General features: G+C 68.0%; 60 protein-coding genes, 1 tRNA gene and 1 pseudogene (2 of these 62 running past the window's edge). 33 read left to right on the top strand and 29 right to left on the bottom strand.

Going from position 1 to position 54,441, the window contains the following annotated elements; translation table 11 throughout:
* Window positions 1-1,013: the 3' portion of an MFS transporter gene (locus ACTIEF_RS03650; protein ID WP_439470841.1), read on the top strand. Its footprint begins 289 nt before the window's first position; 1,013 of the gene's 1,302 nt are visible here — the last part of the coding sequence; its start codon lies off the left edge, out of view; its stop codon occupies window positions 1,011-1,013.
* 49 nt (window positions 1,014-1,062) lie between these two features.
* Window positions 1,063-1,494, top strand: a complete 432-nt coding sequence (locus ACTIEF_RS03655) for an SRPBCC domain-containing protein (RefSeq protein WP_439470842.1) — start codon at window positions 1,063-1,065, stop codon at window positions 1,492-1,494.
* A 12-nt stretch (window positions 1,495-1,506) separates the two neighbouring features.
* Here ACTIEF_RS03655 and ACTIEF_RS03660 read toward each other — a convergent pair whose 3' ends face one another.
* The 10 genes from ACTIEF_RS03660 to ACTIEF_RS03705 all read right to left on the bottom strand — a co-directional run bounded on the left by ACTIEF_RS03660 (window position 1,507) and on the right by ACTIEF_RS03705 (window position 10,998).
* Entirely contained in the window at window positions 1,507-2,481 is a 975-nt protein-coding gene (locus ACTIEF_RS03660) for a type II secretion system F family protein (protein ID WP_439470843.1), read from the bottom strand.
* A 9-nt stretch (window positions 2,482-2,490) separates the two neighbouring features.
* A complete protein-coding gene (locus tag ACTIEF_RS03665; RefSeq protein WP_439470844.1) occupies window positions 2,491-3,465 on the bottom strand; it encodes a type II secretion system F family protein in 975 nt (324 codons plus the stop codon).
* Between the two features lie 5 nt (window positions 3,466-3,470).
* Complete coding sequence (locus ACTIEF_RS03670) at window positions 3,471-5,003, bottom strand: CpaF family protein (RefSeq protein WP_439470931.1); 1,533 nt, start codon at window positions 5,001-5,003, stop codon at window positions 3,471-3,473.
* Window positions 5,004-5,111: 108 nt separating this feature from the next.
* On the bottom strand, window positions 5,112-6,668 hold the full coding sequence (locus ACTIEF_RS03675) for an AAA family ATPase (RefSeq protein ID WP_439470845.1): 1,557 nt from the start codon (window positions 6,666-6,668) through the stop codon (window positions 5,112-5,114).
* Between the two features lie 4 nt (window positions 6,669-6,672).
* Window positions 6,673-7,332 (bottom strand): CpaD family pilus assembly protein, encoded by a 660-nt coding sequence (locus tag ACTIEF_RS03680; RefSeq protein WP_439470846.1) that lies wholly within the window; start codon window positions 7,330-7,332, stop codon window positions 6,673-6,675.
* A gap of 11 nt (window positions 7,333-7,343) precedes the next feature.
* On the bottom strand, window positions 7,344-8,756 hold the full coding sequence (locus ACTIEF_RS03685; RefSeq protein WP_439470847.1) for a type II and III secretion system protein family protein: 1,413 nt from the start codon (window positions 8,754-8,756) through the stop codon (window positions 7,344-7,346).
* Window positions 8,753-9,676 (bottom strand): Flp pilus assembly protein CpaB, encoded by a 924-nt coding sequence (gene cpaB / locus ACTIEF_RS03690; RefSeq protein ID WP_439470848.1) that lies wholly within the window; start codon window positions 9,674-9,676, stop codon window positions 8,753-8,755. The genes ACTIEF_RS03685 and cpaB overlap by 4 nt, the downstream gene beginning before the upstream one ends.
* A 111-nt stretch (window positions 9,677-9,787) precedes the next feature.
* Window positions 9,788-10,300: an A24 family peptidase gene (locus tag ACTIEF_RS03695; RefSeq protein WP_439470849.1), complete on the bottom strand. Its 513-nt coding sequence runs from the start codon at window positions 10,298-10,300 to the stop codon at window positions 9,788-9,790.
* 112 nt (window positions 10,301-10,412) lie between these two features.
* Window positions 10,413-10,592: a Flp family type IVb pilin gene (locus tag ACTIEF_RS03700; RefSeq protein WP_439470850.1), complete on the bottom strand. Its 180-nt coding sequence runs from the start codon at window positions 10,590-10,592 to the stop codon at window positions 10,413-10,415.
* Window positions 10,593-10,818: 226 nt separating this feature from the next.
* A complete protein-coding gene (locus ACTIEF_RS03705; protein ID WP_439470851.1) occupies window positions 10,819-10,998 on the bottom strand; it encodes a Flp family type IVb pilin in 180 nt (59 codons plus the stop codon).
* 292 nt (window positions 10,999-11,290) lie between these two features.
* On the opposite strand from ACTIEF_RS03705, the gene ACTIEF_RS03710 reads away from it, so the two are divergent.
* The 3 genes from ACTIEF_RS03710 to ACTIEF_RS03720 all read left to right on the top strand — a co-directional run bounded on the left by ACTIEF_RS03710 (window position 11,291) and on the right by ACTIEF_RS03720 (window position 12,789).
* Window positions 11,291-11,704 (top strand): pilus assembly protein N-terminal domain-containing protein, encoded by a 414-nt coding sequence (locus ACTIEF_RS03710; RefSeq protein ID WP_439470852.1) that lies wholly within the window; start codon window positions 11,291-11,293, stop codon window positions 11,702-11,704.
* 84 nt (window positions 11,705-11,788) lie between these two features.
* Window positions 11,789-12,259: a TadE/TadG family type IV pilus assembly protein gene (locus ACTIEF_RS03715; RefSeq protein WP_439470853.1), complete on the top strand. Its 471-nt coding sequence runs from the start codon at window positions 11,789-11,791 to the stop codon at window positions 12,257-12,259.
* Window positions 12,256-12,789, top strand: a complete 534-nt coding sequence (locus ACTIEF_RS03720) for a TadE/TadG family type IV pilus assembly protein (RefSeq protein ID WP_439470854.1) — start codon at window positions 12,256-12,258, stop codon at window positions 12,787-12,789. Before ACTIEF_RS03715 ends, ACTIEF_RS03720 begins: the two co-directional genes overlap by 4 nt.
* On the opposite strand, the gene ACTIEF_RS03725 is transcribed toward ACTIEF_RS03720, so the two are convergent.
* Genes ACTIEF_RS03725 through ACTIEF_RS03745 form a run of 5 tightly spaced genes read right to left on the bottom strand, consistent with a single transcriptional unit; the run spans window position 12,786 to window position 16,377 of the window.
* The gene (locus ACTIEF_RS03725) at window positions 12,786-14,066 is read right to left on the bottom strand and encodes an anthranilate synthase component I family protein (protein WP_439470855.1); all 1,281 of its coding nucleotides are present in this window, start codon (window positions 14,064-14,066) and stop codon (window positions 12,786-12,788) included. The genes ACTIEF_RS03720 and ACTIEF_RS03725 overlap by 4 nt on opposite strands.
* Window positions 14,063-14,842, bottom strand: coding sequence for a tyrosine-protein phosphatase (locus ACTIEF_RS03730; protein WP_439470856.1), 780 nt, complete (start codon window positions 14,840-14,842; stop codon window positions 14,063-14,065). The genes ACTIEF_RS03725 and ACTIEF_RS03730 overlap by 4 nt, the downstream gene beginning before the upstream one ends.
* 18 nt (window positions 14,843-14,860) lie before the next feature.
* Window positions 14,861-15,163: a winged helix-turn-helix domain-containing protein gene (locus tag ACTIEF_RS03735; RefSeq protein ID WP_439470857.1), complete on the bottom strand. Its 303-nt coding sequence runs from the start codon at window positions 15,161-15,163 to the stop codon at window positions 14,861-14,863.
* A gap of 3 nt (window positions 15,164-15,166) precedes the next feature.
* Window positions 15,167-15,793, bottom strand: coding sequence for a hypothetical protein (locus tag ACTIEF_RS03740; RefSeq protein WP_439470858.1), 627 nt, complete (start codon window positions 15,791-15,793; stop codon window positions 15,167-15,169).
* Window positions 15,794-15,807: 14 nt separating this feature from the next.
* Window positions 15,808-16,377, bottom strand: a complete 570-nt coding sequence (locus tag ACTIEF_RS03745) for a hypothetical protein (protein ID WP_439470859.1) — start codon at window positions 16,375-16,377, stop codon at window positions 15,808-15,810.
* Window positions 16,378-16,531: 154 nt separating this feature from the next.
* Here ACTIEF_RS03745 and ACTIEF_RS03750 point away from each other — a divergent pair, with 154 nt between their 5' ends.
* A complete protein-coding gene (locus ACTIEF_RS03750; protein ID WP_439470860.1) occupies window positions 16,532-17,275 on the top strand; it encodes a class I SAM-dependent methyltransferase in 744 nt (247 codons plus the stop codon).
* Here the strand turns inward: ACTIEF_RS03750 and ACTIEF_RS03755 are convergent, their stop codons facing one another.
* Genes ACTIEF_RS03755 through tsaD form a run of 3 tightly spaced genes read right to left on the bottom strand, consistent with a single transcriptional unit; the run spans window position 17,276 to window position 19,803 of the window.
* On the bottom strand, window positions 17,276-17,650 hold the full coding sequence (locus ACTIEF_RS03755) for a Rieske (2Fe-2S) protein (RefSeq protein ID WP_439470861.1): 375 nt from the start codon (window positions 17,648-17,650) through the stop codon (window positions 17,276-17,278).
* 2 nt (window positions 17,651-17,652) lie between these two features.
* Window positions 17,653-18,651 (bottom strand): NAD(P)H-dependent glycerol-3-phosphate dehydrogenase, encoded by a 999-nt coding sequence (locus tag ACTIEF_RS03760; protein WP_439470862.1) that lies wholly within the window; start codon window positions 18,649-18,651, stop codon window positions 17,653-17,655.
* 15 nt (window positions 18,652-18,666) lie between these two features.
* A complete protein-coding gene (gene tsaD / locus ACTIEF_RS03765) occupies window positions 18,667-19,803 on the bottom strand; it encodes a tRNA (adenosine(37)-N6)-threonylcarbamoyltransferase complex transferase subunit TsaD (protein WP_439470932.1) in 1,137 nt (378 codons plus the stop codon).
* Window positions 19,804-19,845: 42 nt separating this feature from the next.
* Here tsaD and hemC point away from each other — a divergent pair, with 42 nt between their 5' ends.
* The 3 genes from hemC (at window position 19,846) to ACTIEF_RS03780 (ending at window position 21,596) form a co-directional block, all read left to right on the top strand.
* Window positions 19,846-20,793, top strand: a complete 948-nt coding sequence (gene hemC / locus ACTIEF_RS03770) for a hydroxymethylbilane synthase (RefSeq protein WP_439470863.1) — start codon at window positions 19,846-19,848, stop codon at window positions 20,791-20,793.
* 20 nt (window positions 20,794-20,813) lie between these two features.
* Complete coding sequence (locus tag ACTIEF_RS03775; RefSeq protein ID WP_439470864.1) at window positions 20,814-21,473, top strand: uroporphyrinogen-III synthase; 660 nt, start codon at window positions 20,814-20,816, stop codon at window positions 21,471-21,473.
* 47 nt (window positions 21,474-21,520) lie between these two features.
* A tRNA-Thr gene (locus ACTIEF_RS03780) sits at window positions 21,521-21,596 on the top strand.
* Window positions 21,597-22,027: 431 nt separating this feature from the next.
* On the opposite strand, the gene ACTIEF_RS03785 is transcribed toward ACTIEF_RS03780, so the two are convergent.
* Window positions 22,028-22,339: a DUF6916 family protein gene (locus ACTIEF_RS03785; RefSeq protein ID WP_439470865.1), complete on the bottom strand. Its 312-nt coding sequence runs from the start codon at window positions 22,337-22,339 to the stop codon at window positions 22,028-22,030.
* Window positions 22,340-22,415: 76 nt separating this feature from the next.
* Here ACTIEF_RS03785 and ACTIEF_RS03790 point away from each other — a divergent pair, with 76 nt between their 5' ends.
* The 9 genes and pseudogenes from ACTIEF_RS03790 (at window position 22,416) to ACTIEF_RS03830 (ending at window position 27,571) form a co-directional block, all read left to right on the top strand.
* Window positions 22,416-22,931, top strand: a complete 516-nt coding sequence (locus ACTIEF_RS03790) for a GNAT family N-acetyltransferase (RefSeq protein ID WP_439470866.1) — start codon at window positions 22,416-22,418, stop codon at window positions 22,929-22,931.
* Between the two features lie 70 nt (window positions 22,932-23,001).
* Window positions 23,002-23,559, top strand: coding sequence for a phage tail protein (locus tag ACTIEF_RS03795; RefSeq protein WP_439470867.1), 558 nt, complete (start codon window positions 23,002-23,004; stop codon window positions 23,557-23,559).
* Between the two features lie 105 nt (window positions 23,560-23,664).
* Window positions 23,665-23,814, top strand: a pseudogene (locus tag ACTIEF_RS03800) (helix-turn-helix domain-containing protein); the annotation flags it as partial.
* A gap of 112 nt (window positions 23,815-23,926) precedes the next feature.
* A complete protein-coding gene (locus ACTIEF_RS03805; RefSeq protein ID WP_439470935.1) occupies window positions 23,927-24,187 on the top strand; it encodes a hypothetical protein in 261 nt (86 codons plus the stop codon).
* Window positions 24,188-24,195: 8 nt separating this feature from the next.
* The gene (locus tag ACTIEF_RS03810) at window positions 24,196-24,318 is read left to right on the top strand and encodes a hypothetical protein (protein ID WP_439470936.1); all 123 of its coding nucleotides are present in this window, start codon (window positions 24,196-24,198) and stop codon (window positions 24,316-24,318) included.
* Window positions 24,319-24,355: 37 nt separating this feature from the next.
* Window positions 24,356-24,820, top strand: coding sequence for a hypothetical protein (locus ACTIEF_RS03815; RefSeq protein WP_439470868.1), 465 nt, complete (start codon window positions 24,356-24,358; stop codon window positions 24,818-24,820).
* Window positions 24,821-24,872: 52 nt separating this feature from the next.
* Window positions 24,873-26,066, top strand: coding sequence for a methionine adenosyltransferase (metK, locus tag ACTIEF_RS03820; protein ID WP_439470869.1), 1,194 nt, complete (start codon window positions 24,873-24,875; stop codon window positions 26,064-26,066).
* 110 nt (window positions 26,067-26,176) lie between these two features.
* Window positions 26,177-26,884, top strand: a complete 708-nt coding sequence (gene trmB / locus ACTIEF_RS03825; protein WP_439470870.1) for a tRNA (guanosine(46)-N7)-methyltransferase TrmB — start codon at window positions 26,177-26,179, stop codon at window positions 26,882-26,884.
* Window positions 26,885-27,058: 174 nt separating this feature from the next.
* Entirely contained in the window at window positions 27,059-27,571 is a 513-nt protein-coding gene (locus ACTIEF_RS03830) for a DUF1993 domain-containing protein (RefSeq protein WP_439470871.1), read from the top strand.
* On the opposite strand, the gene ACTIEF_RS03835 is transcribed toward ACTIEF_RS03830, so the two are convergent.
* A complete protein-coding gene (locus ACTIEF_RS03835; RefSeq protein WP_439470872.1) occupies window positions 27,568-28,065 on the bottom strand; it encodes a protein-tyrosine phosphatase family protein in 498 nt (165 codons plus the stop codon). The genes ACTIEF_RS03830 and ACTIEF_RS03835 overlap by 4 nt on opposite strands.
* A gap of 174 nt (window positions 28,066-28,239) precedes the next feature.
* On the opposite strand from ACTIEF_RS03835, the gene rimP reads away from it, so the two are divergent.
* The 12 genes from rimP (at window position 28,240) to pnp (ending at window position 41,116) form a co-directional block, all read left to right on the top strand.
* Window positions 28,240-28,785, top strand: a complete 546-nt coding sequence (gene rimP / locus ACTIEF_RS03840) for a ribosome maturation factor RimP (protein ID WP_439470873.1) — start codon at window positions 28,240-28,242, stop codon at window positions 28,783-28,785.
* Between the two features lie 2 nt (window positions 28,786-28,787).
* A complete protein-coding gene (nusA, locus tag ACTIEF_RS03845) occupies window positions 28,788-30,518 on the top strand; it encodes a transcription termination factor NusA (RefSeq protein ID WP_439470874.1) in 1,731 nt (576 codons plus the stop codon).
* A gap of 18 nt (window positions 30,519-30,536) precedes the next feature.
* Window positions 30,537-31,205, top strand: coding sequence for an RNA-binding protein (locus ACTIEF_RS03850; RefSeq protein WP_439470875.1), 669 nt, complete (start codon window positions 30,537-30,539; stop codon window positions 31,203-31,205).
* An 89-nt stretch (window positions 31,206-31,294) separates the two neighbouring features.
* On the top strand, window positions 31,295-34,348 hold the full coding sequence (gene infB / locus ACTIEF_RS03855) for a translation initiation factor IF-2 (RefSeq protein WP_439470876.1): 3,054 nt from the start codon (window positions 31,295-31,297) through the stop codon (window positions 34,346-34,348).
* Window positions 34,349-34,430: 82 nt separating this feature from the next.
* Entirely contained in the window at window positions 34,431-34,943 is a 513-nt protein-coding gene (locus ACTIEF_RS03860) for a hypothetical protein (RefSeq protein WP_439470877.1), read from the top strand.
* A 40-nt stretch (window positions 34,944-34,983) separates the two neighbouring features.
* Window positions 34,984-35,664 (top strand): hypothetical protein, encoded by a 681-nt coding sequence (locus tag ACTIEF_RS03865; protein ID WP_439470878.1) that lies wholly within the window; start codon window positions 34,984-34,986, stop codon window positions 35,662-35,664.
* Window positions 35,661-36,359: a DUF2459 domain-containing protein gene (locus ACTIEF_RS03870; protein WP_439470879.1), complete on the top strand. Its 699-nt coding sequence runs from the start codon at window positions 35,661-35,663 to the stop codon at window positions 36,357-36,359. The genes ACTIEF_RS03865 and ACTIEF_RS03870 overlap by 4 nt, the downstream gene beginning before the upstream one ends.
* Before the next feature lie 23 nt (window positions 36,360-36,382).
* Window positions 36,383-36,853 carry a hypothetical protein gene (locus tag ACTIEF_RS03875; protein ID WP_439470880.1) on the top strand — a complete coding sequence of 157 codons (471 nt, stop codon included), beginning with the start codon at window positions 36,383-36,385 and terminating at the stop codon, window positions 36,851-36,853.
* Between the two features lie 65 nt (window positions 36,854-36,918).
* On the top strand, window positions 36,919-37,371 hold the full coding sequence (gene rbfA, locus ACTIEF_RS03880) for a 30S ribosome-binding factor RbfA (protein WP_439470881.1): 453 nt from the start codon (window positions 36,919-36,921) through the stop codon (window positions 37,369-37,371).
* Window positions 37,372-37,414: 43 nt separating this feature from the next.
* Window positions 37,415-38,347, top strand: a complete 933-nt coding sequence (truB, locus tag ACTIEF_RS03885; RefSeq protein ID WP_439470882.1) for a tRNA pseudouridine(55) synthase TruB — start codon at window positions 37,415-37,417, stop codon at window positions 38,345-38,347.
* Window positions 38,348-38,382: 35 nt separating this feature from the next.
* Window positions 38,383-38,652 (top strand): 30S ribosomal protein S15, encoded by a 270-nt coding sequence (gene rpsO, locus ACTIEF_RS03890; RefSeq protein ID WP_376859363.1) that lies wholly within the window; start codon window positions 38,383-38,385, stop codon window positions 38,650-38,652.
* 235 nt (window positions 38,653-38,887) lie between these two features.
* Complete coding sequence (gene pnp / locus ACTIEF_RS03895) at window positions 38,888-41,116, top strand: polyribonucleotide nucleotidyltransferase (protein WP_439470883.1); 2,229 nt, start codon at window positions 38,888-38,890, stop codon at window positions 41,114-41,116.
* A 304-nt stretch (window positions 41,117-41,420) separates the two neighbouring features.
* Here pnp and ACTIEF_RS03900 read toward each other — a convergent pair whose 3' ends face one another.
* The 6 genes from ACTIEF_RS03900 to ACTIEF_RS03925 all read right to left on the bottom strand — a co-directional run bounded on the left by ACTIEF_RS03900 (window position 41,421) and on the right by ACTIEF_RS03925 (window position 48,872).
* On the bottom strand, window positions 41,421-41,666 hold the full coding sequence (locus ACTIEF_RS03900) for a hypothetical protein (protein ID WP_439470884.1): 246 nt from the start codon (window positions 41,664-41,666) through the stop codon (window positions 41,421-41,423).
* 337 nt (window positions 41,667-42,003) lie between these two features.
* Window positions 42,004-42,651, bottom strand: coding sequence for an MAE_28990/MAE_18760 family HEPN-like nuclease (locus ACTIEF_RS03905; protein ID WP_439470885.1), 648 nt, complete (start codon window positions 42,649-42,651; stop codon window positions 42,004-42,006).
* Between the two features lies 1 nt (window position 42,652).
* On the bottom strand, window positions 42,653-43,012 hold the full coding sequence (locus tag ACTIEF_RS03910) for a hypothetical protein (protein ID WP_439470886.1): 360 nt from the start codon (window positions 43,010-43,012) through the stop codon (window positions 42,653-42,655).
* A 63-nt stretch (window positions 43,013-43,075) separates the two neighbouring features.
* Window positions 43,076-43,771 (bottom strand): DUF262 domain-containing protein, encoded by a 696-nt coding sequence (locus ACTIEF_RS03915; protein ID WP_439470887.1) that lies wholly within the window; start codon window positions 43,769-43,771, stop codon window positions 43,076-43,078.
* Window positions 43,772-43,924: 153 nt separating this feature from the next.
* Complete coding sequence (gene clpB / locus ACTIEF_RS03920) at window positions 43,925-46,513, bottom strand: ATP-dependent chaperone ClpB (RefSeq protein WP_439470888.1); 2,589 nt, start codon at window positions 46,511-46,513, stop codon at window positions 43,925-43,927.
* Between the two features lie 133 nt (window positions 46,514-46,646).
* Window positions 46,647-48,872, bottom strand: a complete 2,226-nt coding sequence (locus ACTIEF_RS03925) for a TonB-dependent receptor domain-containing protein (RefSeq protein WP_439470889.1) — start codon at window positions 48,870-48,872, stop codon at window positions 46,647-46,649.
* Between the two features lie 219 nt (window positions 48,873-49,091).
* Between ACTIEF_RS03925 and ACTIEF_RS03930 the strand changes: the two genes are divergently transcribed.
* Complete coding sequence (locus ACTIEF_RS03930) at window positions 49,092-50,729, top strand: serine hydrolase (RefSeq protein WP_439470890.1); 1,638 nt, start codon at window positions 49,092-49,094, stop codon at window positions 50,727-50,729.
* A 4-nt stretch (window positions 50,730-50,733) separates the two neighbouring features.
* Window positions 50,734-51,579, top strand: a complete 846-nt coding sequence (locus ACTIEF_RS03935; protein ID WP_439470891.1) for a tetratricopeptide repeat protein — start codon at window positions 50,734-50,736, stop codon at window positions 51,577-51,579.
* A gap of 2 nt (window positions 51,580-51,581) precedes the next feature.
* Here the strand turns inward: ACTIEF_RS03935 and ACTIEF_RS03940 are convergent, their stop codons facing one another.
* The 3 genes from ACTIEF_RS03940 to ACTIEF_RS03950 all read right to left on the bottom strand — a co-directional run bounded on the left by ACTIEF_RS03940 (window position 51,582) and on the right by ACTIEF_RS03950 (window position 54,070).
* Window positions 51,582-52,295, bottom strand: coding sequence for a DUF4893 domain-containing protein (locus ACTIEF_RS03940; RefSeq protein WP_439470892.1), 714 nt, complete (start codon window positions 52,293-52,295; stop codon window positions 51,582-51,584).
* 55 nt (window positions 52,296-52,350) lie between these two features.
* Window positions 52,351-53,007: a DUF4893 domain-containing protein gene (locus tag ACTIEF_RS03945; protein WP_439470893.1), complete on the bottom strand. Its 657-nt coding sequence runs from the start codon at window positions 53,005-53,007 to the stop codon at window positions 52,351-52,353.
* Between the two features lie 139 nt (window positions 53,008-53,146).
* On the bottom strand, window positions 53,147-54,070 hold the full coding sequence (locus ACTIEF_RS03950; RefSeq protein WP_439470894.1) for a DUF4167 domain-containing protein: 924 nt from the start codon (window positions 54,068-54,070) through the stop codon (window positions 53,147-53,149).
* Between the two features lie 329 nt (window positions 54,071-54,399).
* Here ACTIEF_RS03950 and ACTIEF_RS03955 point away from each other — a divergent pair, with 329 nt between their 5' ends.
* Window positions 54,400-54,441, top strand: partial view of a hypothetical protein gene (locus ACTIEF_RS03955; RefSeq protein ID WP_439470895.1) — the 5' portion only. Its footprint extends 474 nt past the window's final position; 42 of the gene's 516 nt are visible here — the first part of the coding sequence; its start codon is at window positions 54,400-54,402; the stop codon falls past the right edge of the window.

The raw sequence follows: 54,441 nt of genomic DNA on the forward strand, positions 1-54,441 counted from the left end.
AGGGCTGGCTGGGTTTCGCGGTCGCCTTCGCTCTGATGGCCACGGCGCGGACCATCTATGGCGTGTTCGGCTCGGCCGCCCCCATCGCCTCGCAAGCCTATGTCGCCGACCGCACCACCGCCGGGCAACGGACGCAGGCCATGTCCATGCTGGCCTCGGCGCAGGGGCTGGGCACCGTGGTCGGCCCGACGCTGGCCCCGCTGTTCGTCCTGCCCATCGTCGGACTGGCCGGCCCGATGTACGCCTTCGCCGCCATGGGCGCGATCGCCCTGTTCGTCGTCTGGCGCGGACTGCCCAGCGGCGACGTGGTCCGCATCCCCTCCCCCAGCGGCCGTCGCGACGACATGGGCAAGGGCCTGTGGAAGGACCCGCGCGTGCGGGACTATCTGCTGTACGGCCTGCTGGTGACCGGCGCCCAGGCGGTGAACATCTCCGTGCTCGGCTTCCACATCATCGATGAACTGGCTGCGACGGGGACGCCGCAGGAAGGCAGCCATCCCTTCATCGCCCTGGCCATGTTCGCGGGCGCGGCGGCGACCCTGCTGGCCCAGTGGGGCCTGATCCCGCTGCTGAAGCTGGAATCGCGCGACCTGATGCGCTGGGGCGCGGCCCTGGCGCTGGCCGGCAATGTGCTGAGCATCGCCTCGCCCGGCTATTACGGCGTGGTTATGGGCTATGCCGTGGTCTCCATGGGGGTCGGCTTCGCCCGACCGGGCTTCACCGCCGGGTCGTCTCTGTCGGTCGGGCCGTCCGAGCAGGGCGCGGTGGCGGGCCTGATGATGTCGCTGGCCGGGCTCAGCTTCCTGGCCCCGCCGGTGATCGGTGTGGCCCTGTACGAGTTCGCCGAACCGGCGCCCTTCGTCGCCAACGCCCTGCTGCTGGCCGCCGCCACGGCCCTGTGTTTCCTCAGCCCCCGCCTGCGTGCCGGGCCGCCGGATCTGCCTGACCGGGAGGAGACGCCCTCGCCCGAAACCCCGCCCGCCTCCCAGCCCGGGCCGGAAGGTAACCGTTGAGGCGACGCGCGCCCTTTTCTGGCCTCGCAAGCCGTGCCAGATCAGCGCCATGGATATCGCCAAGATCGAAAAGCGCATCGGCATTCGGGCCTCCACCGATGCGGTCTGGGAGGTTCTGTCGAACCTGCCGGACTGGGACCGCTGGAACCCCATCGAGACCGGGGTCGCCGGGACCATCGCCTTCGGCGCCGAGATCAGCCTGACGGAGGCCATCGAAGGCCTACCGGAACGTAAGGCGGTCACCCGCGTCGGCGAATGGCAGCCCTACGCCCAGCTGGTCTGGGCCGAGAACCGCGGCCTATGGTTCCGCTCGCTGCGCTATTTCGAGATCGAGGAGTTGGACACCGGCGGCTGCATCGCGGCCAACGGCTTCCTGTTCAGCGGCCTGCGCGGCGAGATGTTCTTCGACAAGAACCGCAAGGCCCTGCGGCACGCGGTCAACGCCGTGGCCGACGCCTGGAAGGCCGCGGCGGAAGCCTGATCGACCCCTCGCCTACTGCGCCATCGTGTCCTGGATGCTGATCAGCGCCGGGGTCAGGATGACGATGAACAGCACCGGCAGGAAGAACAGGATCATCGGCACGGTCAGCTTGGCCGGAAGGGCCGCGGCCTTCTTTTCGGCGGCGGACAGGCGCAGCTCGCGGTTTTCCTTGGCCATGGTGCGCAGGGCCGTGCCCAGCGGGGTGCCGTAGGTCTCGGCCTGGGTCATTGCGGTGGCGACCGACTTCACGCCCGGATGGTTGGTCCGCTTGGCCAGGCCGTCATAGGCCAAGCGACGGTCGGGCAGATAGCTCAGCTCTGCCGACAGCAGGGTCAGCTCCTCGGCCAGATCGATGGACTGGCCGCCGATCTCCTGACTCACCTTCTGGATCGCGGCCTCGATGGACATGCCCGCCTCGACGCAGATCAGCAGCAGGTCCAGCGCATCAGGGAAGGCCTGCATGATCGAGGCCCGGCGCTTGGAGATGCGGTTGGCCAGGAAGATGTTGGGGCCATAGAAGCCGACCACCGCCGAGATCATGCAGATGGTCACCCGCGTCATCACCGGCAGGCCGAAATCATTGAAGATGAAGAGGTAGAAGACCGCGATCGCCAGGAAGATGAACGGCATCGAGAAGCGGAAGAAGTAGAATGTCGTCAGCGGCTTGGGCCCGCGATAGCCGGCCTGGGCCATCTTCTCGGCCACCTTGGGGTCCTCCAGCAGCTGGGTCAGGTTCAGGCGCTCGACGACCCGCTTCTTGAAGCCTTCATCGGTGTGACGCAGCCCGCCGGGGCCAGCGGCGATGGCCTGACGCGAGCGACGTTTCAGCTCCTCGCGACGCACCGCTACCGCCTTCATCCGGCTGTCCAGCTTGGCCCCGCCGGTGAACGAACCCAGCAGGGTCACGATGGTGGCGAAGACCAGCACCCCCACGACGATGCTGAGGATGTTGGCGGGATCGGTGAAGAAGGGAATGAGGCCCGGCATGTATGGTCCTCAGAACTTGAAGGAGATCATCTTCTTCATCACGAAGACGCCGAAGCTCATCATGATGACGGCGACCACGAGCATGAATTGGCCGCGCGGATCGGTGAACAGCTTGGCCATGTAGGCCGGGGTCGTGATGCTGACGAGGATCATCACCGCCGGGGGCAGCGAGCCGATGATGCCCGCCGAGGCGGTGGCTTCAGACGACAGCGCTTTGATCTTCTCGCCCATCATCTTCCGCGCGCGCAGGACGGTGGTCAGGTTGGACAGGGCCTCGGCCAGGTTGCCGCCCGTCTTCTGCTGGATGGAGATGACGATGGCGAAGAATTTCAGCTCCGGCGTCGGCATGCGCTCGTACATCTTGTCCAGCGCCTGCGGCAGCGTCAGGCCCACGCCCATGCCCTCGACCAGCTTCTGGAACTCCGGCCCGAGCGGCGCGGGACTCTCGCGGGCGATGATCTTGAAGCAGTCGTGGACCGGCAGGCCCGACTTGATACCGCGCACGATGACGTCGACGGCGTCGGCGAAATGGCTGGAGAACTTCTTCATCCGGCGCTTGCCGAGGAAGCCCACGACCCAGCGCGGCAGGCCGAGGCCGAAGACCACGGCGGCGCCGAGGCAGAGTAGGATGTTCAGGCCGAACAGCAGCGGCAGCAGGAAGGCCGCGACGCCCAGCACGGCGCTGGTGATCCAGAAGGCCCGCACTGTGGTGGAGAGGCCCGCCTGCTTGAGCTTGGCGGCCAGGCTGACCCGCGCCTTGCGCTCGGCCCGCTCGGACTCCTGAAGCTGCGTGAGGATCTGCTTGCGGCGCGCCTCGGGCGTGTTGGCGGCGGCCTTCTTGGCGGCGGTGGCGGTCTGTTTCGGCGTCCCGAAGGACTGGGCGCGCTTCACCGCGGCGTCGCTGGAATCCCCGCCGCCGACGAAGGCCCAGCCGATGCCCCCGATGGTGATGAACGCCAGCACGGCGGCGAGAATGGGAAGCATCGCCGTTACTCCGCCGCGTCCAGCGCTTCAGCCAGTTCGCGTTCCAGTCCGTAGTAGCGGGCGCGGTCCCAGAAACGCGGGCGGGCGATGCCGGTCGAGCGGTGACGGCCGACGATCTTGCCGTTCTCGTCCTCGCCGGTGATCTCGTAGACGAACAGGTCCTGGGTGACGATCACATCGCCTTCCAGACCAACCACCTCGGTGATGTGGGTGATGCGACGCGAACCGTCACGCAGGCGGGCGGCCTGAACGATGACGTCCACCGAGCCGACGATCATCTCGCGGATCGTCTTGGACGGCAGGCCATAGCCGCCCATGGTGATCATCGATTCCATACGGCTGATGGCTTCGCGCGGGCTGTTGGCGTGCAGCGTGCCCATGGAGCCGTCGTGGCCGGTGTTCATCGCCTGCAGCAGGTCGAAGGCTTCCGGGCCGCGGACTTCGCCGACGATGATCCGCTCGGGACGCATCCGCAGACAGTTCTTCACCAGATCGCGCATGGTGATCTGGCCCTGCCCCTCGAGGTTCGGCGGACGGGTTTCCAGACGGACCACGTGCGGCTGTTGCAGCTGCAGTTCGGCCGCGTCCTCGCAAGTGATGACGCGCTCGGTCGGGTCGATGAAGGCCGTCAGCGTGTTCAGCAGGGTCGTCTTGCCCGAACCCGTACCGCCCGAGATGACCAGATTGCATCGCGAGGCGCCGATGACGCCGAGAACGCGCGCGCCCTCGGGACTGATGGAGGCGTACTCCACCAGGTTCTTCATCGTCAGCTTGTCTTTCTTGAACTTCCGGATCGTCAGCGTCGGACCGTCGATGGCCAGCGGCGGGGCGATGACGTTGACACGCGAGCCATCGGGTAGACGGGCGTCGCAGATCGGGGAGCTTTCGTCCACGCGGCGGCCGACCTGCGACACGATCCGCTGACAGATGTTCATCAGCTGGGCGTTGTCGCGGAAGCGGACGTTGGTCAGTTGGACCTTGCCGCCGACTTCGATGAACACACGGCCAGCGCCATTCACCATAATGTCGGCGATGTCGTCGCGGGCCAGTAGCGGCTCGAGCGGACCGTAGCCGAGGACGTCGTTGACGATGTCCTGGACCAGATGCTCCTGCTCGGCGACCGACATGGAGACGTTCTTGATCGCCACCAGTTCGGCGACGATGTCGCGGATTTCCTCGGCGGCGGCCTTGGGATCGAGCTGGGCCAGCTGTGCCAGGTCGATGGTGTTCATCAGCGCGTTGAAGATCGTCGTCTTCGTGGCGTGATAATAGTCCGACTGCTCGCGGACGATCTCGGCGACCTGCTGGGCCTTCTTCAGCTGTTCGAAGCCGGGCGTGGCCTTGGGGCCCGGTCCGGCGGCCTTGGCCGGCGCGGGGGGCGGAGGCTTGGGCCGGGAAGCCAGGGCGTCGAGACGGTCAACGCCACCCGTCGGCTGAAGGGCTTGCTGGGGGGCCGTGCGGGGCGCATCCAGCACATCGGCTTCAGGGCCGCCGAAGGCGAAGGCCTGGGTCTGGACGCCCTGTTGGGGCTGAAACAGGGGCTCGGAGCCGCCCGGCGCGGGCGCGGGCTGCGGCGCGGCGGGAGCCGGGCGCGGCGCCGCCGGCGCTAGGGCTCCGGGCTGACCTGTGCGCTTGCCGAACACGTCCTAGGACTTCTTCTTGAACAGGCCGGAGAACATCGACTTGCCGCCCGCCGCCTTGCTCGCCTTGGGACCGGCCAGCAGGGGGATTTCACGGCGCGAGACGATCTGGGCCAGGGTCTGGAAGGCCTCGGCCGCTTTGGACTTGCCGCCCGCATCGAGGATCATCTGACCGTTGTTGGCCGCCGCGCCGAAGGTCTTGGCGTCGAACGGGATGATCAGGCTGGGATGGACGCCCAGCGCATTGCCGAACTCCTTGGCCGGGATTTCCGGACGACCGGGCACACCGACCTGATTGAGGACCAGGCGCGGCGGGGCGTCGTTGGGACGGCCCTGCTTGATCAGGTCGATCATGTTCTTGGCGTTGCGCAGCGAGGCCAGGTCGGGCGTGGCCACGACCACCACCTCGTCGGCGCTGATCAGGGTCCGACGCATCCACGACGACCAGACGTGCGGCAGGTCCAGCACCACGAAGGGCGCGGTGGCGCGGATCTGGGTCGTCACCTCCTCGAAGGCGTCCGGGCTGATTTCCCAGTCGGCATCGAGCGTGGCGGGGGCGGCGAACAGGCTCAGCTTGTCGGTGCAGCGGACCATCATCCGGTCCAGCAGGACCGGGTCCAGGCGATCCGGCTGCGACAGGGCGTCGGCGACGCCGTTCAGCGGATCCTGGTTGAAGTCCAGACCGGCGGTGCCGAATGGCAGGTCGTAGTCGACGATGACCGTATTGGCGCCGATCCGCTCGGACATCGCATAGGCGGTGTTGTGGGCGACCGAACTGGAGCCGGAGCCGCCGCGCGCGCCGACGAAGGCGATAGAGCGACCGACGAAGGGCTGGGCCGGGTCGGCGAACAGGCCGCCGATGGCGGCGATCAGCTGCAGCGGCTGGAGCGGGGCGACGAGATATTCGCTGACCCCCCGACGCATCAGTTCGCGGAACAGCAAGATGTCGTTGGTGGCGCCGATGACGACCACCTTGGTGCCGGCGTCACAGACCTCGGCCAGTTGATCGACTTCCCACAGCAGGGTCTGCGGGTCCTTCAGGCATTCGACGATGATCAGCGGCGGCGTCGGCTCGTGCTGATAGGCCTCGACCGCGGCGGCCACGCCCCCGACCCGGATCTGGGTCGTGGCGCGCGACAGGCGGCGATCCTGCCCCGCGCGCTCGGCGGCGGCCAGGGTGTCCTGCCGCTCGGCGAAGACGTGGATGGCGATGCGCGGCACCGAAACCTCGGCCGCGTGCCCGGCGGCCATCGGCGGCGAGAAGGCGGCGTGGGCGCCGGCGACCAGTTCCCCGACCGGATTGAAGTCGCCGCCCGTCTGGGTCGGCTCCGGCAGGGCCTGGCGTTGCGGCTGGGGCGCCGGGGCCTGAACGGCCGGGGCGGTGAACTGAAGCGGCGGACGACGCGCGCCCTCATCGCCCATCATCGGCTCGCCGGGGAAGGCGTCCAGGGCAGGTTCGGCGGTCGGCGCGGCGGGAGCCCCCTGGGCGACATAGCCCATGTCGAGGTCGAACTCGTCGTCCTCGAAGTCATCGAAAGCGCGGGGGGCGAAGGCGTTGCTCATGGGCTTAGTCCACGGCCTGGGAGATCGCGCCCTGAACCAGGGTCTCCTGCGGCGCCGAGGACAGCTCTCCCTTGCGGTAGTGGTCAAACACGATGGCGGCGCGGCCCGGATCGGCGGCCGTCATGGCGCGGGCGCCGACGATGTCGCGCGGATCGGCGATCTGGGCGGCCATGTTGGCGTTGATGGCGCAACCGAGACCCAGCGACGACTGGTTCGAGAAGCGGCCGCCCATGTTACGGGGCTCGGTCCCGCAGTTCGGGATCACCGCGCGCACGGTCTCGAACCCCGCCAGCACCGGAGCGCGGGGGTTCGGCGCGTCATAGGCGAGGACCTCGATATTGCCGGCCGGAACGCCGGCGGACTCAAGTGCGGCGCGAACCGCCCAGGTCTGGCGCGAGGCCGAGGGATCTTCGCCCGACGGTCCCTGGACCTGGATCCTTCCCACGCCGGAGGCGGCGTAGCGACCGGCGAGGTCGTTCAGGGCCGAAATCTGGTTGGAAGACAGGCCGTCGTCGTGCACCGCCAGGGCGATGCGATCCAAGCCGGGCTCGACCCGCAGGGAGTAGCGCGACAGCGGGGTCAGCGGCGCGGTGTCGGCGCCGCCGGTCGAGGCGCAACCCGCCAGCAGGGCGGCGGCGGACAGGGAGAGGAGCAGGGAACGCATCACAGGGGCCCTCATTCGATCACATAGCCCACCGGACCGGACCAGCCGGTTCCGGCGACCGCCGTCCCGGCGCGCGGGGCGTTGTGCTGGTCCAACTGGCCGAACAGCAGGGTCTGGGCGTCGTTGGCGATCTGCAGGCCGTCGGCGGGAGTCTGCATGGTCCCGGCGCCGGTCGGCGAGACCACATAGGCCTCGACGATGATGACCAGCTCGGTCTCGCCGGAGATGTAGTCGCGCGAGCGGAACAGGGCGCCCAGCACCGGCAGGTCGCCCAGCGCGGGCAGGGAGTCGATGTTCTGGCGGGTGTCCTCGCGCAGCAGGCCCGCGATCATCAGCGAACCACCCGACGGCAGCTCGACCGTATTGGAGGCCCGGCGGACGTTCAGGCCGGGGATGACCAGCGACCGGTCAGCGCCGCCGCCCAGGGTGAAGGCGCCCACCTGGGTCAGCTCCGACACCTCGGTCGACAGCTGCAGCGAGATGCGGCCCGGCGACAGCACGATCGGCCGCACGGCCAGACGCACGCCATAGGGTTTGAACTCGACCGTCACCTTGGTCGAGTTGTCCGAGGTCTCCTGCCCCACTGGGACCGGGAATTCGCCGCCCGCCAGGAACTCGGCGGCCTCGCCATTGGCGGTGGTGATGTTGGGCTCGGCCAGGATGCGGACCAGGCCGGCGCGCTCGAAGGCGCGCAGGGCGGCAGAGGTGGTCGAACCGTCGCCGGCGCTGTCGTTATAGCGGATGATGCCGCCGCCCAGTTGGTTGCCATTGACGGCGAAGGTCGCACCCTGGGTCAGGGACAGCCCGTTGCCGACGCTGGCCAGAACCGCCGTGGCGTCAAAGCCCAGCTGTTTGATGGCGGTGCGCTGCACCTCGACGATGCGGGCCCGGACCATGACCTGATCAGACCCGGCGATGGTCATCATATTGATGACCTTCTCGGGCGAGGAGACGAAGGCGCGTGCGACCTGGCTGGCGCGATCCGCCTCGCCGGGGCTGAAGACCGTGCCGGTCAGGATGATGCTGTCGTTGACCGCCTCGGCGTGAACGTTGGCGTTGGGCATGACCCGGTTCAGCGTGTCCTGCAGGGCCGAGACCCCGGCGTCGACGCGGACGCGCAGCGACAGGATGGTGCGACCGGCGCCGTCCAGCACGACCGCGTCGGTCTCACCCGGCTGCAGACCGATGATGGTGATCCGGCGCGGCGAGTGCAGCATGGCCTCGGCGACGGTTGGATTGGGCACGATCACGTCGCGGGCGTCGGCGGGCAAGTCAACCGCCATGGACGAACCGCGCGGCAGGCTGATCAGTTGCGACTGCGCGCCCATGGAGACTGCGGCGCGGCTCTGGGCCCAGGCCGTCGGGGTCGGGCTGGTGGCGACGACGGTCAGACCCGCTAGGGCGATGGCGACAAGACGCTTCATTGGACCACCACCACTTCCGGCGCGCCGCCGCGATAGATCCGCACCGCGCCGCTCTGGCGCACTTCCGGACGCGCCGTGCGGCCCGAGGGACCGCCAGTGTCGGCGTAGGAGCGCAGGATCAGGCTCAGTTCCCCCTCGGACTTGGCGAGAGCCAAGGCCTCGGCGTCACGCGGACCGACCTCGAGGGTCGCGGTGGCGCCGATCACGGCCTGTTCGTCATCCCCGGCGCGGGTCGACTGGTCGATAGCCAAGACCTTGATGTTCTGCATCACGGTGGCCGACGTGAACTTGGAACGGTCGCCTTCGGAGGCGCCCATGTTCGACAGATTGGTTTCCCGCGTCAGGACCACGTCCACGCGGTCGCCCGGGAGGATGAAGCCGCCCGCCGCGGTCTCGACCGTCACGCGGATGGCCATGGCACGCATGCCCGGTTCCAGATAGGCGGCCATGTAGCCGCTGTCTCCGGCGCGCACGATCTTGCGCATGACGATGGGTTCACCCGCCAGAATGGGTTCGCGAACGACAGAGCCGACATAGTCGGCCTTGGCCCCGCCGGTGGCGATATCGGTGGCGGCGCGGGTCACCGAGGCGACGGCGCCGGCGGGCTTGTCGTCCGCGGCGGGTTGGGCCGGAGCGGCGGCCGCCGAGGGGATCGGCACCGAGCCGTCGGTAATGAAGACCGGATTGACCTCGTCGACCGGCCAGTCCTTCCACTCCATGTCGCCCTCGGTGAGACGCTGGCCGGGCTGGAGATCCTTGGCGGCGACCAGAACCTTGGCCATCGGGCGGCTTTCGACGGGCGCGGCGGCGGCCACGGTCGCAGGCTGGCCCGAGGGCGACCCCATGGCGCGAACCACCAGCGCCAGGCCAATGGCGGCCACCGCGGCGATGCAGATCACGATGATACGGGCAGGCTTCATCGACGGTCTCCGGCGGGCCTTCCCGGACGCGTGAATCGGTCCTTCGGCCCCCTACCGTTAACGAACATGCCGGGCGCGGGTTAACGCGGGCCTAAGTCCCGCAGTGTCGTGTTATCCGGCGATAAAGGCGGCCATCAGCGGCGACGACGGCCAGGCCAGCAGGGCGCCCGCGCAGATGGCCACGCCATAGGGAATGGCGCCGCGAGGCTCCATCAGTTGCACCACCCAACCGGGCGCGCCCAGCAGATAGGGGCGCGAATGGAAACGGGCGAACAGCAGGAACAGGCAGAACAGGCCGCCCACAAGCGCGGTCCAGAGCACGAACATGCCCGAGCCCTGCACACCGAGCCAGAGGCAGGACGCGGCCATCACCTTGGCGTCACCGCCGCCGATCCAGTTCAGCGCGAACATCCCCGCCCCGACGAACAGGGCCACGACGGACACGCCGACGCTGATCGCGACCGTCTCCAGCGGCAGGCCCACGGCGATCGCCGCGATGGGAAAAGTGACGACCAGGGCGAGCGAGACCCAGTTCGGAATCTTCATCGTCGTGAGGTCTTTCAGACCCGCGATGATCAGCAAGGCGGGCATCACCGCCAGCAAGCTCAGATAAAGGGTGTCCATAGGTTATGGTTTCGCACAGACGCGGTTAAGACCCGGTTTCCTTGGGCAAAGAAAAGGGCCGGGGCGTTTCCACCCCGACCCTTCGCCGGTTTCAAGAGGTTCCGCGGGGGTGTTAGACGCCCGGGGTGCCGCCCATGCCGGTCACGACTTCGTTGAACTTGGTCTTGATCGTCGAACCGAGCGCGGTGACGGCCGAGATGATCACGACGGCGATCAGGGCGGCGATCAGGCCGTACTCGATGGCGGTGGCGCCCGACTCGTCGGACATGAATTTCGAAACGAACTTGGTCATCTTGTTTCCCTTCCAGCTTGGGTGGACTGCGAGGCATTGGGGAAGCCGGTGACCCGTCTCACCCCCCGAACATGCGCAGCCTGCGCCGAGGGGGTTAAATCGAGACGTACGAATGTGTTTACTGCAACGTTTACTGTTAAGCTGAAACAACCAATTCCGGCCAAGCAAAAGGGCCGGAGCGTTTCCGCCCCGGCCCTTAGCCGGTTTCAAGAGGTTCCGAGGGGTCTTAGACGCCCGGGGTGCCGCCCATGCCGGTCACGACGGCATTGAACTTGGTCTTGATGGTCGAACCGAGCGCGGTCACGGCCGAGATGATCACGACGGCGATCAGAGCGGCGATCAGGCCGTACTCGATGGCGGTGGCGCCCGACTCGTCGGACATGAACTTCGAAACAAACTTGGTCATGGACTTTGATCCTTATGGATGAGGTGTAGCGAGCTAACTGACGAGGGGGGAGCCGGCAGCCCGCTTGACCCCCAAAACGCAGGATGGTTATCGCCCATATCGGTTAAAGCCCGGTCTTCGGTCTTGGTTACTGCGAGATTTACTCTAAGAATCTGCGGCAACGCTGGGTTTTGCCCATCTGGAGAGGCCTCCCGGGAGAGCCCAAACGGCCATTTCAGAATTTCTTGAGGATTGCGGACGCAGTGTCCGGCTCACGCTCACGCGCGCGCCCGTTTATTGAGAAGACGTCGCCATGATCCATCAGATCCGCCTTGCCGCCGCTGTCGCCGCCGCCGCCGTTCTGGCCGCGCCGGCGATTGTCGCCGCCCAGTCCGCCAGCATGAACGTCGACATCGATCAGGCCCGGCGCGTCCAGCTGCGTGGCGCGGCAGCCTCGGTCATCGTTGGCAATCCGCAGATCGCGGACGTCACCGTGGTTGACGCCAATACGCTCTACATCACCGGCAAGGGCTACGGCGTGACGGAAGTGGTCGCCGTGGACCCGATCGGCCGCACCGTCTTCCAGAGCCAGGTCGTCGTCACCGCCGGCGACGGCGGCGGACGGGTCCGCGTCTGGCGCGGCGCCGCCGCCACTGAAATGGCCTGCGCCAGCTCCTGCTCGCCCTCGGTGCGCGGGACGACCGGCGGCGCCACCGAAACGCCGTAAGACCCGGTGGGGGGCGGGACCTGTTCTGAAACGAAGCCGATGCGTCCGTCGCGGCGCAGCCTGCGGCGCGCCCGGGAGGGATCGGTGGCGGTCGAGTTCGCCATGGTCGCCCTGCCCTTCTGCCTGATGATCTTCGCCATCCTCGAGCTGGCGCTGGTGTTCGTCACCGACTCCGTTCTGGAGAACGCCACCATCGAGCAGGGCCGTCTGGTCCGCACCGGACAGGCCGAGGCCTCCGGCATGACCGCCGAGCAGTTCAAGAACGGCGTCTGCGCCCGCATGAGCGTCTTCGCGGTCGACTGCGCCAACCGGCTGACGGTAGACGTCCGGATCATTCCGCAGTTCAACACCAGCCCGCCGGACCCGATGGCCGGGGGCACGTTCAACGCGGGCGGCCTGACCTATTCGAACGGAACGCCGGGCGATCTGGTGCTGGTCCGATCCTGGTACAAGCTGCCGCTGATCACGACCTTCATGGCCCAGGGCCTGTCCCGGTTGAAGGACGGCACGGTCCGGATGACCGCGACCACCGCCTTCCGGAACGAGCCCGCATGATCCGGCGCCTGATCCGACGTCTGGCCCGCGACGAGCGGGGCATCTCCGCGGTGGAGTTCGCCCTGCTCGCGCCCGTTCTGATCGCCTTCTATCTGGGCATGTCCGAGTTCTGTCAGGGCTATATGGCTCAGAAACGGATGGGCCACGCCGCCTCCGCCGTCGCCGATCTGGTGGCGCAGGAGGATGTGATCACCCGGACCGAGGTGGACGACATCTTCGATATCGGCAGCCTGATCATGAAGCCCTTTTCGGCCTCGACGCTGAAGCAGCGGGTCAGCGGGGTGACGCGGACGGGCAACAAGGTGAAGGTCGACTGGAGCCGGGGCGACGGGCTGACGGCCCTAGTCAAGGACAGCGAGATCACCATCCCTGCAGACCTGCTGAGCGACGGCGAGAGCCTGATCGTGGCCGAGGCGACCTATGACTATGACTCGCCCGCCGACTACCTGATGCCCGGCCTGACGCGGTTCAGGCACGTCTACTATCTGCGGCCGCGGATCAGCGACAAGGTGGTCTGCTCGAACTGCTAGCCGGTCAGGGCTTCGCGCAAGGCGCGGATCTTGGCTTCGGTCTCGGCCAGTTCGGCGGCGGGGTCGCTGTCAGCGACGATGCCCGCCCCGGCGAGGGTGCGGAAGCGCCACCTCTCCCCTTCCCGTTCGAAGGCGGCGGTCCGGATCAGGACCGAGGCGGTCAGCCGACCGTCGGCGATGTGGAAAAGGCTGCCGCACCAGACGCCGCGCGGGGGCTCGTGGGCGGCGATGACCTTCATGGCCTGATGCTTGGGCGCGCCGGTGATGGAGCCGGGCGGGAAGGTCGCCTCGAGCAGTTCGGCCGGACCGACGCCGGGCGCGGCGCGGGCGGTCACGGTGGAGACGAGGTGATGGACCGTGGGCAGGGGCTCGACCTTGAACAGACGCTCGACGGCGACCGAGCCGGGCGCGGCGGCGCGGGCCAGATCGTTGCGCATCAGATCGACGATCATCAGGTTCTCGGCCCGATCCTTGGCGCTGGCCTGCAGTTCGGCGGCGAGGGCGGCGTCACGGGCGGGATCCGGATCGCGGGGCCGGGTGCCCTTGATGGGGCGGGTCTCGATCCGGTCGCCGTCGAGGGTCAGGAAGAGCTCGGGCGAGTTGGAGACGATCGCTCGGTCGCCCAGTCGCCAGAAGGCGCCGTAGGCGGAGGCGCGACCGGCGAGGCGGAGCAGGACGTCGAAGGGATCGGCCCCCGCATGCAGGTCGCCGGTCCAGGCCCGGGCGATGTTCGCCTGAAAGAGTTCGCCGGAGGCGATGCGGGCGACGACGTCGGCGACGGCGGCTTCATAGGCGGTGGGCGGGGCCTCCGGGTCGAGACTGTCGGCGGGCGGCGGTGGCGTGACCGGATCGACGGTGGCGGCGAGCCAGTCGGCGGCGATGTCGGCGGCGGCGGCGGCGGCTGCCGGATCGAGGCCGCGCCCGATGGCGAAGGCCTGACGGGTCTGGTGGTCGAAGGCGAGCATGGCCGGATAGCGGGCCAGCATAAGGTCCGGCCAGATCGGCGGACGCGGGCCCGTGGCCGGACGGGCGCCGGCGTCATAGGCGAACAGGCCGACCACGCCGTCGGTGAAGTCGGGATCGCGCAGGCGGTCCAACCCGGCCTCGACCGGCTCGATGATCACCCGGTCCGGATCGGCGGCGACGAAGGACCAGCGGCCCAGCGGACCGCCGTCCGAGAGCAGGGCCAGCGCCCCGTCCCGATGTCGCAAGCCGGCGGCGGCGGCGAGGGGCTCGCGCCACGGCAGGGGGTGGCGCTCTACCGCGCGGAAGGTCACGCCGACAGCCGCTCGCCGATGCGGTCCCGCAGCGCGGCATCCACGCCCAGCGCCTGTTCGAGATAGGCGTCGATGGAGCCGTGGCGGGCCTCGATCTCGGCGATGGCGGTCTCGAGATAGACCGGCTCGACGCCAAGGAAGGCGACGACGGCGTCATGGGCGGCGGGCCGGCCGGTGGTCTTTTCCAGCTGGCGGGCGACACGGGGGGCCATGCCCTCGAGGTCCACGGCGGTGTTGGTCAGCAGATAGTCGGCGATCAGGTCGTCGCGGTGGACGCCGAGCAGGTGGTGGGTCAGGGCAGCGAGCGTCCCGGTTCGGTCCTTGCCGGCGGTGCAGTGGATCAGGACGGCTCCCTCCCCTTCGCCCAGGGCGCGGAAATAGCGGGCGAACAGGTCGAGGTGGGCAGGCTCGAACGGCAGGGTGCGATAGATGCCGGTCATGAAGGTGCGGCCCGCGTCCACGGTCAGGTCGGCGGTGCGCAGGAAGCGGATGTGCGGGGCCTCGCCGTCGGGGCCGAGATCGCTGTCCAGCACCTGACCGGCCCAGCCGAGCGGGCGCTTCGACGGCTGGTCGCGACGCTCGCCGGGACGGCGCAGGTCGACTACGGTCCCAATGCCGAGCGCGCCCAGCCGTTCGAGGTCGGCGTCCGAGACCCGCGCCTGATGGGCCGAGCGGAACAGGCGTCCCCGGGCGATCCGGCGACCGGCGGCGGTGTCATAGTCGCCGTAGTCGCGGAAATTATCGAGGGCGTCGAAGCGGTGGATGCGATCCGTCATGCCCCCGCTCTAGCCCCTTCAGGCCTTGCCGACGAGCCCCTGCATGGCGTCGAGATAGGCGACGAAGGCCTTGCGCCCGGCGGGCGTCATGGAGGCCTCGGTGAGGGGCTTGCGCCCCTCGAACCGTTTGCTCACGGCGACGAAGCCGGCGTCCTCAAGCTTGCGCAGATGGACGGACAGATTGCCGTCCGTGGTCTGCAGCCGGGTCTTCAGAGTGTTGAAGTCGGCGCTGTCGACTCCGGCCAGCACGGCCATGATGCCCAGCCGGACCCGTCCGTGGATGACGTCGTCGATGCGGTTGATGTCGAACTCTTCGGCCATGGCTCAGGCCGATTTCGCTTGGCGCATCAGCAGGAAGCCCGGCACGGCCATCAGCAGGAAGAGGGCGGCGGCATAGGCGAGGTAGATGGACGCGCTTCCGGCGAACAGGCCCATCACCGGCGCGGCGATGAAGGAGGCCAAGGCCAGCAGGCCCAGCGGGCGCGACTTCATCATCGCCGCCGTCACCCCCCAGCCCATGCCGTAGAAGGCGAGGATGATCGAGGGGATCAGCCAGAAGATCATGCTGTTCTGATCAACGCCGATGCGGGCGGAGACCACGAACATCGAGGCGAACAGGGCGAAGATGCCCCAGCCCACGCCCGACCAGATGGTCGCGATGGCCCGCTGGGCGGCGGTGCGCACGCCCCCGGCCCGACGCAGGCGCAGGATGAGGGTGAAGCAGACCACCAGGAAGACGCCGGTGGCGATCAGCCACTCCATGCCCGCGGCGGCGTACTGGGCCAGGATCAGGCCGGTCATATGGGCCCAGTGGATGAGGCTGGTGACGCCGTAGATCAGGCCCGCGGCCAGCAGGATGGAGGCGCCGCGCATGGGACCGGTGCCGTTCTCCTCGGCCAGCTGACGCAGCCAGGCGATGTCGGCGGGAGCATTGTCGGAATCGTGAGTCATCAGGGGTGATCCTTTCAGGCCGTGCGGCCGGACGCCAGCCAGGCGCCGGGGATGAGGACAAAGGCGAATAGGGCGCCCGCGTAGACGAGGTATTGGGCGGGGGTTCCGAGCACCGCGACGGCGGCGCCGGCGGCGCACAGGGCGCCGAGCGCCGGGGCGACCATCCAAAGTCGACGGGCGCGAATGGCGGCGGTGGTCCAGGCGACGATATAGATGCCGATGCTGACCGGGGTCATCCAGAACATGGCGCTGAAGTCGTGGCGGATCAGCGAGACCGCCAGCAGGCCGAGGGCGGCGGTGATCATGGCCATGATGCCGAAGCGCGACCAGCCGCCGGCCCGGCGACCGGTTTCACCGCCGATTCGGCGCAGCCGGGCCAGGACGATGAAGAAGGCGGTGATGGCGATCGGCCAGCTGAGGCCGAGCACGGCGGGGTGGAGATGCAGCAGGCCGCTCTGGACGCCGTACTGGAACAGGTTGGACAGGCCGAAGACGGCTCCGGCGAGGGTCAGCACCCGTCCGGCGGCGACCGCCAGGGTCGGTTCGGCGGGGGCGATGGAGGCGGGCAGGACGGCGGCGGTCATGGGGTGTTCCCGGTTGCGATGACGTCAATATGGATGAAGAACTTTATGATGTAAAGTTCTTCGCGAAAGGGGAGGGGATTTGCTCACCCCTCTCCCGTGGGAGAGGGGTGGATGCGGCTTGCCCCCTTCCCCGGCGCGCGCGACAACCCTCGCCATGAGCACCAGCTATAATCGCATCGCCTATGAGGCGCTGGAGGTCTGCAACGGCGTGACCATGGACGCCGTCGAGGCCGCCATTGGGCGGGCCAAGCCGACACCCGGCGCGACCGCGGCGGATGTCGGCGCCGGGAATGCCGCCGTGGCGATCCGAATGGCGGAGGTGTTCGGGCTCAAGGTCACCGCCATCGAATACGATCCCGTCATGGCCGGGTTGGCGCGCGAGCGGATCGCGGCGGCGGGCGTCGATGTGGCCCTGGCGGTCGGGGCGGCGGCGGATGTGCTGGCCGACCTGCCGCCGCTGGATCTGATCACCGCCCTGGGGACGACCAACGTCAACGGCGAAGGCCGTCCGACGCCGGAGGCCGGCTTCGCCTTTCTGAAGACGCGCCTGAAGCCGGGCGGCCATCTGCTGTGGGGCGATCTGGTGTGGATCGCCGAGCCGCCGGCGCCGCTGCGCCAGATCGCCGAAGCGACCAATCAGTATACGGACGATACGGGCTGGAAGGACTCCGCCGAGGCCGCCGGGTTTGAGGTCGTCTGGTCCGAGGTCTCGCCGCAGGACGTGTTCGACGCCTATGCCGCCGCCGCCGACACGGCGGCGCGCGACTGGCTGGCGGCCCACCCCGACGCCCCCGAGGCCGCGACCGTGCAGGCCGTCGCCGACCGGGTGAAGATGGTGCTGGAGTTCGGCCGCCCCTTCATCGGATTCGGGCTGTATCTGCTGAAGGCCAAGGCCTGATCAGGCCGTCCTGATGATCCCGTTGGTCGCCTGAACCGGCCAGGGCGTCAGGCGTCCGCCCGCGCAGGGGCCGCCGGTGCATTCACCGGTGAGGGGCTCGAACACCGCCCCGTGCCAGCCGCACAGGATCAGGGAGCCGTCGGGCGTCAGATAGCGGTCCAGCTCGACCGCCAGCGGGAAGCCCTGGTGCGGACAGCGGTCGACATAGCCCGCGACCTGGCCGTCCTTGCGCACGACGAAGCCGTGGAAGAAGGCCTCGCCGATCTGGAGCACGAAGGCGCGCGAGCCGGGATCGGCGATGTCGCCCTCGGCGCACAGGGCGACGTTGGGCGGGGTCTTCCAGACCCGTTTCCGCTCGGCCTGAACCTCGGACATGGTCAGTCCCGCTCGACCTTGAGCGGACGGGACAGAAGGTTGTCGATGACTTCGTCCACCGTGGTCTCGCCGCCCAGAAGGGCCGCGACGGCGAGCGAGATCGGCATGTCGACGCCCGTTTTCGCCGCCAGTTCGCGCACGGCGGGGGCGGACTCATAGCCCTCGGCCACCGAACGCTTGCCCGCCAGCGCCTGTTCAACGCTCTGGCCCTGACCGAGGGCGAGGCCGAGGCTCATGTTGCGCGACTGGGGGCTGGAGCAGGTGAGGACCAGGTCGCCGAGGCCGCAGAGGCCCGCGACCGTCTCGGCCTGACCGCCCAAGGCCACGCCCAGACGGGTCATTTCAGCGAAGCCGCGGGTGATGATGGCGGCGTGGGCGCTGCGCCCCAGCCCCTTGCCCTCGCTCATGCCGCAGGCGATGGCCAGCACGTTCTTGATCGCCCCGCCGACCTCGGCGCCGATGAGATCGGTCGCCAAATAGGGGCGGAAGCCGGGGGCCGAGAGGGTCGCCATCAGCTCCTCGCCCAGGGCCTCGTCGGCGCAGGCCAGGGTGACGGCGCTGGGCAGGCCGCGCGCGACCTCGCCGGCGAAGCTGGGACCGGACAGGACGGCGGCAGGGGCGGCCGGAAGGGTCTCGGCCAGGACGTCGGTCATCAGCTTGAGCGAACCGCGCTCGATGCCCTTGGAGCAGAGCACCACCGGCACGCCCGCCCGGTGGTGGGGAGCGAAGGCGGTCAGGGTCGAGCGCATGTGCTGGGCGGGCGGCACAGCCAGGATGACGTCGCAGGACGCCAGATCGGCCAGTTCGGTGGTGACCGAGATATGATCGTCGAGGGTCACGCCGGGCAGGAAGGCCTCGTTGATCCGGCGTTCGCGAATGCTGTCGACCACGTCCGGCTCGCGCGCCTGAAGCAGCACGTCCAGCCCGGCCCGGCCCGCGACCTGCGCCAGGGCCGTGCCCCAGGCGCCGGCGCCGATCACCCCTGCCCGCTTGAATTCCATGAGCTCTCCCAAACCCTAAGCCTTCGCACCCTTGCGGCCCGGCTTGTGGGCCGGGTCGGCGAGCGCCTTTTGTTCATCCAGCGGCCAGCGTGGGCGGGCCGCCGTGTCGATATCCGAAACCAGACCCTTCCGCAGACGCTCGGCGCCCGCAAGAGCGATCATCGCCGCATTGTCGGTGCAATAGGCCATCGGCGGGGCGAGGAAGTCGAAACCGTTCTTCGCGGCGATGGTTTCTAGCGTCGCCCGAACGGTCTTGTTCGCGGCCACGCCGCCCGCCACCACGAAGAGGCGGTGGGGATGGTGCTGGGCATACGCCTTCAACGCCCGGTCGGAGCGTTCGCCCAGCTGGCGGGCGATGGCGGTCTGGACAGCGTCGGCGAGGTCAGCCTTGTCCTGTTCGGTCTCGCAGGCCACGGCGAGGCGCGAGGCGGCGGTCTTCAGGCCCGAGAAGGAGAAGTCGCAGTCCTTGCGGCCCAGCAGGGCGCGCGGCAGATCGAAGCGGGCGCCGTCGCCGGACGCGGCCAGCTTCTCCAGCGCCGGGCCGCCGGGGTAGCCGAGGCCCAGGGCCTTGGCGATCTTGTCGAAGGCCTCTCCTGCCGCGTCGTCGATGGTGGTGCCCAGCCGGGTCATGTCGCCGACCCCGCGCACCTCCAGAAGCTGGCAATGGCCGCCCGAAACCAGCAGCAGCAGGAAGGGATAGGCCACCGGCTGGCCGAGACGGGCCGAGACGGCGTGGCCCTCCAGATGGTTCACCGCGATCAGGGGCAGGTCGCGGGCCAAGGCCACGGCCTTGCCGTAGCTGAGCCCCACCATGACCCCGCCGACCAGACCGGGACCGGCGGTGGCGGCGACGCCGTCCAGCTGATCATAGTCCAGCCCGGCCTCGGCCATGGCCCGACGCGCGACGCCGTCGATCATCTCCACATGGCTGCGGGCCGCGATCTCGGGCACGACGCCGCCGAAGGCCGCGTGGTCGTCGATCTGGCTGTGCACCACGGACGACAGGACGGTCGCCGCGCCGTCCGGCGTCAGGCGCACCACCGAGGCGGCGGTCTCGTCGCAGCTGGTCTCCAGACCCAGGACGGTCAGGTCCGCGACAGACGCGGTTGTCCGGCCCGGTTCGCTGCTATAGTCGGCGGCGACTTCCTTCATCCGGGTCGAGGTAGCGACCCGGCCGGACCCGCGCAACGCCTCATGACCTTTCCCATCCGTATCGGCACCCGTCGCTCCAAGCTCGCCCTGACCCAGTCGGGCATGATGCAGCGCGCCATCGGCCGGGCCATGGGGGTGGCCGAGGCCGATCTGGCCGAGGCCGTGCCCCTGGTTGAGATCGTCACCACCGGGGACCGGGTGCAGGATCGCCGCCTGCTGGAGATCGGCGGCAAGGCGCTGTTCACCAAGGAGATCGAGGAGGCGCTGCTGGACGGGCGCGTCGATGTGGCCGTCCATTCGATGAAGGATGTGCCCGCCGAACAGCCGCCCGGCCTGTGCATCGCCGCCATCCCCGAGCGCGAGGATCCGCGCGACGCCTTCATCAGCACGCATTTCGCCCGTTTCGATGAGCTTCCAGCGGGGGCGGTGCTGGGCACGGCCTCGCTGCGACGGCAGGCGCAGGCGCTGGCCCTGCGGCCGGACCTGAAGATCGGGATGCTGCGCGGCAATGTCGACACGCGGCTGAAGCGGCTGGCCGACGGAGATTTCGACGCCATCCTGCTGGCGACGTCCGGGCTGAACCGGCTGGGCTTCGACGCCGTCATCCGCGAGCGGTTGTCGCTGGACGCCTTCCTGCCCGCCCCCGGTCAGGGGGCGTTGGCCCTGCAGACCCGCGAGGGCGAAAGCGCGGCCTGGGTCGCCGCCCTGAACCATCCGCTGACCGCCCTGGCCGTCGCCGCCGAGCGCGGGGCGATGACGGCGCTGGAAGGCTCGTGCCGCACGGCCATCGGCGCCCATGCTGAACTCGGCGAGGGCCACATGCGGCTGACCGTTGAAATGCTGGCCCCCGACGGCTCGGCCCGCTGGCGTCGGGCGGGAGAGTTGGTCGATGTGACGTCAGCCGAGGCCGAAGAGGCCGCGCGCGGGCTGGGCCTGCGGCTCGGGGCCGAGGTCCACGCCGCCGCCGGCGACCAGAGGATCGACCTCTGACGGGCGTCCGCCGCGTCTGGGTGACCCGGACCGAGCCGGGGGCGTCGCGCACGGCGACACGACTGGCCGCGCGCGGTTTCGAGCCCCTGATCGCCCCCGTCCTGGCGGTGCGGCCGATCATCCAGCCCGTCCCGGACCTGACCGGCATCGCCGCCCTGGCCTTCACCAGCCCGAACGGGGTGGCGGTCTTCGCCGATCTGACCCCCGCGCGCGACCTGCCGGTGTTCGTGGTCGGCGACGCCACGGCGGAGCGGGCGCGGCAGGCGGGCTTCGCCGACGTGACCTCGGCCTCGGGCGCCCTGTCGGACCTGGCCTGGCTGATCGCGGGCGCCGCGCCCGGACGGCTGCTGATCCCCGGCGCGCGCGAACCGGCCGGCGATATCAACGCCCTGCTGAACGGGGCGGTCGAGACGGTGATCCTGCCCGTCTATGAGGCGACGGAGACCAAGGCGAAGCCGCCAGCGGACTTCGAGGCGGTGCTGGCCCACTCCCCGCGCGCGGCGGGGGCGGTGGCGCGGGTGCTGGGCCGGACGGGCGGCGCGGGCCGACTGGCGGTGGCCATTTCAGCGGCGGCGGCGGCCCCGCTGGCGGCGGCGGGCTTCGCCGAAATTCGCACAGCCGGCGAGCCGACTGACGCCGCCGTTCTTCTGGCGCTTGGCAATCCGGCGGCTCGCGTATAAAGAGCCCCTCTCGCGCGGTCGGGAGCACCCTCCCCGCCGCCCACCGGGCCGCTTTAGCTCAGCCGGTAGAGCACCTCATTCGTAATGAGGGGGTCGCGTGTTCGAGTCACGCAAGCGGCACCACCTTTTTCAGAGCAGTGATGGGTTTTGAGGCCGGGCCGGATGGGCCGGACGGCGCTTCCGCTTGGGCGTTGCGTGGGTATGCGGTGGGGAGGGGCTAGGGCCGGTTCTGACTGTTGGCAGCGGTTGGCGACGTCCGCTCCCGGACAACACACGGCGATCCAGTTCCAATCGCAGCATCTGGTCCGGACCTGACCGACCAGACGCCTTTGCGGCAGCCGGCACGCAGCACATTCCACCTTTGGTTGGTCAAAGCCAGCCGCCTATGCCCGGAGGTTATGTATGGATGCCCGCGCGCATCGGCGCTCCAAGCAACGAACTCCCGCGATAACTCCGGGCAACCGGCGGGCCGTCTCAGCAACTTCGCAGAGCTCGACCGCCTGGAGGCGGCTGTCACCTGCTCCCCCTTCGGCGCAAGGCCCTGAGGCTCCCCCTCAGTTAAACACCGCGTGATAGCTCCGCCTCGGACCCGGGGCGGTCTGGGTGGGGATGAGGTGGATGGAGACGGCTTCGGCGTCCTGGCCCGGGCGCATCAGGTAGTGGCCCTCGACCAGGAGGGTGTCCCAGGGGGTGCTGAAGATCAGCACGAAGGGGTCGCGGCCGCCGGGCAGGCCGCCGCGGACATTGTCGACCTCGTCCAGCTGGATGGTGATGTCCTTGGGCTGGGCGTTGACCAGCCACTGGCGGCCGACGAAGGGCGTGAAGTGGTAGGCCTGAAGCAGCATCGGCGGCGACTGGACGGACATGAGCTTTCCCCCGGCGCCGTAGGCTCGGCGCACGACCCTATGGTGCACGTTCGCGGAATCTCTGCAATCTAGAGGGATGAATTCGAGCGAAATCTCTTTTGCGGTTGAACTACGTGCACAGACGGCGGACGACGCCGCCTTCGTGGACGGGCTGGTGCGTGGACATCTGCTGGAGGCGCTGGCGGGAGCGCCGGGGCTGGATCCCGGGCCGCTGCTGGAGATGCAGGCGCGGTCACGCGAGATGATGCTGGTCCAGCGCTTCCCCGATCTGCAGCGGCGCGTCGGGCGGATCGGCGGCGCGCCGGTGGCGAGCCTGCTGACCGGATCGCTGGACGGCGCCCTGCATGTAGCCGAGATCATCACCGCCCCGGACGCCCGACGGCGAGGCGTGGGCGCGGCGATCCTGAGGCAAGTGATCGCCGAGGCGGAGACCGCCGGCAAGAATGCGACCGCCTTCATCTTCGCCTCCAACGGCCCCTCCCTGGCCCTGTTCGCCAGCGTGGGTTTCACCGTGGACCTGCCCCCGGGCGCGGCCCAGGCGACCGCGACATTGCGAACGAATATCATCGCTACGCGGGATATGGCCGTATAGCCAAGTCCATGTCATGGTTGCATTTCTTTAGGAGTTCGCGTTTCGCGACTTCGCAACGGGAGGGCAGATCATGGACGTCTTTATCGGGACGATTCTGGGCTTCGGATTCAATTTCGCGCCGCGCAACTGGGCGTTCTGCGCGGGGCAGACGATCGCGATATCGCAGAATTCGGCGCTGTATTCGCTGCTGGGCACGACCTACGGCGGCAACGGCACGACCAATTTCCTGCTGCCGAATCTGGTGGGGCGGGTGCCGATCAGCTTCGGCTCCGGAGGCACGGGCGGCACCGCTTCCTACGCGCTGGGTCAGGCCGCCGGCTCGGAAAGCACCACCCTGCTGGTCCAGAACATGCCGGCCCACAATCACGCGATCAATGTGAGCAACACCGCCGACGCCACGACGAACAAGCCGTCCAACGTCGAATACCTGGGCCAGTGCGTCGGCTCGGATCCGACCAACGGCGATGCGGTGACGGTCAACATCTATACGCCGGCCGCGCCGAACGCCCAGCTGAACCCGACCTCGATGAGCATCGTCGGCGGCAGCCAGCCCTTCAACAACATGCAGCCCTATCTGGCGGTGAATTACTGCATCGCCCTGTACGGCATCTTCCCGAGCCGGAACTGATCAGCGTTTGGGCGACACTTCGAAACAGACCGGCCGTCCAAGCGGCGGCCGGTCTGGACGCCCCGTGCATATCGTCCTAGCAAGACCGCAGTATCGGAGCGGTCCATGTCGCCAGGCCTAAGTGCGCGCCAGGAAGAGTGTTTGAGGCTGACGGCCTTCCTGACGGACAAGGAGATCGCCGCCCGGCTGGGCCTGTCCGAAGCCACCGTCAAGAAACACGTGCACGAAGCCTGCCGGCGCATGGGCGTGAACCGGCGCAAGGCCGCCCTGGCGCTTCTGGAACGAAAAGTACCAGAGGATACGAAAGACCCCATTGGCGGCGCCGGACCCGCCGTTTCTTCTGCTCCCCTAGTCAGGGAGGCAGACCATGAGTTCGCAGAAGCGGCCCCTACCCCAGTGGACCTGGGAGGATCTGGAAGCGGCGCTGGAGGGCTTCAGTCCGCAGGGCGAGAACGACCCGGTGCGCGCGCATCTGATGCGGGGACTGGCGGCGGACGCGGAGCGGGCGAGCCCGCGCGAACTGCTGCTGCAGGTGCTGAGCGCGGGATGGGTGATGGCCCAGGTGGGCGCGCAGAACCCCGCCTCGGCTACCGGCCCCCTCCGCGCAACTGGGGCGTCCGCGTCCTGATCATCGCCGTGATGGTGGTCCTTGCGGCGGTGATGATGCGGGCGATCGCCGACAGCGTCGTCGCCTATCAGAAGCAGGTCCAGGTCATCGACGAAACCGTCATGCAGGGCGCCGCCCGCGATCCGGCCTGAGCACAGGACGACGCGGGCGCCGCCGGGAGACTGAGCCGTGGCGCCCTTCCAACTGTTCTACCTGCTGCTGAGCCTGGCCATCTTCGCCTGGGCCTGGATGCGGGGAGGCCACACCGAACGCTCGGGCGTGGCGGTGTTTGTCTTCGCCTTCCTGGCCAGCTTCATGCTGCAGACCGTGACCCTGAACGGCTTCCGGCTGGGCGAGGCGATCGTTGATCTGGCCTTCTTCGCCGCCCTGGGCTGGCTGGCCCTGCGACGCGATCGCTGGTGGACGATGGCGGCGGCGGCGTTCGGCGCCCTGACCCTGATCGCCCACGCCCTGATGTTCCTGACCCCCGATCTGGGGATGGCGAACATCCGCATGGATGTGGCCTCGCGCTGGGGGATCGGGGTGCTGATGATCCTGTGTCTGGGCGGCGGGGTGGTCGAACGGTGGATGGCCGGAGAGCGTCCGGTCAGCGCCGAAGCCCGCTGGCGACGGCCCGAACGTCGTCCGACTTGAACATATAAACATAGCTTTATATGTTTGACGGACTGTCCCCTAGGAGTCCGCCTTGTCCCGATCATCCTTCCTGTTCACTTCGGAAAGCGTTTCCGAGGGCCATCCGGACAAGGTCGCCGACCGCATCTCCGACACCGTGGTCGATCTGTTTCTGTCCAAGGACCCGGAAGCGCGCGTCGCCTGCGAAACCCTGACGACGACCAATCTGGTGGTTCTGGCCGGGGAAATCCGCGGCAAGGGCATCATGGGTTCGGACGGCAAATGGGCCGAAGGGATCGAGGCCGAGATCGAGGCCGCCGTGCGGGGCGCGGTGCGCGACATCGGCTATGAGCAGGACCAGTTCCACTGGAACACCTTCACGTTCGAGAACCATCTGCACGGCCAGTCCGCCGACATCGCCGTGGGCGTGGACTCGACCGACGACAAGGACGAGGGCGCGGGCGACCAGGGCATCATGTTCGGCTACGCCTCGAACGAGACGCCGGAACTGATGCCGGCCACCCTGGCCTACAGCCACCGCATCCTGAAGAAGCTGGCCGAGATCCGTCACGCGGGCGGATCGATCCTGGAGCCGGACGCCAAGTCGCAGGTCACCCTGCACTACGAGAACGACAAGCCGGTGCGCGCCACCTCCATCGTCGTCTCGACCCAGCATGCGGTCGGCAAGACCCAGGCCGAGGTCGCCGCCGTGGTGAAGCCGGTGGTCGAAAGCGTCCTGCCGCAGGGCTTCATCACCAATGAGACGGTCTGGCACATCAACCCGACCGGCATCTTCGTCATCGGCGGCCCGGACGGCGACACCGGCCTGACCGGGCGCAAGATCATCGTCGACACCTACGGCGGCGCGGCCCCGCACGGCGGCGGCGCCTTCTCGGGCAAGGACCCGACCAAGGTGGATCGCTCGGCGGCCTATGCCTGCCGCTATCTGGCGAAGAATGTCGTGGCCGCCGGCCTGGCGGACCGCTGCACCATCCAGATCAGCTACGCCATCGGCGTGGCCGAGCCGCAGTCGATCCACGTGGACCTGCACCGCACCGGCAAGATCAGCGAGGACCTGCTGGAAGCGAAGCTGCTGGGCTTCATCGGCGGCGGCACCCCGCGCGGCATCCGCCAGACCCTGGGCCTGAACAAGCCGATCTACGCCCGCACCGCCGCCTACGGCCACTTCGGCCGCGAGCCGGACGCCGACGGCGGCTTCTCGTGGGAGAAGACGGATTTGGTGGAGAAGCTGAAGGCGCTTCTCTAGGGATTGGGGATTAGGTTTGGGGCCTGCGCGCTCCGACCGCGCCACCTATCCAGCATCCCAATCCCTAATCCCTAGTCCCTAATCCCTTTCGTTGGGCTATACGCCCCGCCATGTCCTCCGATCACGACACCTCCGACACCCCGACCTGGGGGCCGCTGCGCTCGTTCGGGCGTATCAAGTCGCGCACGCTGAAGCCGCGTCAGGCCGCGCTTTTCGACACCCTGCTGCCGACCATCGCCGTGCCGGATCCGGCGAACGGCCCGATTGATCCACAGGCCCTGATGCCCGGCGCGAAGAAAGTCTGGCTGGAGATCGGCTTCGGCGGCGGCGAGCATCTGGCGGCCCAGGCGGCGCGTCATCCGGACGCCCTGATGATCGGTTGCGAGCCCTTCCTGAACGGCGTCGGCTCTGCCCTGCGCCACATCGAGGACGGCGATCTGAAGAATGTGCGCCTGCACGCCGACGACGCCCGCGATGTGATGAAGGCCCTGCCCGACGCCTCGCTGGACCGGGTGATGATCCTGTTCCCCGACCCCTGGCACAAGGCGCGGCACAACAAGCGCCGCCTGATCCAGGACGAGAGCGCCGCCGAGATCGCGCGCCTGCTGAAGCCGGGCGGCCGCCTGCGGTTCGTGACGGACTGGAAGGACTATGCCGAGTGGGCGCTGGAGCGTCTGGAGCGGACGCCGGGCCTGCAATGGACGGCGGACCGCGCCGCTGACTGGAAAACCGCGCCGGAGGACCACGTGGTCACCCGCTACGAAGAGAAGAAGCTCGGCGATACGGAGCCGCTGTTCCTGGAGTTTGTGCGGGTGTGAGTGAAGAGTGAGTGGTGAGTGTGAGTGGAAGCGGCGGCGCGGCTCTCGACCCGGCCATTCACTACTCACCACTCACTTTTCACCCTCCCGGGGTGCCGCTCTCCCCGGAAAGTCGGCGCTGGCGTCCGGCGCGGAAGCGGCGCAGTAAGCGCGAAATCACAGCCGAGAAGCGCCATGCCCCTTTCCCTGCAAGACATTGCCTCCCCCGTCTTCCTGCGCGGGCTGAACAGCCTGAGCCATCTGCTCGACAAGGCCATCGAGGCCGGGCTGGATGAGGCGGAGTTGATGGAGGCGCGGCTGGCGCCGGACATGCTGCCCTTCCCGGCGCAGGTCCGCATGGCCGCCTTCTCGGGCCGGAGCTGCATCGCCCGCCTGACCGGCCAGCCGTGGCCGAAGACCGACGACAACGAGGCGACGCTGACCGAGCTTAAGGCGACCGTGGCCCTGTCCATCGCCTTCATCGAGGGCGTCGACGCGGCGGCGTTCGAGGGCGGCGAGACGCGCCGGATCGAGCTGCGCTTCCCTGGCGTGGAGCTGGATTTCGAGGGCGTCGGCTATCTGACCAGCTTCGCCATTCCGAACTTCTATTTCCACGTGACCACGGCCTACGCGATCCTGCGCAACCGGGGCGTGGCGCTGGGCAAGCGCGACTATCTGGGCCAGCTGGCCCTGCTGCAGGCCGCTTAAGCCGACGCCTTGAGATGGGCGGCGAACGACTGGACGAAGGCCAGTTGTTCGTCGGTCTCGGGCACCGGACGACCGCGGGCGCGACCGACGCGCAGCACGGCCTCGTCCACATTCATCCCGCCCGCGACCAGCGAGCAGATGGCCAGCGACGGGGCGCGGCCCAGACCGGCGCGGCAGTGGATGACAATGGCCTGCCCCGAGCGCAGTCGCGCATCGACCGCGCGGGCGACGCGGACATAGTGGTCCACATTCCCCGGCAGGCCGTGGTCGACGATGGGGAAGTTGTAGAAGCCGATGCCGTGGCGCTGAGCCGCCTCGCCCTCTTCCGCCAGACCGAATTCGGCGGCCTCGGCGGGTTCGAGCAGGCTGACCACATGGTCGACCATGCCGCGATGCAGGTGCTCCATCTGGGCGTCGAGCGCGTCGCCGCCCTCAGGCTTGCGGGACACCCCCAGACGTCCGGGCGTGTCGAGACCAATCCAGTAGACTTTCATCAGGGCTGCTTCTGACGGGAGGCCTCCCAGAAGGCAATCGGATAATGGGGCTGACAAACGCCTTCGGCGGGTCTATATGCCGCCCCACATCGTTAGACCGGCGTCCGACGGCGCCGTTTGAAGCGGCGGCCTTCGGAAGGCCAGCCGCTTTTGTTTTGCCCGGGACCAAACCGCTTGAAGGCCAAGACCGCCGAAGACCGCCAGCTGCTCGAGCTGATCGAACCCGTCGCCGAAAGCCTGGGTCTCGAGGTCGTGCGCGTGCGCCTGATGGGCGGGACCCAGCGCCGCCGCCTGCAGATCATGGCCGAGCGCGCCAGCGACCACGACATCGCGGTTGAGGAATGCGCCCGCCTGAGCCGCGCCGTGTCGGAGGTGTTCGACGCCGCCGATCCGATCGCCGGGGAATATCTGCTGGAAGTTTCCTCGCCGGGCATCGACCGGCCGCTGACCCGCCTGAGCGACTTCGACCTGTTCGAAGGCTATGAGGCGCGTCTGGAGACGGATCGGATGGTCGAGGGCCGCAAGCGCTTCAAGGGCGTGCTGGCCGGGACCGAGGACGACAATATCGCCATCGATCTGGAAGGGGAGGACGACACCGCCCTGATCCCGTTCGAATGGCTGGTCGACGCCAAGCTGGTGCTGACCGATGAACTGATGAAAGCGGGCGCCGAAAAACGCGCCGCCCGCAATGACGACAACCTTTCCGAGACTGAGGACTGATCATGGCTGTTGGCGTTTCCGCGAACCGTCTCGAACTGCTGCACATCGCCGATGCGGTGGCGCGCGAGAAGAACATCGACAAGGAGATCGTCATCGAGGCGATCGAGGAAGCGATCCAGAAGGGCGCCAAGGCCCGTTACGGCGCGCACCACGACATCCGCGCCAAGATCGATCACAAGACCGGCGAACTGGCCCTGACCCGTCACGTCACCATCGTCGCCGACGACTGGCAGCCGGAAGACGAGCTGGAAGAGTTCAACGACAGCGCCATGGTGCGCCTGACCGACGCCTCGAAGCGCGATCCGGAAGCCGAGGTCGGCAAGGAGTACATCGAGAACCTGCCGCCGTTCGAGTTCGGCCGCGTGCAGACCCAGATGGCCCGCCAGGTCGTGACCGGGAAGGTCCGCGAGGCCGAGCGCGCCAACCAGTACGAAGAGTTCAAGGACCGCGTCGGCGAGATCGTCAACGGCACCGTCAAGCGCGTCGAATACGGCAACACCATCGTCGATCTGGGTCGTGGCGAAGGCATCATGCGCCGCAACGACTCGATCCCGCGCGAAGCCTTCAACATCGGCGACCGCATCCGCACCTACATCTACGACGTCCGCCCCGAGGCGAAGGGCCCGCAGGTCATGCTGTCGCGCTCGCACCCAGGCTTCATGGCCAAGCTGTTCGCGCAGGAAGTGCCGGAAGTGTATGACGGCGTGATCGAGATCCGCGCCGCCGCCCGCGACGCCGGTTCGCGCGCCAAGATGGCCGTGCTGTCGAACGACTCCTCCATCGATCCAGTCGGCGCCTGCGTCGGCATGCGCGGCTCGCGCGTTCAGGCGGTCGTCGCCGAACTGCAGGGCGAGAAGATCGACATTATCCAGTGGAACAACGACGAGCCGACGTTCATCGTGAACGCCCTGGCCCCGGCCGAGGTGTCGAAGGTGGTGCTGGACGAGGAAGCCGACCGCGTTGAGGTCGTGGTGCCCGACGAACAGTTGTCGCTGGCCATCGGCCGCCGCGGCCAGAACGTCCGCCTGGCCTCGCAACTGACCGGCTGGCAGATCGACATCATCACCGAGTCGCAGGACTCGGAGCGTCGCCAGCGCGAATTCACCGAGCGCACCGCCCTGTTCCAGGAAGCCCTGGACGTGGACGAAGTCATCGCCCAGCTGCTGGTCACAGAAGGCTTCGCCACGGTGGAAGATCTGGCCTTCGTGGAAGCTTACGAAATCTCGGAGATCGAGGGCTTCGACGAGGACACCGCCGAAGAACTGCAGACCCGCGCCCGCGAGTTCCTGGACCGCAAGGCCGCCGAGCTGGACGCCAAGCGCACGGAACTGGGCGTCGAGGACGGCGTGCTGGAAGTGCCCGGCGTGACCCTGGCCATGGCCGTGGCCCTGGGCGAGGGCGGCGTGAAGACCGTCGAGGACCTGGCTGACCTGGCCACCGACGAAATCCGCGGCGGCTATGAAGTCCGCAACGGCGAGCGCGTGAAGGTTCCGGGCGTCCTGGAAAGCTTCAACCTGGCGCAGGAAGACGCCGAGCTGCTGATCCTGCAGGCCCGCGTGGCCGCCGGCTGGATCGACGCCTCGGAACTGCCGCAGCCGGAGCCCGAGCCGGAATACGAGGAAGAATACGCTGAAGGCGAATACGACGCCGACGCCGTGTTCTCTAACACCCCATCGGACGAAGCGTCCGAAGAGGCTCCGGCGGACGACGCCGACCAGCCCGAAAACGCGTGATGGGAGCCCCCGCCGTCCATGAGCTTGCGCGACGCAACGATCGATAGGGAACGCCGGGACCTGGTGACACACCAGGCCATGGATGAGTCTCGTCTGATCCGTTTCGTCGCCGCTCCGGACGGCGGGGTCGCCCCCGACCTGGCCCGCAAGCTGCCGGGCCGCGGCCTCTGGGTCGCCGCTGACCGCGCCTCCATCCAGACGGCGGTGAAGAAGAACCTGTTCAGCCGCGCGGCGAAGGCCCCGCTGAAACCCGCCGCCGATCTGGCCGATCTGGTGGAATCCCTGCTTGTGAAACGCTGTCTGGAGCAACTGGGTCTTGCCCGGCGCGAAGGTGCGCTTATCTCTGGCTTCGAAAAGTCGGCCGCCGCGATCCGCTCCGGAAAGGCCGCATGGATCGTCGAGGCGGCGGACGGGTCCGCCGACGGACGCGGCAAGCTTCTGGCCCTCGCGAAACACCAGACGCCGCCCCCCAAAGTGTGCGGGGCTTTCGGCGCGGACGATTTGGGTTTGGCCCTTGGGCTGGAAAATGCGATACACGCCGTCCTGCTAGAGGGCGGGCGGGCCGATCGCTGGACCTTCGAGGTCGAGAGACTGGCGGGATTTCGACCGTTGACGCCCCCGCAGTGGGGCGACGAGGCGGCTGAGGCCCCGGATGAAAATTCAGACGGGCGGGGTTCCGCTCCCTGACGGGGGCGGCGTTCCGCACGGCTTTTTGTGTTTGACGATCAAGTTTGGAATGGGCCCGGGACACTCCCGAGCCAAAGTAAAGCGACCGGATGACTGACGAGAACGACAAGACCAACGACGGCAAGACGCCCCCTTCGACCCCCGCGTCGACGACCGGGCCGCGCGCGCCGCTGAGCCTGAAGCCCCGGACGGCGGGATCGGTTTCGACCGGCACCGTGCGCCAGAGCTTCAGCCACGGCCGCACCAAGACCGTGGTGGTCGAAACCAAGCGCCGCGTGGGCGCGACGCCGGGCGGACATCAGCGTCCGCAAGGCTTCGACGTCGCTCGCCCGGCTGCTCCGGCTCCCGCCGCGCCCCACGCGCCGCGCCCGACCGTCTCGTCGGACGGCGGCCTGTCGGCCTCCGAGCAGGAAGCCCGTCGCCGCGCCATCGAGCTGGCCACCCAGCAGAACGCCGAGCGTGAACGCGCCGCCGCCGAGGAACGCGCCCGCAAGGACGCCGCCGCCCGCGAACAGGCCGCCGCCGCCGAGCGCGCCGCCAGCGCCGCCCAGGCTGAAGCCGCGGCCGCCCGCGCCGCCGCCGAGGCCGCCCGCAACGAGGCCGCAAAGCTGGCCGCCGCCGCGCCGGCGCCCGCTCCGGTGAAGCCCAAGCCCGCCGCGCCGGTGGAAGCCGCCGCGCCGACCCCAGCCCCGACGCCCGCTCCGGCTCCGACGCCCGCCCCCGCCGCTCCCGCTGCGCCGGCCCGTTCGGCCGCTCCGGCGCGCCCGGTCGTCAACTTCGGCCAGCGCACGCCCAAGCCGGGCAACCCGCAACGCGCCCCCGCTCCGGGCTTCGGCGGTCGTTCGGCCCGCGAACAGGCCATGGGTGGTGGTGAGCGCAGCTTCACCGACCGTCCGCAGGGCGCAGCCGCCGGCGGCGCCGGTCGTGCGCAAGGCGACCGCCCGCAGGGTGACCGTCCGCAGGGCGCCCGCCCCGCTGGCGCGCGTCCGACCCAGCCCGTCCGCTATTCGGCCCTGGACCCGCGTCCGGCCTCCGGCGCCCGCACCGGCGCTCCGCGCACCGGCCCCGGCGGCCGCGCCGCGCCGAACGCCCCGCCCGCGACGCCTGAAGTCGCCCGTCCCGCCCGCGCCGGCTTCGGCCGTCCCGCCGGGAGCCGCGTCGAGGAAGATCGCGACAAGCGCTTCTCGGACGCCGGTCCGGGCAAGGCCGTCAGCCGCACCCGCGGCGAGCCGAAGCGCCGCGAGGGCCGTCTGACTATCCAGGCCGTGGCCGGTGGCGACGAGGACGCCGCCGAGCGCATGCGCTCGCTGGCCTCGGTTCGCCGGGCCCGCGAACGCGAGAAGGAAAAGCGCAAGGGCGGCTCGACCGATACGCCGAACCGTCCGCGTGAAGTCGTCATCCCGGACACCATCACGGTCGGCGAACTGTCGAACCGTATGGCCGTGCGCGGCGTCGACATCGTCAAGTTCCTGATGCGTCAGGGCCTGATGCTGAAGATCAACGACGTGATCGACTCCGACACCGCCGAACTGGTGGCCGAAGAGTACGGCATGGCCGTCAAGCGCGTGTCGGAATCCGACGTTGAGGAAGGCTTCATCGCCGAGGCCGACGACGAGGGCGCCACCGAGACCCGTGCCCCGGTCGTGGCCATCATGGGCCACGTCGACCACGGCAAGACCTCGCTGCTGGACGCGCTGCGCACCACGGACGTGGCGGGCGGCGAAGCCGGCGGCATCACCCAACACATCGGCGCCTATCAGGTGCGACTGGAAGACGGCCAACGCGTCACCTTCCTGGACACCCCGGGCCACGCCGCCTTCTCGGCGATGCGGGCGCGCGGCGCCAACGTCACCGACATCGTGGTGCTGGTCGTGGCCGCCGACGACGGCGTCATGCCGCAGACGGTCGAAGCCATCCAGCACGCCAAGGCGGCCAACGCGCCCCTGATCGTGGCGGTCAACAAGATCGACAAGCCGGACGCCAACTCGCAGAAGGTCGTCAACGAACTGCTGCAGTACGAGGTCATCTCGGAAGCTCTGGGCGGCGACACCCAGATCATCGAGGTCTCGGCCAAGGAACGCCTGAACCTGGACGGCCTGCTTGAGGCCATCCTGGTCCAGGCCGAAGTCATGGACCTGCGCGCCAACCCCGACCGTTCGGCCGAGGGCGTGGTCATCGAAGCCAAGCTGGACAAGGGCCGCGGCCCGGTCGCGACCGTCCTGGTCAAGCGCGGCACGCTGAAGCGCGGCGACATCGTCGTGGCCGGTTCGTCGTGGGGGAAGGTTCGCGCCCTGCTGAACGAGCGCAACGAGCAACTGACCGAAGCCGGTCCGTCGGTTCCGGTCGAAATCCTGGGTCTGGATGAAGCTCCCTCGCCCGGCGACGTGCTGGCCGTGGTGGAAAGCGAAGCCCGCGCCCGCGAGCTGACCGACTATCGCGAGCGCGTGCGCCGTGAGAAGGCGATCGGCGGCGGCAACCAGGTTTCGCTGGTCGACATGATGGCCAAGCTGGGTTCGAAGAAGATCAGCGAGCTGCCGGTCGTCATCAAGTCGGACGTGCAGGGTTCGGGCGAAGCCATCGCCGGATCGCTGGAGAAGATGGGCAACGACGAGGTGCGCGCGCGCGTCGTCATGCAGGGCGCCGGCGGGATCACCGAGAGCGACGTGCAACTGGCCAAGTCGGCCGGCGCGCCAATCCTCGGCTTCAACGTCCGTGCGTCGAAGCAGGCCCGCGACCTCGCCGACCGCGAGGGCGTCGAGATCCGCTACTACTCCATCATCTACGACCTGCTGGACGACATGAAGGGCGTGCTCTCGGGCATGCTGGCGCCGCTGCAGCGCGAAACCTTCCTGGGCAACGCCCAGGTGCTGCAGGTCTTCGACATCTCCAAGACCGGCAAGATCGCCGGTTGCCGGGTCACCGAAGGCGTGGTCCGCAAGGGCGCCAAGGTCCGCATCATCCGCGACGACGTGGTGGTGCTGGAACTGGGCACCCTGCAGACGCTCAAGCGCTTCAAGGACGAGGTCAACGAAGTTCCGTCGGGCCAGGAGTGCGGCATGCACTTCCAGGGCTTCCAGGACATCAAGACCGGCGACTACATCGAGTGCTTCACGGTCGAAGAGATCAAGCGCACACTCGACTAGGTTGCTTTTGCCTCTCGGGCATAAGGGAAAGGCGGCGCCGTGGCGTCGCCTTTTCGCCATCCGGATCAAGGATCACTTCCTCATGCGCCGTTTCGTGATCACCCTGCTGAGCGTTTCCGCCGTCGCCGGTCCGGCTGCGGCCGAGACCCGATACATGGCCTATGACGCCTCGGACCGGATCACCCAGGCGATGACGCGGGGCATCACGCTGGAGGGCGACCGGGGCCTGTTCGGCGCCATCACGGTGCGCCGGATCATCTCGACGTCCAGCCGGGGCTCGGCCAGCATCCGCATCGGCGGACCGGACGCGGCGCGACGCGCCCTGCCCGAGGGCGCGACCGAGACCATCCTCTATACGGTGTCGCCGGAAGGCGACGGACGCGGCCTGTCCCGGGCCCTGTGCCCCGGCGCGGACGAAGCCTTCCTGATCCTGGGCCGGGTGCGGCTGGGTCGCCCGCTGACGGCGCAGGCCATCGGTCGGTGGACGGACGGCGCCTACCGCCATTGCGTGACGCTGTCCTACAGCTGGCGCGGCGAATGGGCTGTCCCGCCGGGCGCCGCTCTGGACGATTCCGCAACCCCTGTCGGGCGATAGGCCTTTCCCGCCCGAGGCAGGCCCGGCTAGGGTCGGGCGAATGACCGCCGCTACCGTCACCAGATCGAAAGGCCGGACGAACCGGGGCCTGAAAGGGCTCGCCGGAGCGCTGGGCTTTGTCTGTCTGGTGCTGTTCCTGCTGGCCATCGAACAGAAGCAGGCGGTCGAGGCCTGGAACGCCGTGCGCGACGGGGCCGTGCCCGCCGTCAGTCGCATCTTCCAATGGGCCGCCGACGGCGCCTCTGACGGACTGGACGAACTGAAGACCGCCGCCGAGGGGACGGACGGGCCGCTGGCCGCGACGCCGAACGTCGTGGTGCTGGCCGGAGAGTTCGGCCCCGCAGACGACGCCGCGCGCGAAACGACGGGAGCCGCCGGCTTCATCGGCGCCGCGATCCGGCTGGAGCGGGGCGAGACCTTCCGGACCCGCCCCCTGCGCATCGCCGCCGGACGTGACGTCTTCAACGCTCGGGGCGAGACCTTCGCGAACCGACTGAACGCCCGGAGCGACGCCCAGATCGAACTGCGCGCCGTCCTGCCCGCGCCCGGTCAGACGGCGGTCGCCGCCTCGCCCCTGTGCGGCGGCGCGCGGCCCGGCTTGATCGCCCTGCTGCACCGCCGGGACCGAGTCGAGATGATGATCTTCCGTGAACGGATCAACATCGGTCCCGATGCGGCGCCGGACGCCCTGTGCGGGGCCTGGAGCTATCGCGCCCGATGAGCAGACGCCGCGAGAAGACGGTGCTGGGCCCGATGATCATCGCGGGCGTGGTCGGGGCCTTGGCCGCCCTGTGGACCTGGACAGCGCCGGGCGATCCGGCGCTCTGGCCGGGAGCGACCGAGGGGCCGGGCGTCGAGATCAGCCTGCTGGACAATGGCTTCCACACAGACTTGGCCGTGCCCCGCGCGGCTCTGGAGGCGCGGGGCGGGCCGCTGGCCGAGGCGGTGAAGGGCCTGCCGCCGGGCAACTGGATCCTGATCGGCTGGGGCGACGCCAAATTCTATGTCGACCAGAGCCCGATCAGCGACCGCCTGCCGGACGGCGCCCGCGCCTTCTTCCGCCCCGGCAATCCGTCTGTGATCATGCTGGACCCGACCCAGCGCGACCCGCGCCAGACCTTCGCCGAGGAGGGCCGCCGCGACTTCCGCCTGTCCGATGCCGCCTTCGCGGCCATGGCCGCCCATGTCGAGGCCTCGCTGGACCTGTCGAGCGGCGCGCCGCGTCTCGCCGCCGCCCGCGCGGGCGACGGCGCCCGCTTCTTCGCCAGCCGGGAGCATTTCGGGATCGGCCACCTGTGCAACCACTGGACGGCGGGCGCGCTGAACGCGGCGGGCATGGAGACACGCCCGGTGCAGGCGATCCTGTCGTCGGAGGTGGTGGCGACGGTGGACAGGGCGAACGCAACCCGACGTTAGCGCCTGATCTGCAAGGATGCGGCATGTCTCGCCCCTTGCGTCGCGTCACCCGCCAACCCGTTCTTGCCTCGTTCCTGAGCGTCATCGCCGCCTGCGTGGGCGGTACGGGGGGCTTCCTCCTGACGGCCGGACTGCGGAGCGGTGACAGCACCCCCCTGATCATGGCCATGCCGATGGCGCTGCTCTTCTCGCCTGTCGGAATTTTGATCGGCGCACTGCCCGCCACAGGCCTGCTGCTCGTTCTGGTCTGGCCGTCGCTATTGCTGTTCAATCGGGGCCTGGGGCTTACCGGCCGCGCCGCCGTCGGCCTCGTCTGGCTACTGTTCATGGGACTTCTGGGGCTGCTCGCCCTGATGCCCTCAGGCGGCGAACAGCCATCGTGGCAGTTCATGCTGACCCCGCTCTTCGGAATCTCCTTCGGCGCCATGGTGATGGCCTGCTTCGCCCAGGGGGCGGCAGACGCTGAACTGGACATCGCCTGGCAGCAGGACTAGACCCCGCCCCTTCGCTTTTTCAGCCGGGTCCGAGCCCCGGCGGGCGACAGGAGAAGGAGGCCCCGATGGCCCGCAAACAACATACCCGCAACGCCTCCGGCCCGCAGGGACCGTCGCAGCGCCAACTGCGCGCCGGCGAACTGATCCGTCACGCCCTGGTCGAGGTTCTGCGCGAGGAAGATATCCACGACGAGGCCATGCAGGGCGTCTCGGTGACCATCACCGAGGTGCGCCTGTCGCCAGACCTGAAACACGCTACCTGCTTCGTCGAGCCGCTGGGCGCGGGCGTCGCCGACGCGCCGAACGCCGGCCATGTGGAAGAGATCATCAAGGCGCTGAACGCCCACGCCAAATTCCTGCGCGGCGTGCTGGGCAAGCATATCGACATGAAGTTCACGCCAGACCTGCGCTTCCGCCACGACGACAGCTTCGACGCCGCCAGCCATATGGACCGGCTGTTCAACGACCCCCGCGTCCGCGCCGATCTGGAGCGGTCGGACGAGGACGAAGACCAGTGATGGCCCGGCCTCAAGTCGCGCCAGGCGCGGTAGGCCAAGCGTAATGGGTCGTCGCAAGAGAGGCGAGATCGTCAACGGCTGGGTCTGCCTCGACAAGCCCTATGAGATGGGATCGACCGAGGCGGTCACCCGCATCCGTCGCCTGTTCGACGCCCAGAAGGCCGGGCATGCGGGGACGCTGGACCCGCTGGCCTCCGGCATCCTGCCCATCGCGCTCGGAGAGGCGACCAAGACCGTGCCCTTCATGATGGAGGCGCAGAAGGTCTATCGCTTCACCATCCACTGGGGCGTCTCGACCGACAGCATAGACCGCGAAGGCGAGATCATCGCCCGCTCGGACGTGCGCCCGACGGTGGAGGCGGTGAAGGCCGCCCTGCCCGCCTTCGTGGGCGAGATCGATCAGGTCCCGCCCGCCTTCTCGGCCATCAAGGTGGACGGCCAGCGCGCCTATGATCTGGCCCGCGAGGGGGTGGAAGTCGAGCTGAAGGCCCGCCGGGTGACCATCCATGAGGCGGCGGTGACCGACGCCCCGGACGCGGACCACATCGAGATCACCATGCGGACCGGCAAGGGCGTCTATGTCCGCTCGCTGGCCCGCGACCTGGCCGCGGTGCTGGGCGCCGAGGGTCATGTGTCGGCCCTGCGGCGCGAACGGGTGGGTCCGTTCAACCTGCAAAACTCCGTCACGCTGGATTCTCTCGAGGAAATGGTGCATAGGGGCGCCGCCTCGGAAGGCTTGCTTCCCGTCGCGACCGCCCTGGACGACATCCCGGAGCTGGCCGTGACGGATCAGGACGCCTTCTCGCTTCGGCAGGGACGGCCGATCGTTCTGCTCCCCAGACAGGTCGAAACGCTCAAGGGTCAGCTGCAAGGCGATGCCCGGACCGTTTCGGTTTTCCTGGGCCAGACCCTCGTCGCTCTCGGTCAGTTGCGGGCCGGTCGGGTTGAACCTGACCGTGTTTTCAATCTCCCCTGACCTCGCTGTCGGGGGCTCCAGCAAGGAGAACCACGATGTCGATCACTGCCGAGCGTAAAGCTCAGGTCATCGCCGATAACGCCCGCGCTGACGGCGACACCGGTTCGGCCGAGGTCCAGGTCGCGATCCTCTCGGAACGCATCGCAAACCTCACCGAGCACTTCAAGACCCACAAGAAGGACAACCACTCGCGTCGCGGCCTGCTGAAGCTGGTTTCGCAACGCCGTCGTCTTCTGGATCACCTGAACAAGACCGACAATGCGCGCTACGTCGCCATCGTCGCCAAGCTGGGCCTGCGCCGCTAAGGCAAGGCTTCGGAGGGCCCGCCCCGCGCGGGCCCTTCTGCTATTCGCCCGGGCGCCGCGGGCGGGACTCATTCGTCCCACATGTACCGGCGCAGACGCCGAGGGCCTCGAACCGGTCCTCAACTCACCCGCCCGGGCTTCAATACGGAACCCCGGGTCCACAGGGACCGAAGGACTGAACCCCTGACGCTCCGCCCCGCCGGGAATACGCCCGCCGGGATTCGAAAGACGAAATATGTTCGATATCAAACGCAAGACGATCGACTGGGCCGGTCGCCCATTGACGCTGGAAACCGGCCGCATCGCCCGCCAGGCCGACGGCGCCGTGCTGGCGACCTACGGCGAGACCGTGGTTCTGGCCACCGTCGTCTACGGTCGCGCCCCCAAGCCGGGCCTGGATTTCTTCCCGCTGACCGTCAACTATCAGGAAAAGACCTTCGCCGCCGGCAAGATCCCGGGTGGCTACTTCAAGCGTGAAGGCCGTCCGACCGAGAAGGAGACCCTGGTCTCCCGCCTGATCGACCGTCCGATCCGCCCGCTGTTCGTCAAGGGCTTCAAGAACGAGACCCAGGTCGTCGTGACCGTGCTGCAGCACGACCTCGAGAACGATCCGGACGTGCTGGCCATGGTCGCCACCTCGGCCGCCCTGACCATCTCGGGCGTGCCCTTCATGGGCCCGATCGCCGGCGCCCGCGTCGGCTACATCGACGGTGAGCTGGTCCTGAACCCGACCATCGAGCAGCTGAACGACTCGGCGCTGGACCTGGTCGTCGCCGGCACCGCCGACGCCCTGATGATGGTGGAATCGGAAGCCAAGGAACTGTCGGAAGACAAGTTCCTGGAAGCCCTGATGTTCGCCCACAAGGGCATGCAGCCGGTCATCGATGCGATCATCGAACTGGCCGAGCACGCCGCCAAGGAGCCCTTCGACTTCCAGGCCGAAGACCACTCGGACGTCGTCACGGCGATCCAGGGTCTGGTCGGCGAGGACATCAAGGCCGCCTACACCCACACCGCCAAGCATGACCGACACAACGCTGTCGGCGCCGCCAAGAAGAAGGCCGCCGAAGCGCTGGTGAAGACCGAAGAGAACCCGGACGGCGTCGAGTCGGCCAAGTTCGCCACGGCCTTCAAGGAATGCGAAGCCCACGTCCTGCGTCGCGACATCATCGACAACGGTCACCGCGTCGACGGCCGCGCCCTCGACAAGGTCCGCTCGATCGTCTCGGAAGTCGGCGTCTTCCCGCGCACCCACGGTTCGGCCCTGTTCACCCGCGGTGAAACGCAAGCCATCGTGGTCGCCACCCTGGGCACCGGCGAGGACGAGCAGTACATCGACGCCCTGACCGGGACCTACAAAGAGAAGTTCCTGCTTCACTACAACTTCCCTCCCTACTCGGTCGGTGAAACCGGTCGCATGGGCGGCGCGGGTCGTCGTGAAATCGGTCACGGCAAGCTGGCCTGGCGGGCGATCCGCCCGATGCTGCCGTCGTCGGACGAGTTCCCCTACACCATCCGTCTGGTCTCCGAGATCACCGAGTCGAACGGCTCGTCCTCGATGGCCACGGTCTGCGGTTCGTCGCTGGCCCTGATGGACGCGGGCGTTCCGCTGAAGAAGCCGGTCTCGGGCATCGCCATGGGCCTGATCCTGGAGCCGTCGGGCGAGTTCGCCATCCTGTCGGACATCCTGGGTGACGAAGATCACTTGGGCGACATGGACTTCAAGGTCGCCGGCACCCGTGACGGCATCACCTCGCTGCAGATGGACATCAAGGTCGCCGGCATCACCGAAGAGATCATGAAGAAGGCCATCGCCCAGGCTTCGGCCGGCCGCCTTCACATCCTCGACGAGATGGACAAGGCCATCGACGGCGCCCGCACCGAGCTGGGTGAGTTCGCGCCGAAGATCGAGACCATCAAGGTCCCGGTCGACAAGATCCGCGAAGTGATCGGCACCGGCGGCAAGGTGATCCGCGAGATCGTCGAAAAGACCGGCGCCAAGATCAACATCGAGGACGACGGCACGGTGAAGATCGCCGCCTCGGAACAGGACAAGATCGACGCCGCCAAGGCCTGGATCTCGTCGATCGTCTCGGAGCCGGAAATCGGCACGATCTACACCGGCAAGGTCGTGAAGGTCGTCGACTTCGGCGCCTTCGTGAACTTCTTCGGCGCCAAGGACGGTCTGGTCCACGTGTCGCAGATGGCTCTGGAGCGCGTCGCCAACCCGGCCGACGTCGTTTCGGAAGGCCAGGAGGTCAAGGTCAAATTCCTGGGCCTGGACGACCGCGGCAAGACCAAGCTGTCGATGAAGGTCGTTGATCAGGCCACAGGTGAAGACCTGACGGACAAGATCAACGCCGAGCGCGCCGAGCGTGGCGAAGCCCCGCTGGCCGACGACACCGGCGGCCGTCCGAAGCGTGAAGGCGGCGGCGGTGACCGCGGCCGTCGTCGCCGGGACTAATCCTCCCGCGCATCAGCGCTGACTGAATGAGGCCCCGGCGGAAACGCCGGGGCCTTTTTCATGGGCGGTTTGGCGGTGAGGGAGGCCGCTCTAATATTTTTTGAGTGCACAAAAGTGGACATTTGAGCGGGCGAAAACACCGTCCACTTTGTCCACATCGTCCACTTCGTCCACTTTCGCGGAAGGCGACATAGCCCTGTACGCCGGGGACTGGGACGTCCACGGCGAGGGCGGCTGGAGATGTCAAAGACCGGCAGCCAGACAGTCTGGCATGGCGGTGCGTCATTATTGGTCGTAGGGCCGATCAGTTCGGATAGAGGGCCGCGCAGTCGGCGCGGACCCAGGCCGCGCACTGCTCGAAGGCGATGCCCTCGGGCGTGTCGGGGTTGGGGCGGTAGATGTTCCCGTTCCCGTCACGCGGATAGCAGGCCTGCAGCCCCTGCTGGACGCACTGGCGATACTGCGGATTGGTCTGGGACGCGACGGCCCCGCCGAGCGACGGCGCGGCGGTCAGCAGGACGGCGGCGGATGCGGCGAGCAGGATCTTCATGGGAACCTCCGGTGGGTTGGAGAGCGAAGGTTCGCGCGGAAGTTGGCGCGGCGCAAGCGGGACGGCTGTGTGCCGCGCTCACCGGCGCCTATCGTCTGCCGGCGTCACAGGCTGATCGTCGAGACCGACGCGCCGTTCCACGATGCGGCCCGGGGACGCCGTCCGCGACGGGCGACTGACGCACAGGACTTCCGGTGCTGCGATCTCCGAACCAGCAGATCGAACTTTGCGACTGGGGAGTAGTCGGCACCATCATCGATGGCCGCGCAACCGCGATGATCCTTCTCAACGGCTGCGGGAGAATCATATCTTCTTGAGATAGATTACTGAAAGGCCTCTAGACGGCTAAAAACTCTCGGTTTGTCGCCGCTGTGATCAACCTATCCTTAAACGACCTCATCAACTCGGTGAACTCAAGCCGGAGTTCCTCAAAGGCATCCTCAGTGATCGGGACACTTTCACCATGAGCGATATGATTTCTCTTATCGCAAAGGTGGTCGTTGAGCTTAGTCTTCGTAGTCATTTCGAGGAAGTCCGGCACTGCTAGACCTTCAACAATCTCCTGAAGCACCTCATACCTCAGATTAGATTTGGTGTTCACCATGACATTTGGGTTCGCACGTGTGCGAACTGTTTTCACGCGCTCCGCAAATTCAATGGCGGCTTGAGGCGTGAAACTGCTGGACCCCCCACCCGCGCCCCGAAACCGGGGCTCTAGATATGCGTACGCCAGTGCTGGCTTCAGAGATATTGCCAGCGGGCGCCGGTCATATACGAAGGCTAAGTAACGGTCAGCTGACCGTTTTATGTATCCCTCCCAATGTGCGTACAGCATCGGAAGAGCCGCCCGAAGCGCCGAACTGCGGGCTACGCCAGCAGCGCTCTTCTCGATCATGCTCTTGAGAGCCGATATCTCCTTAATTCTCCAAGTCAGGTCTTCGGTCAGGAGAATTTCGAGATCATCAGCAGAAGGGATGAAAGCCATTTCAAGCTTCAAACCACTTATCGCCGAACGGTACCGTTTTTCTGATTCGATCCGTTCCCCGCGTTCCGCCGCTCGTCATTCCATCCAGCTTGCCTTCCGACCAAATTCTTTGAACCCGCTCGAGAACCCAAGCTTTGGGATCGGCTTGCTGTTCAATCTCCGGAAGGTTTCGGGCGACACCAACAAAGATGGTTTCGAAGGCCACCTTGCCCACGCGGCCTCTCCATCGTTCGCCGTCCCAGCGCCGCAGAACATCCTTATCGATCGAATGCAGAAGCGTCGCCGTCTTGTCGATATTTGACATCACCTCTGTGAATTCACCGTCGTCCTCATCCAAAAACCTAGCCATGGAGTCGGTCACGTACTCATCTATATCTAGCTTTGTATCATAGTCATACTCGGCGTGCGCGACTGCCCGACAGTATTAATCCAGCTGCTCTTGCCTGCCGAGCGCCTCCTCCGACAATGAGATAAGCTCCAAGAATGCATTATTGTTTGCAGACTTATCCATCAACTTATGACGCTCAGGACTGTGCATAACCATTAGGCAGGTTCTGAGCTCTTGCGCTGTAAGAATGGAACCACTTCCATTTAGCCTTTGAAACACGTCGTATTTCGACTGTTCAGTGCTGGATGCTTTCAAAATCTGAACTCCCAGCTTTGCCCGCTTCAACTGGGTTTGCAGCGCTTTCGGAAGGAAGTTCTTCGCCTTCGCCAATTTGGCATTGGACTCGTCGTAAGACACGTCATCAAGGTCGGGAAGGTATGTCGTACCTATGAGCTTAGAGGGCGGTACATCCTCCCCCTCAGAATTCTTGAGTTCACCGAAGAATTCCAAAATGGTCGAAACACGCTGAAGACCATCAATCAACTCCCAAACGCCATCTGTTCGTTCGAAAACGAATATCGGCGGGACGGGAATTCCGATGAGCAGCGATTCGATCAAGTCAGATTTCTGTTTTTCAGACCACCGAAAAAGCCTCTGAAATTGAGGACTGATTATAAGCTCTTGGCTTTTGTAGAGATTGATGATCTCACCTATCGACATCGGATAGTCATCAGTCGCTACAGACTGCCGCGCAGCATCCAGCTCAGACGTGATTTTCGCGGCTTCAGCCATTTATCGCTCCTCTGTCCGACCGCAAAAACGCACACGCATAGATGGTCGTCAACTCAGTCAGACTCGATCTGCCACAACCAACACCCTAATTCACCAGCCCCTCCCGATCCCGGGGTCCGCTTGCGCGGCCCGGTATGGCAAGCTGTCCAGGTCCTAGTGGACCTGGACTTTTCCGATCTGGAGCCCTTCCGCGCCCGCTGACACCGCGATCACACTCCCGTCGTCGATCTCCCCCGCCAGCAGCTTCCGCGCGATCGGGTCGACCAGTTCCTTCTGGATCACGCGCTTCAGCGGGCGCGCCCCATAGACCGGGTCATACCCCTTGTCGGCCAGCCAGGCGGCGGCGGTGTCGTCCAGGGCGAGAGTCAGTCTCCGGTCGGCCAGAAGCTTCTCGAACCGTTGCAGCTGGATGCGGACGATGCCGCCCATCTGTTCGCGGCCGAGGCGGCGGAAGAGGATGATTTCGTCGATGCGGTTCAGGAACTCCGGGCGGAAGTGGGCGCGGACGGCCTCCATGACGTAGGGGCGGACGGACTCGACGTCGTCGCCTTCGGCCTGACCGGCAAGGGCCTCGGAACCCAGGTTGCTGGTCATGATGATCAGGGTGTTGCGGAAGTCGATGGTGCGGCCCTGACCATCGGTCAGGCGGCCGTCGTCCAGCACCTGCAGCAGCACGTTGAAGACGTCGGGGTGGGCCTTCTCGACCTCGTCGAACAGGACCACCTGATAGGGCCGACGGCGCACGGCCTCGGTCAGGGCGCCGCCCTCGTCATAGCCGACGTAACCCGGAGGGGCGCCGATCAGGCGGCTGACGGAGTGCTTCTCCATGTATTCCGACATGTCGAGGCGGGTGATGGCGGCCTCGTCATCGAACAGGAAGTCGGCCAGCGCCTTGGTCAGCTCGGTCTTGCCGACGCCGGTCGGCCCCAGGAAGAGGAAGGAGCCGAGCGGGCGGTTGGGGTCGTTCAGGCCGGCGCGGGCACGGCGCACGGCGTCGGAGACAGCGACCAGCGCATCCTCCTGACCGACGACGCGGCCACGCAGGGCGTCTTCCATCTTGAGCAGCTTCTCGCGCTCGCCCTCCAGCATCTTGTCGACCGGGACTCCGGTCCAGCGGGAGACGACGGCGGCGATCTGTTCGGCGTCGACGACCTCGGGGGTCAGGGGGCCGGACTTGTCGGCCTCATTGGCCTCGGCCTCGGCGAGCTGTTTCTCGATCTGGGGGATCTGGCCGTAGGCGATCTCGGACGCGCGGCCCAGGTCGCCGGCGCGCTGGGCGGCGGCCAGTTCGGCGCGCAGGCGGTCGAGGGTTTCGCGCAGTTGCGCCCCCTGCCCCACCTTTTCCTTCTCGGCCTTCCAGCGACCGGTCAGGTCATCGGACTGGCCCTCCAGATCGGCGATCTCGTCCTCGAGCTTCTCGAGGCGGTGCTGGGAGGCGCTGTCGGTCTCCTTCTTCAGGGCCTCGCGCTCGATCTTCAGCTGGACCAGACGACGGTCGATCTCGTCCAGCGCCTCGGGCTTGCTGTCGACGGCCATGCGGACGCGGCTGGCGGCTTCGTCCACGAGGTCGATAGCCTTGTCCGGCAGGAAGCGGTCGGTGATGTAGCGGTTCGACAGGGTGGCGGCGGCGACGATGGCGCTGTCGCTGATGCGGACTCCGTGGTGGACCTCATACTTCTCCTTCAGTCCACGGAGGATCGACACCGTGTCCTCGACGGTCGGCTCGGAGACAAAGACCGGCTGGAAGCGACGAGCCAGGGCCGCGTCCTTCTCGACGTGCTTGCGGTATTCATCCAGCGTGGTGGCGCCGACGCAGTGCAGCTCGCCGCGCGCCAGGGCGGGCTTGAGCAGGTTGGAGGCGTCCATGGCGCCGTCGCCCTTTCCGGCGCCGACCAGGGTGTGCATCTCGTCGATGAACAGGACGATGCCGCCCTCGGCGGCCGCGACCTCATTCAGAACGGCCTTCAGCCGCTCCTCGAACTCGCCGCGGTATTTCGCGCCGGCGATCAGGGAGCCCATGTCCAGGGCCATGACGGTCTTGTCGCGCAGGCTTTCGGGCACGTCGCCGTTGACGATGCGCAGGGCCAGACCCTCGACGATGGCGGTCTTGCCGACGCCGGGTTCGCCGATGAGGACGGGGTTATTCTTGGTGCGGCGGGCAAGGACCTGGATGGTGCGGCGGATCTCTTCGTCGCGGCCGATGACCGGGTCGATCTTGCCGTCGGCGGCGGCCAGGGTCAGGTCGCGGGCGTAGCGCTTGAGGGCGTCATAGCCGTCTTCGGCGGCGGCGCTGTCGGCGGTCTTGCCCTTGCGGACCTCGGTGATGGCGGCGTCCAGGGCATCGGCCTTAACCCCCGCGGCGCTGAGGACGGTTTTGGCCACCCCGCCTTCGCGGGCGAGGGCGCTGAGCAGGCGTTCGGTGGTGACGAAGGCGTCGCCGGCCTTCTTGGCGGCGGCCTCGGCGGCGGCGAAGACGCGGGCGGTGTCGCCGTCCAGATAGAGCTGGCCAGAGCCGCCGGAGACTTGGGCGCGCTTGCTGAGCGCGGTCTCGACGTCGGCTTCGGCGCGGCGGGCGTCACCCCCGGCGGCGGTGATCAGATTGCGGGCGAGGCCGTCACGCTCTTCCAGCAGGACCTTGAGCAGGTGTTCGGGGGCGAACTGCTGGTGGCGGCGGGCGAGCGCCAGCGACTGGGCGGACTGGACGGCCTGTTTGGCGCGGTCGGAATAGAGTTCGGTATTCAACTGGGATTCCCCTCAGAAGGCGGATTCCGCCGACGCGCCCTCATGCAAGCAGCGCGCCGTACGGTAGACCTTCAGTTGGGTGTGGCCCAAACGCCACGCAAGGGGGATCGGCCCCTTGCGTGGCGAAGCGCGGTCAGTTTCCGGCCGAGGGGGCCGAGAAGTCGAACTGCGGGTCCTGCTGACGCGAAGGACCGCCGAAGCTCCAGGTCAGGCCGATGAAGCCGACTCGGCCGCCGAACACGCGCTCGGTGCGGTCGGTGAAGGTGGCGGTGTCGTACTGGGTGACGTCCTTGGCTTCGTCCAGCAGGTCACGGACGGTGACCTGCAGCGCCAGGGTGTCGGTCAGCTTGCGGCGGTAGCCGAGGTTGATCAGCTGGGTCGCGTCGCGCGTGCCCTGGGCCAGCAGTTGCTCGCCGGTCCAGACGCCGGACAGCTGGACGAAGTCGTCCGCAGTCGGCTGCCAGTTGAGGCTGAGACGGCCCGCGACCACCTCGCCCTCGCTGCTGACGCCGCCGACCAGATTGGAGGCGTCGATCTCCTGACGGAACAGGTTGATGCTGGCGTTGTAGCGCAGGGTCGAGTGCAGGCGGCCATTAGCGACCAGCTCGACGCCGGTGGCGGTGCGGGCGCCGAGGTTCTCGGTGCGGGTCAGAAGGACGCCGTTGCCGATGTCGGTGATCACCGGGGTGAAGGCCTTCTGGGTATCCCGATAGTAGAGGGTCGCGCCGTAGAAGGACTGGTTCACCCGGCGCTGCCAGCTGACCTCCCAGGAGTCGGTTTCCTGCGGCTCCAGACCGGGATTGCCCGAGCGGTAGTTGAGCGGGTCCTGATAGCTGAGGAAGGGGTTCAGATCGCCCGGCTGCGGACGCTGGACCCGGCGGCTGTAGCTGCCGCGCAGGGTCTGGTCGTCGGTCAGCTGATAGGTGACGTGCAGGGTCGGATAGGCGCGGAAATAGTCGTTGGTCGCCTTGATGCCCGTGGTGACCTGATCGAGCTCGAGGTCGGCCTGTTCGAGGCGCAGGCCGAACTGGGCGCTGAGCTTCTCGGTGAACGGGCGTTCGTAGGTGGCGTAGACGGCGTGGACGACCTGATCGACCTTGAACAGGTTGGAGACCAGCGGGTCCTGCGTCAGGCCGCCGGGGGCGGCGCCGCGTGCGACGGAGTTGTCGAGCTCCAGCTGCTGGAACTCCAGCTCATAACCGGCGCGCAGGCGCGAGCCGTCGGCGAACGGCCGGACGTAGGCGCTGGCGAAGGTCCAGGTGTCGGTGTTGTTGGCGTTGTCGATGCGCTCGTACTGGTTCGGCGCCACCGGGATCAGGCCGTCGACCAGGGTGTCGTGGCCGTAGTTGCCGCGACCGCGGTTGTAGCGGATCTCGTTGGACCATTCGTGACCCTGACCGGTGAAGCGGCGGACGACGCGGGCGGTGGCGCCCGAGAACTGGCCTTCGAAGCCGCCATCGGAGGCGCGACGATAGGCCGAGGCGATGCCGCCCGAGGCGTTGTCGGCCTCGAACTGGTCCACCATCAGGCCGTCAGCGGCGACGTCGACGTGGTAAAGGTCGCCGTAGAACTGGAGCTGTTCGGTCGGGCGATAGTCGGCCGAGAAGCGGACGAAGACGTTGTCGTTGGCGCCGTCGCCGTTCTGGGTGTTGCGCGATTCCAGGAACTGGTTCGAGCCCGGGTCGAGGCGGGTGCGGACACGATCGGTCGACTGAATGAAGGTGTCGTGGCGGACGTTGGCGTCGGCCGTCAGGGTCAGCCTGTCCTGGGTGGCGACGCCGCTGATGCCGAAATTGTAGCGGCCGTCATTGCCGATGTTGGCGCGGACGGAGCCGGTGCGGGTCGGCTGGGCGCGCGGGCGGTTGGGCTTGGAGATCAGGTTGATCACGCCGCCGCCGCCGTCCGGACGGTAGGCCGCCGACGGATTGGTCATGACCTCGACGCGGGCGTACTGGTCGGCCGGGATCTGCAGGATGACCTGGCCCCGGTTCTCGCCCTGAAACAGGCCCGATGGGCGGCCGTCGACGAGAATGGTGACATTGGCGTCGCCACGCAGGGAGACGTTGCCGTCCGGATCGACCTCGACCGAGGGGATGCCGCGCAGGGTGTCGGCCAGGGTGCCGGTGGCGCTCTGCAGGTCCTCGGCGACGCTGTAGCTGATCGAGTCGACCGAGGTGCGGATGTCGTTCGAGCGGGCCTGCACCACGGTCTCGCCGAGCTGGGCCGGAGCCTCTTCCTGGGCCTCCTGCGGGGCGGGAGCCGGGGTCTGCGCCGGCGCGGGAGCCGGACGGGTCTGGGCGACGGCGGCGCCGGCCGGAATGGCGAGCGCCAGCAGCGAGATGAGGGTGGTTCTGATCATGGCCCCGAAGTCCTGAGATCGGGACGCTGATCGGCCCCGTTACCCGCAAAGGTATCAGCGAGCTGGGCCATGGCTCAGTTACATCTTTTTCATTTCATTACGGTTTTTACAGAACGCGTCACTTTTTCGCCCCGCCGTCTGCATGGCGATCACAGGCGGGGATGACGACCCGGAAACGGCGCGCTAGCGTCCCGTCCGAAGTCTGTCGGGAGTGTCTGCATGTCCATCCGCCTCACGCGCCGCGCGGCGCTGGTTTCGTCCGCGGCCGGCGCCGCCGCCCTGCCTACCACCAGCTGGGCGCAGACCGCGGCCAACGACAGCGCCTCTCTGGCCGAGCAGGTGGACGCCTTCGTGAAGCGGGCCATGGCCGCCTTTCCGGATCAGCCCGCCGTCTCGGTCGCCGTGGTCAAGGACGGCCAGCCAATCCTGACGCGCGGCTACGGCATTCGCTCCGTGGGCGGGTCGGCGGTGGACGAGCACACCCTGTTCGCCATCGCGTCCAACACCAAGGCGGTGACCTGCGCCGCCCTGTCGATCCTGATCGACGAGGGCAAGGTGAAGTGGGACGAGCCGGTGCGGACCTATCTGCCGAACTTCCGCCTGTCGAAGCCGGAGCTGAATGATCTGGTGACCGTGCGCGATCTGGTCAGCCACCGCATCGGCTTCGGCCTGGGCGCCGGGGACCTGCTGTTCTGGCCGAACGGCGACCGGACCCGGGCCGAAATCATGGCGGCCATTCCGCATGTTCCGATCGAGGACAGCTTCCGCACCTCCTACCACTACTGCAACCTGATGTTCGTGGCGGCGGGCGAGGTCGTGGCCGCCGCTTCTGGCATGCCGTGGGAGCAGTTCGTCCAGACCCGCATCCTGACCCCGCTGGGCATGACCGAGACCCTGCCGCTGATGACCCACGCCGACCCGGCGAAGTCGGCCCTGCCGAACGGCCGGATCGGACCGCCGCTGCGCTATCAGGGCCCGATGCAGAACATCGGCCAGTCGATCAAGGAGGTCTGGGACTGGTCGGCGGCGGGCGCCGCGGGCGGCTTCGTCACCAATCCGGTCGACTGGGCCAAATGGATCGCGGTGCAGCTGAACAAGGGCGCCCTGCCCAACGGGACCCGCCTGTGGTCCGAGGCCCGCGCCAATGAGATGTGGCGGCCGAACATCATCGTCTCCAGCTCGGGCGGACCGACGCCGGACGCGCCGGGCCGGGCCATCGCGGCCACCTACGCCACCGGCTGGCAGGTGATGGACTATCGCGGCGAGCGCTTCATCACCCACGGCGGCGGCGCGCCGGGCTATCTGTCCGGCACCGTCCTGCTGCCGGGCCGGAACACCGGCTTCAGCTATTTCACCAACGCGGAGGAAAGCCAGCTGACCCGCGCCCTGCGCAGCGGCATCGCCGACATCCTGATGGGCAAGGCGGGCTTTGACTGGATCGCGGATGCGGTTCGTCAGACCACGGAAGGTAATGCGAAATCCATCGCCGCCGCCGCCGAGATCGACGCCAGACAGGCGGCCGGCGCGGCCCCGTCCCTGCCGATCCCGGCCTATGCCGGCGCCTGGCGCGATCCTTGGTACGGCGAGATCCGCATCGAGGAACGCACCACCGGACGCGGCCGCAACCGTCGCACGGCCCTGCACCTGGACTTCACCCGGACCAACGCTCTGAAGGGGCCGCTGGAGCCCTATGACGGCGACACTTTCCGCACCCGTTTCCCGGACAAGCGTGAGGAGGATGTCTTCGTCACCTTCAAGGTCGAGAACGGCGTGGCCGTCTCGGCGACGATGAAGGCCGTCAGCCCGGATGCGGACTTCAGCTACGACTATCAGGACCTCAGGCTGACCAAGGCGTGACCCGATGATCTCCCTGCTGCTCGCCCTCCTGACCGCCGAACCGCAGACGCGGGAGGGGCCGCCGCCGCCCGCCTGCATCGGCGCGACCTTCGTCAGTTGGGAGGCCTGCGCGGCCGCCGCGCCGGAGGGATCGCCCGCCTATGTGCTGGCCATGATCAACCTCGGCACCCAAGCCTATATGAACGGCGACCGGGGTGCGGCGCTGAACTTCTACGACAAGGCCGGAGAGGGGCGTCAGGTCGCCTCTGACGTGATCCTGCACGCCTTCCGGGCCGACACCTACCGCTATGCGGGGCGGATGGATGAGGCGCGCACCGACGCCGCCATCGCCTGGGGCTATCTGGACGGACGCCCGCCCCAAGGTCTCAACACGCTCGGCCCACGACCGATAGACGACCCGGTCCGCTTCGTGGTGCTGGCCTCGATCCTGCCCATCATGAAGATCGAGAATGCCGACTTCAGCCGGGCGCGGGAGATGTTCATGGCCCTTCCTGCCAATGACTGGAGCGCCCTGACGCGGCGCGCCAATGTCCTGTCGGAACTGGGCGAGCATGCCGGGGCGGTGGCCGACAGCAAGCGGGCCGTGGACCTGCAACCCGACCATCCGATGCTGCAGAACAATCACTGCTACACCCTCGTCGAAGCCGGACGCGCCGCCGAGGGCCTGCCCTATTGCGAACGGGCGGTGGCCCTGGCCCCCGAGGCGGCCCCGATCCGCCACTCCATCGCCGCGGCCCTGGCCGGAATGGGCCAGTGCGCCGCCGCGGATCGCCAACTGGCCGAAGCCCGGCGGCTGGAGCCGGAGGCGAACCTGTACCGCCAGCCCATCCCCTGCACGCCGAAGGGCTGAACTCACTGCACGAGTTCGAGGATTTCCAGCTTCGATTCCAGACGCGGCCACGGCACGACCAGACGCCAGCGGTCGGGGCCGATGCGCTCGAAGACGCCGACCTGATCGCGCTGGACCTGCTGGCCATAGGTCGGGAAGCCGGTTTCATCGTCGCCCCAGGCCTGGGCGCCGACGAAGATCAGACGATTGTCCGTGTCCGGATAGAGAAGTCCGCGCGTGCGCTGGGAGCCCGTCGTCTTGGTCAGGACCAGATCGCCCCCGGGGATCAGTTCGACCGAACAACGGAAGAAGGGATAGGCGACATAGGCCAGGGTGTTGCCCGCCTTGGAGCCCAGCTTGATGGTGCGACAGCGGTAGGTTCCGGGCGCGGGCTGCAGGCGACCCGCCTGACCGGCCATGGGGTCGACCAGCGGTCCGAGAGCCTCGACCTCTGACGCGAAGCCCTTGTCCTCGGCCTCGGCGCGGCCGAGACGCCAGGCCTGATCCAGACGGCCCAGATTGCCCGCATCCTCCGCCGAGACGATCTGACGCCAGTCGGAGACGCCGCCCTGCTCGCCCTGTGCGGGGGCGGCGGGGGCTTCAGGAGCGGAGGCGGGTTCGCCGATCGGGGCCGGATCGGTCGCGGGCGCGGCGGCGGGCTCGGGCGGAGAAGAGGCGTTCTCTCCGCAGGCGGCGAGCAGGGCGGCGACGGAAGCGACGACGATCAGGGTCCGCATCGGGGCAGGCTCCATATGGCTGAGCTTGCACAACGGCTGGCGGGACGAGGGGTTGCTAGCCGACCGGCACGAGTTCGATCAGATCGAGGTTGGACTCGTTCTGCGGCCAAGGGATCACCAGCCGCCAGCGGCGCTCGCCGATCCGCTCCAGCGTGGCGACCAGATCGCGATCCGGGCGGCGGCCGTAGGAGTTGGCCGGAGGCTCGGACGCCAGCGCCATGGAGCCGAGCAGGACCATGTGACGGTCATCCTCGGGGAAGAGCAGGCCAGAGGGACGCTGGGAGCCTGTCAGCTTGACGAATTTCAGCCCGTTGGGGGTCTGTTCGAGGCGGCAGGCGAACCAGCCGTAGATGACATACCCCAGCCCGTCCTCGCCGCCCTGGGAGCCCAGTTTGACGGTGCGGCAGCGGTAGTCGCCGGGGGACGGGATGACGGAGGGACGGTCGGCGTCCGGATCGATCAGGTCGCCGAGGCTGTTGAGGTCGCCCGAGCCACGCTGGCGGCGGGCCTGCTGTAGGGCCAGGGACCAGGCGGCGTCGCGGCGGGTGTAGCGGTCGCGGTCGGCGGCGGTGACGATGCTGCGCCAGTCACGCAGGGCCGCGCCCGGTCCGCCGGGCGGAGGCGGCGGGGGAGGGGCCGGCGGCGTGGCGCAGGCGGATAGGGCCAGAACGGCGCCGACCATCAGGGTCGGCAGCCGGAATTGACGAAGCATGGTCGCTCCCGAACTCAGGCTGAGGGCGTGGCTCGGGTCTTTGGACCGGTTCAGACGTCCGCCGTCAACCGCCCTCGCGTCGCGGGGCGTCCGAAAGGGACCTTTGAACAAGGCTTTCCCCTGACCGGGGAGGCGGGCCTCAGCCTTCGTCGGCGGGGGCCTCGACCTTCGGCTTGCGCGGCGCGCGCGGACGCTTGGGGGCTGGAGCCTCCTCGGCTTCAGCGGCGGGCGCGGCCGGAGCGGGGGCCGCCGAACGGGTCAGGAAGCCCGGCAGGGCGGCCGGAGCCTCGTCCGAAGCTTCCTCGCGGCGCGGACGACGCGGGGCGCGCTCGGCGCGTTCCGGCGCGGCCTCGACGGCGGCGACAGGTTCAGCCTCGACGGCCGGAGCCTCTTCGCGGGCCTCGCCCGAGGTCTCGGCGGCAGCTTCACCGCCTTCATTGTCGAAGCGGCGGTTGCGTTCGTCACGACGACGCTCCCAGCGTTCGCGACGGCTTTCGCGGCGGCCGCCTTCGCGGGGTTCGCCCTCGGCGCCCTCGGCGCGGGGTTCACGAGGCTCGCGCGGCTCGCGGGGTTCACGCGGCTCGCGGTCGTCGCGGTCGCGCCATTCGCGGCGGGGCTGGTCGTTGTTGTTGTTGCGGTCCTGCTGGCGCTCTTCCTGCTCGCGCTGGCGGGCTTCCTGCTGGGCGACGCGGTCGGCCTCGGCCTGCTGGGCGGCCATGATGGCGGCGGCCTGGGCGCCCGACTCGTCCTCGAAGTCGATGTCGAAGCCCTGGCCGGCCAGCTCGCGCTGGGCGATCTCGGAGACCGAGCGCTGGGGCTGCAGGGCGCGCAGGACGCGGAAATAGTGCTCGGCGTGCTGGGTGTAGTTCTCGGCCAGAACGCGGTCGCCGCCGGCGGCCGCGTCGCGGGCCAGCTGCATGTAGCGCTCATAGACGGTCTGGGCGTTGCCCCGGACCTTGATGTTCTCGGGGCCTTGCGAGTCCCACGAACGGTTGGGGTTGGTGGCGTTGGCGTTGTTGCCGCCGCCGCCGGGCTTCCTGTTGCGTCCGCGTTGACGCTTCATGCCCTTGAAATCTCTCATCGGACGCTACCGTGCCTTGATGGGGAGGACGGGCCGGGCCTCTGGCTCGGTATCCATCCGGGGTGTTCCGTCTCGGGCGAGGCCTATTCCCCGCTGGCGATGTGTTCGGAAAGCCGTGTCGCCCCGTGGTCCGCCGGACGACTGGCCCGACCGTCACTGCCCAGAGCGCGCGCGAGACAGGAACCAGAGCGGTTCGAGGCGTGCGTTTTGGGTGGGAGACGACGCAGACTTAGCGCGGGATCGTGGCGTTTCCAAGGGCTTTTGTTTTCGTCTCAACAGTTCGCCAACCCGGGCCGGTGAGACTGGAGGCCATGGCCTCGCCCCGTCCCAAGACGTTTCGATCTCTGATCCTC

Source organism: Brevundimonas sp., from assembly GCF_051858995.1.
In the GTDB taxonomy this organism is placed as follows: domain Bacteria; phylum Pseudomonadota; class Alphaproteobacteria; order Caulobacterales; family Caulobacteraceae; genus Brevundimonas.

Bases quoted from the DNA above. Each gene is read 5' to 3' on its own strand.
- ACTIEF_RS03805 (WP_439470935.1), top strand. From the start codon at position 23,927: ATGAGTTCGCAGAAGCGGCCCCTACCCCAGTGGACCTGGGAGGATCTG.
- ACTIEF_RS03680 (WP_439470846.1), bottom strand. From the start codon at position 7,332: ATGCGTTCCCTGCTCCTCTCCCTGTCCGCCGCCGCCCTGCTGGCGGGT.
- ACTIEF_RS03710 (WP_439470852.1), top strand. From the start codon at position 11,291: ATGATCCATCAGATCCGCCTTGCCGCCGCTGTCGCCGCCGCCGCCGTT.
- ACTIEF_RS03950 (WP_439470894.1), bottom strand. From the start codon at position 54,070: ATGAAGCGTCAACGCGGACGCAACAGGAAGCCCGGCGGCGGCGGCAAC.
- ACTIEF_RS03730 (WP_439470856.1), bottom strand. From the start codon at position 14,842: ATGACGGATCGCATCCACCGCTTCGACGCCCTCGATAATTTCCGCGAC.
- ACTIEF_RS03790 (WP_439470866.1), top strand. From the start codon at position 22,416: ATGAATTCGAGCGAAATCTCTTTTGCGGTTGAACTACGTGCACAGACG.
- infB (WP_439470876.1), top strand. From the start codon at position 31,295: ATGACTGACGAGAACGACAAGACCAACGACGGCAAGACGCCCCCTTCG.
- ACTIEF_RS03865 (WP_439470878.1), top strand. From the start codon at position 34,984: ATGACCGCCGCTACCGTCACCAGATCGAAAGGCCGGACGAACCGGGGC.
- ACTIEF_RS03760 (WP_439470862.1), bottom strand. From the start codon at position 18,651: ATGGAATTCAAGCGGGCAGGGGTGATCGGCGCCGGCGCCTGGGGCACG.
- ACTIEF_RS03740 (WP_439470858.1), bottom strand. From the start codon at position 15,793: ATGACTCACGATTCCGACAATGCTCCCGCCGACATCGCCTGGCTGCGT.
- ACTIEF_RS03735 (WP_439470857.1), bottom strand. From the start codon at position 15,163: ATGGCCGAAGAGTTCGACATCAACCGCATCGACGACGTCATCCACGGA.
- ACTIEF_RS03750 (WP_439470860.1), top strand. From the start codon at position 16,532: ATGAGCACCAGCTATAATCGCATCGCCTATGAGGCGCTGGAGGTCTGC.
- ACTIEF_RS03835 (WP_439470872.1), bottom strand. From the start codon at position 28,065: ATGAAAGTCTACTGGATTGGTCTCGACACGCCCGGACGTCTGGGGGTG.
- rpsO (WP_376859363.1), top strand. From the start codon at position 38,383: ATGTCGATCACTGCCGAGCGTAAAGCTCAGGTCATCGCCGATAACGCC.
- hemC (WP_439470863.1), top strand. From the start codon at position 19,846: ATGACCTTTCCCATCCGTATCGGCACCCGTCGCTCCAAGCTCGCCCTG.
- ACTIEF_RS03665 (WP_439470844.1), bottom strand. From the start codon at position 3,465: ATGCTTCCCATTCTCGCCGCCGTGCTGGCGTTCATCACCATCGGGGGC.
- ACTIEF_RS03925 (WP_439470889.1), bottom strand. From the start codon at position 48,872: ATGATCAGAACCACCCTCATCTCGCTGCTGGCGCTCGCCATTCCGGCC.
- ACTIEF_RS03685 (WP_439470847.1), bottom strand. From the start codon at position 8,756: ATGAAGCGTCTTGTCGCCATCGCCCTAGCGGGTCTGACCGTCGTCGCC.
- ACTIEF_RS03905 (WP_439470885.1), bottom strand. From the start codon at position 42,651: ATGGCTTTCATCCCTTCTGCTGATGATCTCGAAATTCTCCTGACCGAA.
- truB (WP_439470882.1), top strand. From the start codon at position 37,415: ATGGGTCGTCGCAAGAGAGGCGAGATCGTCAACGGCTGGGTCTGCCTC.
- ACTIEF_RS03860 (WP_439470877.1), top strand. From the start codon at position 34,431: ATGCGCCGTTTCGTGATCACCCTGCTGAGCGTTTCCGCCGTCGCCGGT.
- rbfA (WP_439470881.1), top strand. From the start codon at position 36,919: ATGGCCCGCAAACAACATACCCGCAACGCCTCCGGCCCGCAGGGACCG.
- ACTIEF_RS03850 (WP_439470875.1), top strand. From the start codon at position 30,537: ATGAGCTTGCGCGACGCAACGATCGATAGGGAACGCCGGGACCTGGTG.
- ACTIEF_RS03655 (WP_439470842.1), top strand. From the start codon at position 1,063: ATGGATATCGCCAAGATCGAAAAGCGCATCGGCATTCGGGCCTCCACC.
- ACTIEF_RS03930 (WP_439470890.1), top strand. From the start codon at position 49,092: ATGTCCATCCGCCTCACGCGCCGCGCGGCGCTGGTTTCGTCCGCGGCC.
- nusA (WP_439470874.1), top strand. From the start codon at position 28,788: ATGGCTGTTGGCGTTTCCGCGAACCGTCTCGAACTGCTGCACATCGCC.
- trmB (WP_439470870.1), top strand. From the start codon at position 26,177: ATGTCCTCCGATCACGACACCTCCGACACCCCGACCTGGGGGCCGCTG.
- ACTIEF_RS03785 (WP_439470865.1), bottom strand. From the start codon at position 22,339: ATGTCCGTCCAGTCGCCGCCGATGCTGCTTCAGGCCTACCACTTCACG.
- cpaB (WP_439470848.1), bottom strand. From the start codon at position 9,676: ATGAAGCCTGCCCGTATCATCGTGATCTGCATCGCCGCGGTGGCCGCC.
- ACTIEF_RS03830 (WP_439470871.1), top strand. From the start codon at position 27,059: ATGCCCCTTTCCCTGCAAGACATTGCCTCCCCCGTCTTCCTGCGCGGG.
- ACTIEF_RS03915 (WP_439470887.1), bottom strand. From the start codon at position 43,771: ATGGCTGAAGCCGCGAAAATCACGTCTGAGCTGGATGCTGCGCGGCAG.
- ACTIEF_RS03875 (WP_439470880.1), top strand. From the start codon at position 36,383: ATGTCTCGCCCCTTGCGTCGCGTCACCCGCCAACCCGTTCTTGCCTCG.
- ACTIEF_RS03755 (WP_439470861.1), bottom strand. From the start codon at position 17,650: ATGTCCGAGGTTCAGGCCGAGCGGAAACGGGTCTGGAAGACCCCGCCC.
- ACTIEF_RS03745 (WP_439470859.1), bottom strand. From the start codon at position 16,377: ATGACCGCCGCCGTCCTGCCCGCCTCCATCGCCCCCGCCGAACCGACC.
- ACTIEF_RS03720 (WP_439470854.1), top strand. From the start codon at position 12,256: ATGATCCGGCGCCTGATCCGACGTCTGGCCCGCGACGAGCGGGGCATC.
- ACTIEF_RS03945 (WP_439470893.1), bottom strand. From the start codon at position 53,007: ATGCTTCGTCAATTCCGGCTGCCGACCCTGATGGTCGGCGCCGTTCTG.
- ACTIEF_RS03705 (WP_439470851.1), bottom strand. From the start codon at position 10,998: ATGACCAAGTTTGTTTCGAAGTTCATGTCCGACGAGTCGGGCGCCACC.
- ACTIEF_RS03675 (WP_439470845.1), bottom strand. From the start codon at position 6,668: ATGAGCAACGCCTTCGCCCCCCGCGCTTTCGATGACTTCGAGGACGAC.
- ACTIEF_RS03935 (WP_439470891.1), top strand. From the start codon at position 50,734: ATGATCTCCCTGCTGCTCGCCCTCCTGACCGCCGAACCGCAGACGCGG.
- ACTIEF_RS03795 (WP_439470867.1), top strand. From the start codon at position 23,002: ATGGACGTCTTTATCGGGACGATTCTGGGCTTCGGATTCAATTTCGCG.
- ACTIEF_RS03660 (WP_439470843.1), bottom strand. From the start codon at position 2,481: ATGCCGGGCCTCATTCCCTTCTTCACCGATCCCGCCAACATCCTCAGC.
- ACTIEF_RS03900 (WP_439470884.1), bottom strand. From the start codon at position 41,666: ATGAAGATCCTGCTCGCCGCATCCGCCGCCGTCCTGCTGACCGCCGCG.
- ACTIEF_RS03940 (WP_439470892.1), bottom strand. From the start codon at position 52,295: ATGCGGACCCTGATCGTCGTCGCTTCCGTCGCCGCCCTGCTCGCCGCC.
- ACTIEF_RS03700 (WP_439470850.1), bottom strand. From the start codon at position 10,592: ATGACCAAGTTCGTTTCGAAATTCATGTCCGACGAGTCGGGCGCCACC.
- tsaD (WP_439470932.1), bottom strand. From the start codon at position 19,803: ATGAAGGAAGTCGCCGCCGACTATAGCAGCGAACCGGGCCGGACAACC.
- ACTIEF_RS03695 (WP_439470849.1), bottom strand. From the start codon at position 10,300: ATGGACACCCTTTATCTGAGCTTGCTGGCGGTGATGCCCGCCTTGCTG.
- pnp (WP_439470883.1), top strand. From the start codon at position 38,888: ATGTTCGATATCAAACGCAAGACGATCGACTGGGCCGGTCGCCCATTG.
- ACTIEF_RS03870 (WP_439470879.1), top strand. From the start codon at position 35,661: ATGAGCAGACGCCGCGAGAAGACGGTGCTGGGCCCGATGATCATCGCG.